Raw genomic sequence first — 57,671 nt, 5'->3', positions numbered from 1 at the left:
GGTACTAACCGACAGCAATTACAAACTTAAATGCTTATTCACAGCAGCGGCCAGTTCGTCAGGATTAAACTTAGCGATAAAGTCATTGGCCCCCACTTTTTGAACCATTGCCTGATTGAATACACCACTTAACGAAGTATGCAGTACCACTTTAATATGCTTAAGCTTAGGATCATCTCGGATTTCAGCTGTCAGGGTGTAGCCATCCATTTCAGGCATCTCAATATCAGAGATAATGAGGGGGATCTCATCGGCCACATTATCCATCTCTTTGGCGATCTCTTTAAGCTTGTCTAATGCTTCGCGACCATCTTTTGCGGTATCAATTTGTAAATTCAATGACTCGAGTGAACGAATAATTTGTTTACGCGCCACGGCAGAATCATCAATAACCATAATATGGTAATGCTGAGTTCTGTCGAGGGTCAGTTTTTCATTGGCTTCTTCACTGATAGCCGTTTTAACTGGTGAAATCTCATCTAAGATTTTTTCCACATCGAGAATTTCAACTAATTCACCTTCAATTTCAGTCACAGCTGTCAGATAAGAATAACGGCCAGCACCTTGCGGCGGAGGCATAATCGCTTCCCAATTCATGTTGATGATCCGCTCAACAGAACTGACCAAGAAGCCTTGAACACTGCGGTTATATTCAGAAATAATGATGAAACAGTTTTCAGTGCTCGCTAAAGGTTTTCCCCCTGTTGCCGCACTCAAATCAATCACTGAAATGGTTGTTCCACGAATATGAGCAACACCCTTCACATAAGGATTAAGTTTAGGCAAAGTGGTCAGTGGTGGACACTGCAGTACTTCTTTCACCTTAAACACGTTAATCCCAAACCGTTGACGACCGTTTAATTTAAAAAGCAGTAATTCTAAACGGTTTTGTCCAACGAGCTGGGTTCGTTTGTTGACTGAATCAAGAATACTCGACATAACTCTGCCTTGTTGTTCTGTTTATGTTCGGCCCTATAACTCAGTTGAGTATAGGCATATTAATTGCTTACGTCTTATCTATCGATAAACATAGTCGAAACTGAGTCAATCTTCTGACAGTGATGCAAATTATTATTACAGTGGTCAGCTTCGAACTTAATAAAAGTATAGGTGCATTCTGGCGTTACAAGCTAGTCTCTTCATTATGAAAGTAAATTTAGTCTGTTTTTTTAGTCTTTTCACCCTCTTCATGCCCGCTTTTGCGAGTGCAGAGCCTATTGTCCCCACCGTATCGGCAATCTCAGAATTAGCTAAAGCGCTTATTTCAGAAAAAATATCCGTTCCAGAAAATGCCAAAGTAAATATTTCGCCACAGATGGTTGACGCAAGAATGCTGCCGTCACAATGTTCGTCTCCAATGAAAGTTGAACTGGCTAGCGATAGGGAAATTAGCCGTAATAACACCTTAAAAGTCAGCTGCGATACACAAGACTTAGCTTACCCTTGGCAAATCTATATCTCGGTTCGGGTGGATATCTTATTCCCCGTTGTTGTCTCAACCGAAATCTTAGCACCAGGCGAACTCATCTCTCCTAGTCAAGTAGAAGTCCGTTACATTGAACAAAATAGCTTGAGAGGTGCCGAATTCGATGACCCGAGTAAATTGGCTGGCGTGCGAGTAAAACGACGAGTAGCAAAAGATAATCCCATATTAAGTAACAACTTATGCTTCGTTTGTAAAAATGATTCGGTATCTATCTACGTTCGTTCTGGCTCATTCGAGCTCAAAACAGTAGGCGAAGCCCTACAAGATGGCAATAAAGGTGATCGGATCAGAGTCAAAAATAGCAGTTCAAACAAAGAACTAGATGCTATAGTCACAGGCATTGGCGAAGTTGAAGTAAGAATGTAAAATAATCTAAAGCTTTTTTGTAAGCTGCCGATACCCCAGTTAAGAAATCCCGTACACACGACGCTGGAGCCTAAAATGGCAATTGATATTAGCAAACTCAACACTGCAACGACTGCGCAAGTTCGTTCAGGCGCAACGAAAACGAGCAGCGATCAATCTGCTCAAGTTTCTACAAAATCGACAACACCACAGAGAAGCGACTCAGTGGTCATTACGGCCCAGGCACAACAACTTCAAGGAGCTCAGACTAAAATGGCTAGCCTTCCTGAAGTTGATCAAAAGAAAGTAGCAGAAATCAAACAAGCTATTGCCGAAGGTCGCTATAAAATTGACCCTGAAAAGTTGGCTGCCAATATTGCAAGTTTTGAAGCCGAACTTAATGACTTAAATAAAGAGTAACTATGACTGAAATAGCTAAACTGGTAGATCTACAACACGCCCATTTGGCTGTTCTTAAGCAAATCATACTCAAGGAAAAAGGCGCTTTGGTTGACCAAAACGCCGATTTACTGCTTTCCCTTGCTAACGAAAAATCGCAATGTCTGAAAGAACTAAAGAATAATGATGATATTCTGGCAAAACACAGTGATAAATCGCTACTCACTCAGCAAGTCGAACTCGTGCATAAAATGGCTGAGATCAAAGACGCATTGACTGAATGCAAAGAATTAAACGAACAAAATGCCAGTTTAATTGAGATGAATTTAGCGAGTTTAAATCGCTTTGCTCAAGCTTTACAAGCCAGCAGAAACGCCTCCAGCCTCACCTATAACGATAAAGGCAAGACCTCGACTATCTCAAGTTTAGGCAATGATTTAAAGGCCTAAAAGGCGCATCAATTCCTACTCTGTATTTCCCGCTTCTAAGCTCTGCTCTGATTAAAGATTAGACTTTGATACTTGTGCAGAAAAAGAAAAGCCGCATAACTACTCGTATAGTACGCGGCTCAATAGAGTCATGTAGAAATGACTAGAAATACGTGACTTCTTTCACTCGCTGTGGACGACTCTGTTGTTGATACAGCGCCCATACCTGTGAAAAATCCAGTTCTAACTCAGTAACATAATGATCGCCTGCCGGATAACTCTTAACGACCCGCGCCCCACGGATCACGCCAGAAACCGACGCTTTAACATTATCGTCAGTCAACATCCAATCACTGACACTGCTGTTTGCCGTTATTTTCTGCCCATAAACTTGTTCTGCTAATTCACGATAGGCCACAATTTTTGATGCTTGCATGGCCATCAACACTCTTTGTGATTGCTCTTTAGCCGGTTGAGTCGCTAAGGGCGCATATCCTATGGCCGTTAACTTAGGAAAACTCGGCGGCGGCACATCTTCCCATTGCACATATCTATCTTTAGCCGCGCAGCCAGTTAGCATTAGCGCCGCAATAACTAAAAGGTAGCGTTTCATTTTCCATCTCCTAAAACACGCACTTCATTCATGCCTGGACTCGCCTGACGATATAAGATGCCATTTTGTGACACAATTTGCTCCGAAGGCTGCATGTAGTTTGCCAACTCTTTTTGAGTCACAAAAGTTTGAGAGGCCGATACCACACGATTGTTACTTATGTTCACAATCCGAGTATTGATCGCCATACCATTGGTAACTGGGCTCATAGTCGAAACGACAAGATGCTCAACGGGAAGATTTTTCGACAATTGTTGCCAATCTCGCGTCAAAATAAAATCCCCATTAGCCGTCACTCTTAAGCCATCAGCTAAATTTAAATCCACTACATTAAACTGAAAGCTATGGAGCGACGTCATTAATCCTTGCTGTAACTGCTGCGCCAACGCATTTATGCCATTCATGTCACCTACTAATACAGGGGTGGCGACGACAATTGGCTGATCAGAGCGCAGAGCATCATTTTGCTTAACGAGCTCTGTCACAATTCGCTGTGCTAAATGGTTGATCACTGCCGTTGGCGGCAACCCATTGCCATCCACTAAACTCGGCTTGGGCGGTGTAACCGATTTAGCCACGCATCCACCTAACATAATCAATGTTAAGGGAATAATCACACGCTTTAGCATTGGATTTACCTCATCTGTGGGTGTACTAGCAATTAAATCACTCACACTCTACGCGTCTCATTTTTGTGAGTAACAAAAGCCAGCAATCTTCGGACCAAAATTGCTCCAGCCCGACAATATTATGCTCATACGCTGTATATCGACTGAGCCAATGGAAACTTTATCGAAAACTCTCGTTACTCAGGCATGAAATTTGCTTTGTCGGTATATTAGATTAAGTGTCAGGAAACTGGCTCGATTAGCAAGCTCGCCAATAGCTTAGCGATAAGGATTGTATTGATGCACATACCAGGTTCAGCTTCGCTCATCATTTTGAGCCTTGCACTGCTGTCTTTGCCTACTCGGGCCGAATGGATAGAAGCCAGTGGTGAAGCGACTATTATCAATGGTAATACGGCTCAAGCAAGGGAAGAAGCGATTAATCAAGCCGTTAGCTATGCTACATTAAGCACGGGCATTCAAATATCCAGTGAACAACAAACCTCTAACGGAAACCTTACACAGAATAACTTCGCGATAAATCGCAACGCCCAAGCCATCAGCATCCAACTCGTTAGCGAACGAATCCAGGGAAACAAAATTTATGTGTCCCTACGACTCGATCTAAATGATGATCCTACGCAGCAGTGTCCAAATGGACAATTAAAGGCTGCAATTCTAATCCCTCAAGCACAAATCAAAGATCGTACTCAGCTCAGATACGGACAGCTTTCAGGCTTTGAAGAAGTGATCTCAGAAAAATTAGGCAGTGTTATAGAAGATTACTCTTCCACAGGTTTTAGCCACACTCACGCTAAAGAGCTACTCGACATTAAACAAGATCTAGTGGATATTCGCGGTTATCGACTCCCAAGCTGGCTCAGTGAAATTACCGACAGCCAATATATCCTCCAACCACAAATTATGGATATCTCAATTGAGCCAGTGCAGGCAACCTTCCTAGGATTTTGGGATGAAGCTCCACTCAGGCAATTCCAGTTCAAACTTAGCCTTTATCATGGGATCAGTGGCGAAGAAGTTTGGAGTAAAAGCTACAGCACATCGGCGCCATGGGAATTTGAAGAACAAGCCATTATTGCCCCGAATACAGACAGATTCTGGCGATCATCCTATGGCAAAAATATTACTAAGTTAATGCAACAGGCTACCCATGATTTAGACAGCACACTCAATTGCAGACCCTTACTCGGCCAAGTCGTGAGCCGCCAAGCGGACAGGATCATTTTAAATCTCGGCCGTAAACATGGCATTCGTGTCGGGGATAAATTCCAAGTCGTATTACAGCAAAATCTACCCGATCGACTCAATGAAATGCGCGCCGTCGCAACCAAAAGTCGAGCCACGGTAAAAATTGAACAAGTGAGTGAAGAAAGCTCAACAGCAGTACTTTTAGACCAAAATGCAGCCTACAATGTGCAGATAAACGACATAGCGCTTAAGATTTAAGCAACTAAATCATAAGCCTTTTAATCAGAGATAAAACCAGTATAATCACTGTCGTCTCTCTATAGCTCAACAGGATAGAGCAGCCGCCTCCTAAGCGGCCGATCGGGGTTCGAGTCCCTGTGGAGAGACCAGATAGTGACCTTGGTGATATCAAACTCCCAGAAATCTTCCGGAGAAACGGAATGACCGAGCTATTTGCGTCTAATCTCAATATTATCGTCAAGCGTTGGCCTATCGTAGCAGCTGCGCTCAAAAGCCAAACTATCAATGAATTAGATGCCCACCTTGTCAACGGTCGCAATCAAACTATCAGTGTCAATGGCATTCAACTCAGCAGCCGTCATGACCGCATCGCCGAAGCTAAACTATTTATTAATACCCTTCCGCCAGATACTCACCAAATAACAATTTATGGGGTTGGTATGGGTGATGTACCAACTCTGCTAATTGAAAATCCACACTATACTAACATTCAGGTATGCATTTTAAATTTGTCAGTATTCGCGTTACTACTTTGTTATACTGACCAGCGGGAGTGGCTAAGCCATCCGAATGTGACTTTACACGAACAAGCAGGAAAAGCACTGAATATACCATACATTGCAATAACTCCTGAACTCAATTTAGTCAGCAATGAAAATGCAATTATTCGCGATTTGATCGTCTTTGAACTAAATCGTCATTATGCTAATCAAAAACATCTAAACAGTGATCAAGTTGAATCTCGATTTAAGGCCAATATAAAAAATATAGAAAATGATCCAAGTGCAGATTTGTTAATAAAACAATATAACAAGCCTCAGTGCTTCATCATAGCCTCAGGCCCAACCCTTGAAGAACATTACGATTACCTCTTTAAACAACGACTGTTGCCTGAAAGCATAAGACCATTAATGATTGCAGCAGACACCGCATTAATAGGGTTAGTAAGTCATGGTATCTATCCCGACATAGTGATCAGTATAGATATTAATATTAACCGAGACCATTTAGCCATAGAAGCTACAGATAATATATCATTAGTATACTTTCCTACATTGGCGCCTGAAGTAATAAAACAATGGAAAGGGAAAAAATATTGTGCTTACTCAAAGCATAAACAATACGACGCTTTGGCTAATTGCCACTCTAAACTTCGTTTATATGCTAATGGTAGTGTTATTCATCCAATTATAGATTTAGCAGTTTATTTAGGCGCTTATGAAATATCAATGTTTGGCTGTGATTTTTGCTATGCAAAAAATAAAACTCATGCATTTTGGCCAGATGGTTCATTAGGACCAAAAATAAATAATGCAAAACATTGGGTCTTGAATGGAAGAGGAAAAAGAGTACCTACAGACTTGAATTTTAGAGGTTATCTACGTAGTTTAGAACTTTATATTAGCACCAAGCCAAATGTAAGGTTTTATCAATCCAGTCTTGAAGGTGCGCAGATTCAAGGGACACAGTTTAAGGACTTTAATCAATGAATTATGAACTAAGATTACAAGAGCTAACCGATCAATTAATTAACACTGCATATCATTTCAGGCTAGGGCAGGAAGCTGATGGCTCAAAAAAACTAAGAGAATGTTTAAATATAATTGAACCAATGATTGAAACATTAGATGCGGATATTAAAAGTAAAATATTAAAAATAATTCCTCCAATGCTAACAGCCCAAGAAAATCATGACTGGTTAGCACTAGCAGACTTTCTTGAATATGAAATACCCATTTTATTACGTATGCGCGCGGCAGGGTCAGATCGTGAACGTTTTTAACCAAAATCACGTGCAGTTTGACGATCACATTTAACAATGAAAATGTACTCCCTTTTCCGGGAGAGCACCATGCAAATTGATTCACTTCAAAGAGCACTTTCAAATCTACTCTGGTTTAGCGGACGCTTACATACAAAGAAGTCATGTTAACAGACTAACATAACACTGCAGGGATATAGCACCCAGGCACCCTATATTATTCACTCAGATTCACGTTAGCGTTTAGTGCGACGAGCATATTAGCACTGTAGCCTTCTGGGATGCATTTTTTGAGTTCTAGTGTCGTACTTATCAGAGGGCAATGTCGCATGATGGACGATGAGAAACATATGGCGCACCAGTAGCCTCCCTGCCAGAGCCCTTCCTTAGAATCCTGCCCCTTCGTTAACGCTTTTCTAGCAGGAACCAGGTCATGTCGTCCTGAGGGAAATTGTTATCCCTGTGATACATAAATCCATAATCAACAAGCTGCAAGTCAGGATATTTGTCCAACATGTCGCCGGCGAAATCTCGCTTGAATAACTTGTCGAGATGCCCTCGGTAAGGTACTTCCACTGGGGTTGGGTTGTAGTATTCAGCGATGCAGATATAGCGATGACTGGTATGATAAAGTTTGTCGTAGACACCCGCGAGTTCATCAGGATTGATATGGATCAGCACTCCCTTTATCAGAACTAGATCATGTGTCACCGAGGGGATGAAGTCCAGAATTGACGAATGATAAACGGTTAAGTCAGGCAATCTTTTCAGGCTAGTGACCGCATTTTCATTGATTTCAATTGCCGACATTTTTACCGAGGGCAATATTGACGCTAATGCGGCGATGTTCATACCAATATTGGCACCAAACTCGATAAAGCTGTCTATATTTTTAGTGTGCTGCAAGACTTTTACGAAGAAGGCAGCATTAGCTGCCACGACGTGCGGTCCTTGGTTACGCTTGAGATATTCGTCCCCAAACTCCCCAGCCCAAAAACTTTCCTGTTCCGTTTTATAAGTCACAATATTCTCCCAAATAGGCTGTTGAAGTTATTCTATCAAGTCGAAGCATAAGGCTGTTCCCTTGATAAGGTCACACTTGACTTTACGTCCTAGGACAGCTTCATAATGCTTAGGTGCTAGGCCGAAGCCTGGGCGAATACTCCTGACATTTTCTGTCGTCAGGGGCTGACCTTTAGCTATGTCTCTGACCACATATAAGGAGCGCCGAAATTGTAAATTCACTTGCTCGGCCGTAGTCGGTGCATAATTCACCTGCCCCAGCGCCGACCAGGCTAATTTACTGTCATGGCACAGCTGCCTAAGCTCTGCAGGTTCGAGGGAGAAACTGTCATCCGGCCCACCACCCAGCCTATCCAGCGTCACGTGTTTCTCGATGATGCTTGCCCCCAGACTTGTTGCGGCAATTGCGGTGACATTGCTTAGGGTATGATCGGATAACCCGGTAACCAGATTGAATCTTTTTTTCATATCGACTAGGGTCACAAGATTATAATCTTCGGCCGATGCAGGATAGGAGCTGACACAATGCAAGAGCGCCAACTCCCTGCAGCCACCGCTTCTTGCGGCATCTATAGCTTCGGAGATCTCTTGTATACTCGCCATTCCGGTCGAGATAATCAGCGGTTTTCCTGTGCTGGCAACATATTTAATCAACGGGATATCGATAGCTTCGAAAGAAGCAACTTTATAGGCTGGGGCATTAAGGTCTTCCAACAGGTCAACGGCAGTAAAATCAAACGGTGAACTAAAGAGGGTGATTTCAAGTTGACGAGCATATTCGAATAAAGATTTATGCCAATCCCAAGGAGTATGTGCCCATTCATAGAGTTGATATAGGGTCTTACCATCCCATAAGCCGCCATGGATTTGAAAATCTTCATGGCTGGAATCCAGAGTTATAGTGTCAGGCCGGTATGTCTGCATCTTGACAGCATCGGCACCGGATAATTTGGCTTGAGAAATAATCTCAAACGCGGTTTGGATATCACCATTATGGTTTGCCGACAATTCGGCAATAATATAGGGAGGTTGCCCCTCGCCTATCAACCGACCATCAATAGAAATCACGTTATTCATTCGTTGCCTCTGAAGGATATTGAAGCCATTGTGTATTATCTACCTGAACATAACCCATACTATTGAAAAGCGATTGTGAAGCTAGGTTTTCTGGTAACACAGTGGCACTTATGGTGATAGTTCTAAAGATGCGCCTGATTAATTCAAGGGCTGCTTTAGCCACACCTTGGCGATAATAGCCCGAACCCGTTACTATGGATATCTGATACCAGCCTGATTCTGTCATGGGATCGATACGCACCATTCCCACATCGTTATTTTGGCGACGGATCATAAATAAAAAACTTCTTGGATCCATTACCATTTTTCTCAACCACTCACAGTGTTCTTCCCATGAGGGGACAGATGGGTTCAATGCATAACGCCGAGTCGCCGCTGCTTGTTGCCAGTCAAACAGACGTGCACAATCTTGCCAACTGACTCGTTTTAGGTATAGCTCTAGGCCCTTAGCATCGCATACGCTAAACAAACTTAGTGCGACGCGACTCGCACCAATACCATCGACAAGCTCACCAGCCTTTTGCGCCATGGCCAAATAATTCGCTTCACAGACCCCAATGGCATTACTCAAACATGCCGCAGTCAAAGTATTAGGCTCGCCCAGTGATATTGCAGCCCCATTCTCAGCCAACCTGGCAGCTATGGAGACTTGATTGTCGGCTAAAGTAATGTTCAAGCCTGGCAGATATAACACGCAACGTTCCCACGCACTGCAACCTGCCGCACCAATCGCGAGATCGCTGCTCACCATTAACTCGGCCATGTCAGTCACAGAAGTATACAGTCGGCATTGAAACCTAGATTTTTGCGTGGCCAATTGCAACGATGCTAAATGAGGGTTATTGGGACCTGCGACCACATGCAGTATTGTGGTGTCAGCTAGGCTAGTTGCTGCTAATAACCTTATAACTCTCTCAGTAATATTGTCATTATCTGTGCCACCCAAACTTAACAGAATCGATTGTATCCTGACATGCTTGATACGGCGGCTTAAGGCTTGCACTCTGGCCGCGATAAATTCATCCCGTAATAAGCTAAAATCAGTACCCAATAAGAGCTTTGTATGACCAGATATAAGGGGTGAATAATCTTGTACGATACGGCCATAAGTTTGATCCAGCAGGCGATCACTATCATAGAAGCGGTTGGCTAAATCATCTATCACCATCAAGCGATATGCCGCGCTTTTGAGGGTTTTGTGCCAACGGCCATCGAGTTGGTAATGATCAACAATTAACCAGTCTATTTTTAATGTCGAGATGATCTGCGCCGTTAATTGTGCATCCTCCTGCCAGCTTCTGCCCAATTTAAAATCTGGCGTTTGGGTATAATTGACCATAGGAAGGACGTGTACTTGATATCCTTTCGCAGCGATAAAATCAATAAGATTTCCGGCATGTGCGGTACATACAAATAGGGTCTGACATCCATATTCCGTCAGCTTTGCCGCCAAGGTTAAACAGCGATAGACATGGCCACAACCAATCAGCAGGGACGCATCCACTCTAAATAGCACTCTCAAGACGCACACCTATTCCTATAAAACTCAAATAGGTCTTCAGCCAAACGCCAATCTTCCGGAGTATCTATGTCAACCACGCTGCCTTTGGGTAAAATCATGCCACTGGCTTCATTGCAATAAATCGGCTTTGACGCCAGAAAAGCAGTGACTTTCCCCCAGTAAAATTGGCCGACATCGTAATAGGCCAAGGTAAGATCCTGACTGCGGCTGTTGAGATTTTCAGGCGAAAACATTGAGACTTTCTGAAATTTATCCAAGCTAATTGCTCGCTGTATGACTGAGGGAAACTCACAGACAGGAAACAAATAGTCGGCTTGATGCGCTTCCATCTGCAGCAACCCTTCCTTGAGCTGAGGACCAGTAACAAACGGAGCCGTTGCGTAAATACAGCAACACTTGTCATATGCATGCCCCTGGGAGATCAAGGTTTCCAAGCCATGCTTAATCACCATCAAAGTTGTGGCGTAATCATCGGCAATCTCGCTCGGGCGCATGAACGGCACTTCGGCACCATATTCTCTGGCAATAAGAGCTATCTCTTCACTGTCTGTCGAGACTATGACACGGTCAAAACAACCACAGCTTATTGCAGCTTGGATCGAATAGGCTATGATGGGCTTACCATTGAAAAGTTTGATATTCTTTCCCAGGATCCTTTTACTGCCACCTCTTGCAGGGATAATGGCAACATTCATACGAGCAAGCCCCTCAATGTCTCTATAATAAAATCCTGTGCTTCAAGACTTAAATCAGGAAACAGCGGCAGAGTTAAACAATGTTGATAATAATACTCGGCATGCGGTAAGTCGTACTCCGCAAAACCAAGCTTTAAATAATAAGGCTGTAGGTGAACGGGGAAATAATGCACATGAACCCAGATATCAGCGGCTCTCATTGCATTGAAAATGGACTTTCGGTCTATATCATCCGGCAACAGCACTATCATCAGGTGATATGCGCTGTGACTGTTTCCCAGCGGAGCAACAGATTGTATTCCAAGACTCGTAAATGCATCGGTATAACGCTTCACGAGGGTATTACGCTGGGCTACAAAAGTCTCTAAACGCTTGATCTGAGTATTGCCCAGAGCGGCCTGCAACTCTGTCATTCGATAGTTAAAGCCAAGGGTATGTTGTTCATAATACCAATCACCTTCCTGAGGTCTTAGCATTTCCTCTGAATGCCTGATAATGCCATGACTACGAAACTGCGCCATCGCCTCGGCCAACAAGGCTTGGTTGGTGGTGGCGACGCCTCCCTCTGCCGTGGTAATGATTTTGACCGGGTGAAAGCTGAAAACCGTGATATCCGAATACTGACAGGCACCAATCTTTTGTCCCTGATAGCTTCCGCCAATGGCATGGGAGGCATCTTCTATCAGTTTTATTCCATACTGCTCGGCCAAGGCTGCAATCGCTTGCATATCACAACTGTGACCAGCCAGATGTACAGGAATGATAACCTTAGGAAAACGCGATGCCTGGCGCAATTTACTTGCTAAGGCTAGGGGACACATATTTCCAGTAACAGGGTCGACGTCAACAAAATCAATATCGGCACCACAATATAAGGCACAATTTGCCGACGCCACAAAAGTAATCGGCGAAGTCCATACCAAGTCTCCGGGGCCAACCGCTAAGGCGAGACAGGCAATATGTAAGGCAGAAGTCGCACTGTTGACTGCCACTGAAAATGCAGCCCCAGTATAGTCACAGATAGCTTTTTCGAATTCGGGAACCTTGGGGCCCTGGGTCAAAAAATCAGACTTGAGTACCTCTATAACTGAGGCAATATCGTCGCTATTAATGTCCTGCCGACCATATGGGATCATGCTAAAGCATCCATTTCAAGAATCTCTTCTACACTCAAAAAATGGTTATTATTTCCTGAATTATATTCAAAACCAGCCGCTACCAACTTGCCTTTCTCACCAACAGTATTAATGGCAAAATCAGTCTCACGTCCAAAGAATTTAATGCTTGGAGTAATCACATAATGATCATCAAACTCCAAAGTGTGGTGCGAGTCATCACTAGGGCACATGATCTCATGCATCTTTTCCCCTGGGCGAACACCGACAATTTCCTTTTTTAAATAAGGGGCATAAGCTTCCGCCAGTTCAGTTATCCTTACTGATGGAATTTTAGGTACAAAAATTTCCCCCCCTTGCATACGCTCAAAATTTTTGAGAACAAAATCTACACCATCCTGCAAGGAAATCCAAAAACGAGTCATATCTTGATGAGTGATAGGTAACGCATCAGCCCCATTAGCGATGAGTTGCTTAAAAAAGGGCACTACAGAGCCGCGAGAACCCACCACGTTACCATAACGAACGGCAGCAAAACGTGTTTTACCCGAGCCAACAATATTATTCGCCGCAACAAAAAGTTTATCTGATGCCAACTTTGTCGCGCCATAAAGGTTGATAGGATTTGCAGCTTTGTCTGTCGATAAAGCAATCACTTTAGAGACATTATTGGATATTGCTGCACGGATAACATTTTCAGCACCGTATATGTTTGTCTTGATACATTCCATCGGATTGTATTCAGCGGCAGGAACTTGCTTTAGCGCTGCTGCATGGATGACGAAATCAACATCTTTAAAAGCTTGGTTTAACCTATCGCTATCACGAACATCACCAATAAAGTAACGCATGCATGGCGCATGATAAATCTGCTGCATTTCGTACTGCTTAAGCTCATCGCGAGATAGAATAATCAAGCGCTTAGGCTTATATTTGGCTAATATCGTTTTAGTGTATTTTTGCCCAAATGACCCTGTGCCACCCGTTATCAATATAGTCTTATCATTAAACATATTCGCTCCAAAATATCTGTACATGATAGATGACAAAAGAAACTTTTAATAATTCATGGTATTACTAAAAGCATAACCTGCCCAGAATAAATATCCAATTGTAGCAAGCATTTCGGACTTCGTCGGCGTCAAATTATTGCCGCTTGTCTATTACACTAAATTCAAAAATGCAAATATGAGGCCACAATGAAAATATCTTTCTATAGCCGGGCCGATAGGCCTGAAAGCTTTACCCCTGACGAGCCTCATGCAATATTTTTTGGCTTAAAATTTGCTTTAATTTTCATCTCATTGTTATTCTCACATCAAGCAGAAATCTTCGTCTGTGATAGCATTGGCCTGCCGGGTGTCTGCAGGGTACGAATATTGTAGCTTGCGCGGCGCAAGCACAATGAACAGACAAGGCGTATAGAGGAAAACATGACAAAACAGCAAATCAATCCAGTGTTCAACGTCAGTCAGTTTGATGAAGTCTACCTGCCGTCAATAAACAGACAAACCTTTGAAAAAATCGACTCTGCGACACTTTATAGAGCAAAGCTGAAAGACTTGATGGAAATAAAGCAGCATCTATTTATCATCATTGGCCTCGATTCTGGCCTGTTGGCCAATTATCTGCTCGATGCCAGCCTCCCTTCCGGAAGCAAATACATCTTCGTAGAATTGGATGCCGTGCTGGAACTGCTCGACATAGACATACCAGAACATTTGTCAAACAAGATACAAGTGATGTCCTTCGACGAATTCAAGGAGCGCATCACAATCGATAACAACGAAATATATATAACAAAAGACGCGATAAGTCTGCATAAATCTTTCGGTGCCAAGTATGCCTTTCAAGAAGAATATCTGCTGCTGAATGCCGAAGTCGACAAACTGATCCAGCATGAAACCTTCAATCAAAAGATTGGTTTTACTCAAAAAATATTCTTCAAGCGACAGCTGCAAAATCTCGCGGAAGATTATCACCCCGCTTCCCTGTTACGAAATCAATTTATAGGACAGCGATGTATCGTCCTGGCTGGTGGCCCTTCCCTGGATGAAAATATTGACTGGATAAAAGCACATCAAGGGCAACTGTTCATCTTTGCAGTATCAAGACTGAGTACTCTGTTGATAGAAAAAGGCATTACGCCCCACATAGTGATCTCAGTAGACCCCCAGCAAATGAATATGGATGTTAGCAAGGATATGCTGCGTCTGACAGCTAAGACTATTTTTGTCAATTCTAACCATGTCACCCCAAGCCTCATCAGCCAATGGCGCCACAAGAGTGTTTACCTTGGTTCAAGATACCCTTGGGGGGATGAGGAAAAAGAGCAAAATATCGAAACTATAGGGCCAACTGTGACCAACGCAGCTATTCATCTGGCCGTCGAAATGGGTTTTACTGAAATCCTGCTGTCCGGAGTGGATTTTTGTTACTCGAGTTCGGGTTACAGTCACACCCAGAGCAGTATCGAGGCCCAAATTGGCCCCAGTCTCAGCACCCTAGGCGAATGGGTCGAAACCTATGCTGGACAGCAGGCTGAAACCCCCATTCAACTGCTGCACGCCATGCATTCTTTGGCAGAACAAGCCAAAAACGTATCTGTTTGCCATATCTACAACCTCTCCCTTAATGCAGCTAAGATTGATGGCATAAACTACCGAAACTGTGACAGCTTCGACTTTCAGCCTCAATCCCAGTGTGCATTCGACACATTGCACAAGCTGATCCCGGATGCTGACAGCGAGACTCTCACACGAGACTTAACCCTCTGCAGCAGAACTATCGCGGCAACAAAAAAGCAGTTCAACGCCATCACCAGACTAGCTAGGGAAGCCGAAGACACCAACCGGAAACTCAAACAGTCCAATGCCAAACCCGAGTTACAGCAAACACAGGCTAACAGGCTCAGGCAGCGCATGGAGACCATAGAAAAAAACATCAACGACAAATATCCTAAACTGGCCAAGTTTATCAAATTTTTCGGTTATGCCGAATTCTCCAGATTTCTCAACCCTGCTAGCACGGACGAATGGGACATTGACACAATATTGTCGATGACAGCTATCTACTACCAGGCCCTCGCAGCCAACAGTGAGTATTTATCTACCCTGTGCACAGAATGTGACTACCTGCTGGCGTCAAGACTCTCTGAACTGAAAATACCGCCGCCTGTATCGGCCCTGAAAACCTTTTGGCTGCAAAACCTCGAACCCGGTCGGGTGCTAGTGTGGCAGGACAGGAATCCCTTTACCAAGGCGAGTCTCCCCCCCGTGGACGCGGCGGCAATCGCTTACCTGGAGCAGGCCTTCGAACAAAGTATGTTACAGGAAGGCACAGACATTACGAATGTGGCTAAAAGGGCTAACTCTTTAACAGGGGTACAGCAAAAACTGGTGCTACTGTACCGTCATAAGAACCGGGCCGCACTGGCGCAGACAGTTAACTTGATCAAGCATCTGATCAATCAGGATAGAGAAGCCGAGCGACTCTACTACCTAGGACAGAATTACCTCCATCAGATCGACAACCGGATGGATGCCGCCCTCAATAGCCTACTGTCGATTGCCGAAGACAGCCGCACTGAGACTGAGTTGCGGGAAATAGTGATCCTGTCACTGTCACTGCAGAGACTGGATCTCGCGTCCGAGATGCTGAATAAAATATTGGCCTATAGCGATGAATATGCCCCCCAATACGCTCAGTTACTTAAGCTGCAACGTCAGTGGCAAGGCGCGATCAACGTCTATCTAGACTATTTGGAAAAATACCCCGGCGATGTGCCCACCTGGTTGAAGCTGGGCCAGCTCATGATGGAGTTGAATGAGCGTGACGCTGCGATCACATCCTTCAGCAATGCACTGCAACAGCAACCCGACAACCCCATAGCAGCACACTATCTCACGCAGCTAAGCAGCAAGGACTGACATACCACGGTAATTCCCGTCTGGGAGTGGGAGAAAAGTCCTGTTCCTGACGTTATATGGCCAGCGGGTTAAGGTTTGCCTGTTGGCACGATCTCGCTATAATGCAGGCCTAACCGACTACCTACCTAGCCAGCCTGCAACACAGGAGAGACTGCTTGAGCCACACTTATATCCCCCTTGTCGAATACCGCCGTAAGTGGATTTTCAACCACAAAGACTTGCCTGTCACTGACGAAGACAAGGCGCATATCCTGCCGTTAACAGATAAAAGTGCGATGGAAATCTGGAATCAATGGATCAGCAACAAGAGTAGTCGTGCGGAGCAATTTACTAAGGGAGACTGGGCGGCGAAGGCTGATGCTTGGGTGGATACAGATCATTGGCAGAGTGCTTGGGATAGTGAAGAGAGCAGTTTACCCGACATGTTAGCCGAGTTCATTCAATGGCCAGATGAAACAACTGTCTATTTTTGCTATGAAAAATATCAGATTATTGAAACTCGTTGGGATGTGTTCGTCCGTAATTGGAAGTGTTTTCTCTTCTTCGACGACGGTCCAATTTTGATCTCACCAAAACAGAAACAAGCTGTGATGTTCGAACAGAGTGGTCAGTACAAGCTAGGCACTCGCGGATAATTTTCACGCAGAGAGTTTAACGTGGATGATTTGCCGCCGATAGTTTTACGCCAATACCATTACGTCAATACTTTTACGCGATAAGTCATCTTGTTGGCATGCTCATACTTAATGATGAGTATGCCATATTTAACCATTTTCGAATGATGCTTTGGCACAATTAGCCTATCTCTCCCCTCTTCTTTAGATTAACATCCATTTTCGGTGCCGAGTATTTGAGAAGTTGGGGGTCAACTTTCTGCTGTAAATACTCATAAAATCTGCTTTAAACCCAATAATTAAAATAGAAAAATGAGGTGTATTATGAAGTTACTCTCCACGCTTACCCTAGCAAGCGCGCTGTTATTACCCCACACATTAATGGCCAAAGAAGTATCAGGTGTGCAAGTCGCCGATACAGTGACGTTAGATAGCCAAGCATTACAGCTCAATGGCGCGGGCGTTCGCAGTAAGTTCTTTATGGATTTATATGTGGGCAGTCTGTATTTGCCAGCAGCCTTGAGTAGCACAGCAGCGGTTATCGATGCTCCGATTGCGGCAATCCGCCTTAATATTACCTCTGGCATGATCACCTCAGAAAAAATGCGCGATGCGATCACTGAAGGTTTTGAGCACGCGACCGCAGAAAACACCGCCGATATTCAACCGCAAATCGATGCCTTTATGGCGCTGTTTAACGAAGAAATTAAAGAAGGTGACCAATTTACCTTAGTCGCCAATAAAGCCCGCGGCGTGACGGCCTATAAAAATGGTCAGGAACAAGCCACCATCGAAGGTGAAATGTTCCGTCAAGCACTGTTAAAAATTTGGCTAGGTGACAAGCCAGCCCAGAAAAGCCTCAAAGAGGCCATGCTAGGCAAATAACTGACATTAACGTTAGAATTTGAATTCGATATCCAAGGCCGCAGCGCCTTGGCTATCCATTTCAAGTGCGGCTTGGTCGGTCACTTCTAACTCACCATCAAAGTAATAACCGGCGTAAAGATTCACTGTTAATGCTGGGGTTGCCTGCCAACCGCCACGTAAATAACTCACCCATTCGTTCGTTTCTACCACAGTGTCATCATCTTCGATAAGGAATCGCTCAGTACGACGCGAACTACCAAAGCCGACATTCCAATCGGAATTAAATCGATAACTCAGCTCTAATCCTGCAGGACCACTAAAACCGGCTTGGAAAGGATTGGCGAGTGCCCAATGTTCATCTATCTGCCAGCGCATAGCGAGATAAGGCACAGTGCGAACTTCATCGATATCATTAAGATACGCGACGCCAAAGCCAATCATATTCCCCGAATCAAATGCATACATGGCAGACGCCACAATACCGTAACTCTGGGCTTCGCTGGCCGATGCAGTATCGGCGTAAGCATATTGGATCTGCGGCGCTAAAAAGAAGGCCCAATGTTTATCCATGCGATAATTTAACGATACTCCGGCACGGTAACGATTGATATGATCCCAATTCTGCCCGTCGGTACCAAAAAGCGGTGCGACATTGTTAGCACCAGTGAGCGTGATATTGCGCCAATCATAATCCAGCCTGTCGTAACCCACACGAAAGCCCAAAGACCATTGCTGATTTAACGGAACATTCATCCCTGCACTCAGTAATAAACTGTCCCTTTGAAGCTCGGTATTGCCATTGGCAACCTCGGCACTCTGGGTGCTGATCTGCGCGACACTTAATCTAAAAGGCTTGTATTCCTGCGAAGGTTTATCCGCTGCAATAGCGGCACAACTCATTAACGGCAACAGTAATACAGCGCTTTTTAGCAGGCGCAGTTTTGCGCTCGATGGTGAGAGTTCTCGATTAGCCACGTCAGCTCCTTGCATTTAAAATTATTAACAGATTTTTTGCGCATAATACGCGCTATCAAGCTAAAAGGTTCATCCTTTCAATGTTGAGATACAAAATGATACTTTTATATTGTGCAAGTTTTATTAAACCCGATGCGCCTTCAGGAACATGTCTGCACAACCCAAAATATACTCATTTCTATCGTCAACGAGTTCATCGGCTGCCAAGCCCAATTCTAATTTGAGTTTTAGCTCACCAAACAACATTAAACATAAACGCACCGCACTATGGTGCGCATTACCGAAGTGATATTGCCCTAGGGCTTCTACTGACACTAAATAATCCGCCAATAATCCCACTATATGTTTCGGGCCCGCGTCGAAGAACAACTGCGACACTTCGGGATGACTTTCGGATTGCGCCACACAGGCTTTGAATACCGTAATAGCTTCAGGGCTGACGATCATCTCCCCAAACTGCAGGGCAAACTGAGTTAATGCCGATTCAGGCTTAGTGGGATCGCTTAACAAATCATCATTAAGATCATGGCCGACACACTTAGATTCGATTGCAGCAACAAATAATTCATCTTTGCTGCCGTAGTGGGAATAGACGGTTTGTTTCGACACGCCCGCAAGCTTGGCAACCTCATCCATACTGGTATGGGGAAACCCTTGACGACAAAATAAATCAATAGCAGCTACAAGCACTTGCTGACGTTTTTGTTCGCTACGGCTCAGAGGTAACTGCGTCTCAGAGGAATGCGTCATATCGACTCTCGAATAGATAGACATAATAAATTGGCATTAGTTAAGCACAAAATAGACTAGACAGTCTAGTTCCACGCAACTAGACTAGCAAGTCTAGTTACATTGCATTAACGTTTAACTTACAGCGGAAGCACTTAAAATGGATCGAACTGCCCGACGTTCTTGGCGCACTATCAGCGTCTGTGTGTTTGCTTTAGTCACATTATCCGCCTGTCAAAAGGAAGTCACTGAACACGCCACGACAACCATATTGCCCACAGTCACAAGCCAAGCGTTGAGCCTGACCCCAAGCTATGAGCACGAGCAGACCTTCACGGGGACTATCCGTGCTGGCAACACAACTGGCGTCGGCTTTGAACTAGCAGGAAAGTTAAACGAACTACAGGCCGATTCCGGCATCAAAGTGAAGCAAGGTCAAATACTGGCAATTCTCGATACCCGACTACTCGAAGCCGAGCGTCAAGAGATCCAGGCGAGTCTGGCGCAAACCCAAGCCGATGTTGATCTGGCCACCAGCACTCTAAAACGTAATCAAGAATTGAAAAAATCGGGTTATGTCTCTGAGCAGCTATTAGATGAAAACCGCTCACAATTAAATAGCTTAGCCGCGGCGAAAAACCGCCTACTTGCCTCACAGCATGCCAATCAACTTAAGCTCGATAAATCCATCTTAGTGGCGCCTTTCGACGGCACCATCAGCCAAAGACTGCATAACTTGGGCGAAGTGGTTGCTGCGGGTAGCCCCATTTTCACCTTAGTGGGCAATATCAATCCTGAAGCCTACATTGGCGTACCTGTCGCGTTAGCGGAGCAGTTTCACGCCGGACAGCAAGTACAAGTCAGCGTGCAAGACCAAACCTTTACCGCCGAAATTGCCGGTATCAGCGCCGAAGTGAATCCCGTCAGTCGCACCCTACAGCTTAGGATCAGCCTGCCCCAAGATGCCCATGTAATCAATGGAGAAATTGCGTATCTGCATCAACAACAGCAAATCCCACAACCGGGCTATTGGGTACCCATTTCCGCACTGACGGATGGCATTCGCGGATTATGGAATCTGTATGTCATCGCAAATGATGAACAGCAATCCATCATAGAGCGCCGAGATGTGGAAATCCTCTACACCACCCAAAACATGGCCTACATTCAAGGCGCGATTCAGCCTAATGAAATCTATGTAAGTCAAGGGCTGCATAAGCTGGTCGTCGGCCAAACTGTATCTCCCATTGCTGCAGCCACGAGGTAATTATGATTAAAGCCTTTGTTGAAAACGGCCGCTTAGTCAGCCTCGTTATTGCGCTATTACTTGTCACAGGCTTTGGTGCGGTATCGAGCCTACCGCGTACTGAAGATCCCCACATAACTAACCGTTTCGCCTCTGTGATCACCCCTTATCCTGGCGCCTCAGCCGAGCGGGTCGAAGCCTTAGTGACTGAAGTCATTGAGAACCAGCTTAGACGTTTGGAAGAAATTAAGTTGATCCAATCAACCTCTCGACCAGGGATTTCAGTTATACAGTTAGAATTGAAAGATACAGTTAAAGAAACGGCTCCCGTATGGTCTAGAGCGCGGGATTTATTGGCCGATGCGAAAATTAATTTACCTGAGGGCATACAATCTCCCACACTCGATGATCAAATTGGTTATGCCTACACCGCCATCTTAAGTTTAGTGTGGAATAGTAATACGCCCGTGCAAGTCGACATGCTCAACCGCTACGCAAAAGAATTACAGAGTCGGCTCAGGCTGTTATCGGGCACGGATTTTGTCAAACTTTACGGCGCCCCAACCGAAGAAATGCTAGTGCAGCTTGATGGTAACAAAATGAGCCAGTTACAGCTCTCTCCTGCGTCTATCGCCCATATTCTCAGCGGCGCCGACAGTAAAATTGCTGCCGGTGAAATCAACAACCGTGAATTTCGAGCCTTAGTTGAAGTATCCGGCGAGCTTGATTCTTTAACCCGTATTCGCCAAGTGCCGCTTAAAATTGATAGCCAAGGGCAAATTATTCGCCTCGGCGACATAGCCACTGTGACTCGCCAAGCTCAAACCCCAGCGGATAGCATAGCGTTAGTCGATGGTGAACAAGGCGTAATGGTTGCAGTGCGAATGATCGATAATACCCGTGTTGATCTTTGGCAAGCACAAGTCAATAACGTCGTTGACGAACTCAATCGCGACGTCCCCGCTAATATCCAGATCCAATGGCTATTCGAGCAAAACAGTTACACCAGCGAACGACTTGGCGGGCTAGTGGTTAACCTGCTGCAAGGATTTGTCATCATCTTGCTGGTATTACTCCTCACTCTAGGCCTAAGAAACGCCATCATAGTGGCGATTTCATTGCCGCTCACAGCGCTGTTTACCTTGGCCTGCATGAAATATATCGGTCTGCCGATACATCAAATGTCGGTGACAGGACTCGTCGTCGCCCTTGGGATCATGGTGGACAATGCGATAGTGATTGTCGATGCCATATCACAAAGGCGTCAGCAAGGAATGAGCCGTTTAGCCGCAGTGAGCGAAACCTTACACCACCTTTGGCTGCCCTTAGCGGGATCGACTATCACCACTATTTTGGCTTTTGCGCCCATAGTACTCATGCCCGGTGCTGCGGGGGAATTTGTCGGTGGCATTGCCATGTCAGTGATGTTTGCGCTGCTGGGCTCTTACGTGATTTCCCATACGTTAATTGCAGGGCTCGCGGGACGTTTTAGTCATGAAGGTAAACAGGATGTCTGGTATCAACACGGGATCAACCTCCCGCTAGTGAGCCAATATTTTCAAGCGAGCCTGAGAATTGCCCTTAAACGCCCTATCGTTAGCGCGCTGCTTATCGGCATTACACCAGTATTAGGGTTTTTCGCCTCGGGTAAGATGACAGAGCAATTCTTTCCGCCATCGGACAGGGACATGTTCCAAATTGAAATTTATCTTGCGCCCCATGTGAGTTTAGAAAACACCTTGAACCAAGTGCAGTTGATGGATAAAAAACTCCACGCAGTCACAGGGATCACTCAAGTCGATTGGGTGGTGGGCGGTAATACGCCCTCATTTTATTACAACCTGACGCAGCGCCAACAAGGGGCGACTAACTATGCACAGGCCATGGTAAAAGTGACTGACTTTGAGCGTGCCAATGAGTTAATCCCCGAATTACAACAGCAATTTGATAGCGCTTTTCCCGAAGCGCAAGTACTAGTTCGAAAACTCGAGCAAGGCCCGCCCTTTAATGCGCCAGTGGAGTTAATGATCTTCGGCCCGAATCTAGATACTTTGCGATCATTGGGCGACGACGTTCGTAATATTCTCGCGCAAACGCCGGACGTACTTCACACACGTGCAACCTTAAGTGCCGGTGCACCTAAGCTGTGGCTACAGGTAAATGAAGATGCCAGTCTAATGAGTGGGTTAAGCCTGACGGACATTGCCAAACAGATCCAAATGTCAACCACAGGCGTTATCGGTGGTAGCGTGCTTGAGCAAACAGAATCCTTACCCGTACGAGTTCGCCTTGCTGATGACAGTCGCGAGCAGGTGAGCCGCCTTTCTGAAATTCAATTAATGACACCTTCGGGTGAGTCTGTTGCATTATCCGCCCTCGCCCACAACGAAGTGCAAGTGAGCCGCGGCGCCATTCCAAGGCGCAACGGCCAAAGGGTTAATACCATAGAAGCCTACATCGTCAGTGGGGTATTACCTGCTCAAGTGCTTAATGATGTTAAAGATAAAGTGGCTCAATTACCGTTGCCATCGGGTTATCGCATTGAAATCGGTGGGGAAAGCGCTAAGCGTAACGAAGCAGTAGGTAATTTACTGTCCAATATGATGTTGGTCGTCACCTTGTTATTAGCCACTGTGGTGTTGTCATTTAACTCCTTTAGGCTCACGGCGATTATTCTATTGAGCGCGATACAATCAGCAGGACTTGGCCTATTAGCCGTGTTTGTATTTGGTTATCCCTTTGGATTCCCGGTCATCATAGGACTGCTTGGATTAATGGGACTTGCCATTAACGCTGCGATTGTGATCTTGGCCGAACTAGAAGATATGCCGAGCGCTCGGCTCGGCGATATGGAAACCATAGTCTCTACCGTCAGCAGCTGTGGCCGTCATATCAGCTCAACAACTATTACCACCGTGGGCGGTTTTATTCCGCTCATCATTGCTGGCGGCGGGTTTTGGCCTCCCTTTGCCATTGCTATCGCGGGCGGCACCCTGCTGACGACTTTACTTTCTCTGGTATGGGTTCCAACGATGTATTTGCTGCTGATGAAAACCCGTACGGCGAACACCCCATCCGCGATTCAAGCTCAAATCGCATCATGAACTAGATATTGGTACAGTTTATCTTTAAGGTTTAATCGCTCTAATTTTAACGCTAAAAAGTGCTCATCGGCGGTGGGCACTTTTGTTAACTCCAGCGCCCTAATTTTATTATCGAGCTCATGGTAACGACTAGCCATGGTCGCAAAGGCAGTATTATTGACTTTTAAATGCTTAATTTGATCGACAAAATCAGGAAACTCATAAACCAACGCATGATTCTCACCTAGCATATTCACTTCTCCTATAATGTGGTTCTAACACTATGAACTCCATTCACCTTAAGCAGCTTAGTCTATACCTTCAGAATACAGCCAGTACTTGGGCATGTTATCTGCTAACATTTCTGCAAAATAAGCTGATGAGTCCAAGTCTAAAACTGCAAAAATATCAACGAAATGAGTTTAAAATTGCAGAAGTTTTAGACCCACATCAAGACTACAGAGTAAAACTTAGGCTACATTGATGTAACCGTTACCTATAGGATCTTACGATGAATTATAAAAATTGGCCTATTGCAAAACAAATTGGCGCCCTCGCGTTTATTCTCACTCTTCTCATCTTTGGCGTACTGAGTACCGTCTCCTATAAAGCCGCTTCAAATGTATTAGAAGATAAAGGTATCAGTGCCATGAAATCTGAAATGCGTGCAGTTTCAGACATGTTAGAGCTGCAGTACGATAGTCTTCTGCAGCTTGCGAGACGCAACGCCGATGTTTTTAAGGAAATGTATCCTGGACAATTTAGTCTGCAAAATAAAACTGTCAATGTGATGGGAGTAGGCTCTCCAGCCCTAATGCATGAACAAGAACAAGTGAACTCATCAAAAAGTAAAGTCGATCGTTTTGCTAATCTAACTGGCGGTACCGCTACGGTATTCGTACGTGATGGCGATGACTTTATGCGAGTTTCGACTTCGCTCAAAAAAGCCGATGGCAGCCGTGCACTAGGTACTTCCCTTGGCAAAACACATCCAGGCTATCAAGTGCTGCTCAGCGGTAATGAATACGAAGGTTATGCCAAACTTTTCGGCAAAGACTACATGACAGTCTATCGTCCAGTGAAAGACACACAGGGCAAAGTCATTGGTATCTTATATATTGGTTTCGACATCACCAGTTCCTTAAAACAATTACAAGAAGCAGTTAACAGAATCACCTTAGAAGAAAGTGGCCATTTTCTATTAGTACGCAAAGCAGACAATGTGTTAGTCGCCCATCCTAAGTTCAACGCAGGTGACATCATCACCGAAAGTATGCTTGATGGCTTAAGTGTTGCGTATGCCACCCAAAATGATGCGGAATCCCATTACAGCAATAGTAAAAATGAGCCAATGTTTGCTTATAGCCAAACCGTAACAGGCTGGAATTGGGTGCTAGTGGGTCAAGTCAAAGCAAGTGAGCTTAATGAAGAAAGTATGCAATTGCTCACCATCAACGCCATCGTTGCTATCACAGGGATCGCGCTGATCACAGCGCTATTATCAGTTGTCTTAATTCGCGCACTCAAACCTTTGCATGCCCTCCAAGTGCATATGGAAAATTTAGGCAGTGGCGATTTTAGCCATCACTTAGCGCCATCAGAACCACAGAGTCAAAACGAAGTGGATCGAATCACGACCAGCGTATCAACTATGTCCTCAGAGCTCAGGCAATTGATTATTGCATTGCAGGATTCAGTCATGAGTCTAGAGCAACAAGCCTCCAAGGCACAGAGCATCGCGAAGCAAAATGGTGAAGAAGCTCAAGCCCTAATGCTACAAACGGATCAAATCGCAACTGCCATCGAAGAAATGTCGACCTCGATCCGTGATGTGGCTAATCATGCCCAAGATGGCGCAGTTCAAAGCCAGCAAGTGGATGCCGCAGCCAAAGAAGGTCAAAACCAACAGACTAAAGTGGTGCAGGATTTACTCAAACTCAGTCAGCAACTCAGCAACAGTCATCAATCGGTTGAAAAAGTCAGCCATGAAAGTGAAGCGATCAGCAAGGTGACCGAAGTCATTAACAGCATTGCCGAGCAAACTAATTTACTCGCATTAAATGCAGCAATTGAAGCAGCGCGCGCAGGCGATCAAGGTCGAGGCTTTGCCGTCGTTGCCGATGAGGTGAGAACTCTCGCCCAGCGGACCCAGTCATCCATTGTAGAAATTGGCCAAACGATTGAAAAGCTGCAAACTCAAGTGAAAAGCACCACAGAACAAATGAGCCAAAGTCATCAATTAGGAATGGAATCTGCAACACAGGGTGAAGCAACGGGTGAACAACTGAAGGAAATCACCCGTAGGATTGGCGAACTCGCGATTAGCTCACGCAATATAGCCTCGGCTACTGAGCAGCAAAGCAGTGTTGCACAAGAGATAACCCACAATTTGCATCAGATCAGCGAACTCGCTAACGAAGGCGAGCACCGTGCCACTGAAACAGTGCATTCTGCCAATGAACTGTCTTCCTTAGCCGCCGCCTTAAAACGCCAAATAAGCCAGTTTAAGGCATAACTCAAATACGGACTTAGATAACCTGAGCTCGGGATAAGCAGAGCCGCTGAATAGGCATCTTTTCGGGCCTCTCTGCGTTGCTCTGTCTAACCATAGCTCGCTATGGCGTACGACAGAGCGCCTTGATATGCGCAAAAATCTGCGCATTCAGTCAGGAAATAGATTTTTCGCTTTAAACGAATAATTTTATACCATTGATTTTATTTTTTAAATTTAGATTTTTCGACACTCGTTATCCCGAGTTCAGGTTAGATACAGAGTTAGTGCTTTATCAAACGTTAAATGTCGCCCTAACTGGGCGGCATTTTTTATAACAGCAGTACATCAAAACGATAGGAGCCACATTTAAGAAATGGGACTTTAATTTAGGCTCCTGACGTAAAGGAGTAATGGAGTAATGGAGTAATGGAGAAAAATATCTTAAGCCATGCAGAGCAAGCATCTGCAGAGAGCACAATCAAAAAACAATGATATCAGACCTATTCGCTGCAGTTACATCACCACTCTGCAGCGAAGTTAACTGCTTGGCCTAATACGATAACGCAGCTCTACTTCAAACTAAAATAACCTCAGCCCATCAAAAAATCCCAATAAAAAACCCCGCTGATGCGAGGTTTTTAAATCGAGTTTAGACGTTACTCGGCATCTTCTGCCGATCTGTCCATGTTCTCTGTATTCTCAAGCCACAGGGCATTGATAATCCCAAAAGAACAGGCCAACAAAACCCCTAATATCCACGTAAAATACCACATAGCAGATGCTCCTTAATGCCTAATAGAGTGAGGCTTTGTTATCTTCAATATGCTTACGGCCGATACGGCCAAACATCTTGTAGTAAGTCCAGACAGTGTAGCTCAACACTATAGGTACGAAAATCGCTGCAGCAGCAGTCATAACACCTAAGGTCATTTTACTGGCTGTTGCATCCCACATAGTCAAACTGACGTTAGGGTTAAGTGATGATGGCATGACGAATGGGAACATTGCTGCACCGCAAGTCAAAATCACCATAGCCACTGTGAGTGAGCTGAATAGGAACGCAAAACCTGAACGGTTAAAGCGGCTAACCAAAATCACTAGCAGAGGCAATGCCACACCTAAGATAGGGAACAGCATAGTGATGGGGTATTTGTCATAGTTGGCAAGCCAAGCACCCGCTTCAATTGCGACGGTTTTCATGGCTGGGTTAGAAACTGCATTATGGTCCAGTACTGAAGTCACTACATAACCATCAATACCATTGGCTAACCACACACCCGCAGCAGCAAACAACACAGCCACTAACAATGCGAAGAATTGCGTGGCTTTCGCAGCACGAACACGCAGCTCACTGTCAGTCTTCATTTGTAGCCAAGAAGCGCCTTGCATCATAAACATGCTCACGCTCACAAGACCTGCCAGCAAACCGAAAGGATTCAACAGGCCGAACAGACCACCGTGATAAGTCGCACGTAGGAACTCGTCGAATTCAAAAGGCACACCTTGCAACAAGTTACCAAAGGCCACGCCTATGATCAGCGGTGGCACAAAACCACCGGCAAACAAGGCCCAATCCCATGACTTACGCCACTTTGGATTTTCGATTTTAGAACGATAATCGAATCCGACTGGACGCATGTAGAGGGCAAACAGCACTAACATCATGGCGACATAGAAGCCAGAGAAAGACACTGCATACACCATAGGCCAAGCGGCAAATAACGCACCGCCTGCTGTGATTAACCACACTTGGTTGCCGTCCCAATGGGGAGCAATAGTGTTAACCATGATACGGCGCTCAGTATCGTCTTTGCCTATAATTGGCAGTAACGCACCGACACCCATGTCAAAACCATCAGTAACCGCAAATCCGATGAACAGTACGCCGATCAGAGCCCACCAGATAACTCTTAATATTTCATAATCAAACATAATGAAATCCTCTGCTTAGGCTTCTAGGTTCTCGAAATGATAACGACCAGTTTTCAAACTGCTCGGACCAATGCGGGCAAACTTAAACATCAAGAACATCTCAATCACCAGCAGTACAGTGTAGAACAAGGTGATAGAAAGGATACTGAACCATAAGTCGCCAGTCGTTAAGCTTGACGCAGACATAAAGGTCGGTAGTACCTCAGAAATCGTCCAAGGTTGACGACCATACTCAGCCACAAACCAACCACACTCAATCGCGATCCAAGGCAATGGCAAGCTATAAAGTGCAGCTTTAAGTACCCATTTTTTCTCGGCGATTTGATGACGTGTGCTTTGCCAGAATGCCGCAGCAAATACGAACAACATGATAAAGCCTAGACCTACCATCACACGGAAGCTCCAGAAAATCGGTGCTACGTTCGGGATAGAATCTTTAGCTGCTGCTTTAATTTGCTCTTCAGTCGCATCGACCACTTTGTCTGTGTAGCGTTTCAGTAAGAAACCGTAGCCTAAGTCGACTTTCGCTTCTTCAAAAGCAGCACGTAGTTCAGGCGTTTCTTCACCCGCACGCAGTTTCACTAGCATGGCATAGGCTTTCATACCGTTACGGATACGCACTTCATGCTCAGCAATCAAGTCATGAATACCAATCACTTCTTCATCCAACGAGCGTGTTGCCACTATACCCATCGCATAAGGAATTTTGACTGCAAAATCTGTTTTCATGGTTTCTTGATTCGGAAAACCGACAGCAGTAAAGGCCGCTGGAGCAGGCTCTGTATGCCACTCAGCTTCAATCGCTGCTAACTTAACGCGCTGTGCTTCACCCACTTTATAGCCAGATTCGTCACCTAACACGATAACCGACAGAATCGCCGCCATACCAAAGCTTGCCGCAATCGCGAATGAGCGACGAGCAAAAGGTAAGTCACGTTTCTTGAGGATGTAATAAGCACTGATCGCCAGTACAAACATGGCACCCGCCACATAACCCGAAGCGACGGTGTGAACAAACTTAACCTGCGCGACAGGGTTAAACACAACTTCAGCGAAGCTGGTCATTTCCATACGCATGGTTTCGTAGTTGAACACTGAACCCACAGGGTTTTGCATCCAACCGTTTGCCACTAGGATCCACAATGCCGACATGTTAGAACCAAAGGCCACTAACCAAGTCACGACTAAATGCTGACGCTTAGTGAAACGATCCCAACCGAAGAAGAACATACCCACGAAGGTAGATTCAAGGAAGAAGGCCATTAAACCTTCAATAGCCAGAGGCGCACCAAAGATGTCCCCTACGTAATGCGAATAGTAAGACCAGTTAGTACCAAACTGGAATTCCATTGCCAAACCTGTGGTAACCCCCAAGGCAAAGTTAATACCAAATAACTTACCCCAGAACTTAGTCATATCTTTATAAATTTGTTTATCAGTCATCACATACAGTGATTCCATGATAGCCAGCAAAAATGCCAACCCCAAAGTCAAGGGAACAAATAGGAAGTGATACATGGCTGTCAGCGCAAACTGCAACCGCGATAGCTCAACAACCTCTTCAACAATCATCGGTGACTCCTTACTTGGTGCGTCCAATTGCTATGACATAACCCGCGTCAATCACAGCAAGTGCCTTTGTAGGATAGTGAGTTTTCATTTTGTGTTTATATCTGCGACAACAGTATAAACCGTTAAATTTAATCTTTTGCATTAGTTCGAAGCAGCAAGGGCTAAAAAGTACCAATATCTGTTGCATATTGAGACGCGAGTCACACTATCACAAGTAACTGAGACCGACACCCTACCACTCAACTCAATCAAATGATTTCATCGATATAAATATCAGATAGTTAAGATATTTATTCATTTTCATTTGTGGCTATTTTATACCACCTCGCTTTGATGCAAATCAATCAAACTCAGGGGTTTAGGTGGGTTTTGCGGTGAGGCACACACTTCCCCACCAGAGAGGATTGACAATCGATAAAAACAAGAGTAGTGAGCAACCATTAATTGATATAAAGTCATACTTTCACTAACTAGGCAGCAAAAATAAGCTCTAATCATCAAAAAACCAACAAATAAATAATGTTGCAACAAATTAACTAAAAAATATTGTCACAAATTTAAGTGTCCTATAATTTAAAACCTTTAAAATCAAATATAAATACATATAAATATAAAAAATCACAATAACACACTCTAAAATACATTAGTTTTAATAATGAATATTTGTATTTTTTCTCGTTTGAGAAGCTAACCTAAGTTGTTTAATATATGTCCTGTGTTAAGGAGACAATTTGGTAGAACTGGTGTCGTAGCCCAGCCAAGACCAACTTCGCGCACATAGGTACTAACTTTTGGTGTGGAGATATCGATATGACTAAATTATTTGAACGTCTGGTTAACAGCTACAAGCGTGTTTTTGTTGAACTTTATACAGCTAATGAGCTGAAATAATCCCCAGAATTACTCGTGAAATTAATTGCATTTATGTGAAGTTTTGTTAGCGCAAAACGGGCCCCCATCTCCCTGAGATTGGGGGCTTTTTCTATATTAAGACCCTAGCATCCCCCAACAACTCCAGAACCCCATAAAACACCACGCCCCGTATCAAATGCGCAACATACCTATTAATAGGTATTTACCGATTAAAGTGGCTATTTTGCCACTTTAGTCCATTAGATTATTTGCAATAAGCGTTAATAATTTGAAATACAATCACTTCCATAAAATGCATTTTATATATAAAAAAAGGAGCGAAATTATCGCTCCTTTTTTACGCTTTCATTAACCTGCTTTTGCCCCTCAACAAAGGCAAAAGCCGTTGACTTTAAACGCTTAACCTAAGGTCACTCGTGCATTACGGAACATACGCATCCAAGGGCTATCTTCACCCCAAGCATCTGGATGCCAAGAGTTCGCCACAGTTCTGAACACACGTTCTGGGTGCGGCATCATCAAGGTTACGCGGCCATCTGTGGTACAAATCCCAGTCAAGCCATTTGGCGAGCCGTTCGGGTTTTGTGGATACTGAGTCGCGATATCACCTTTACCATTGACAAAACGCAGCGCAATCGTGCCTGACGCTTCGGCAATCGCCAGCGCTTCAGGGCTAGCAAACTCAGCCAAACCTTCACCGTGAGATACAGCAATGGGCATACGTGAACCGGCCATACCTTGGAAGAATAACGACGGGCTCTGTTGCACTTCAACTAAGCTGAAACGCGCTTCGAAACGCTCCGAGCGGTTACGCACAAAACGTGGCCAGTGCTCGCTACCTGGGATAATTTCTTTCAGGTTCGACAGCATTTGACAACCGTTACACACGCCAAGGGCAAAGCTTGAGTCACGTTCAAAGAAACGTGAAAACTCATCACGAGCGCGCTCATTAAACAGAATCGACTTAGCCCAACCTTCACCTGCGCCTAATACGTCACCGTAGGAGAAGCCACCACAGGCCACTAGGCCTTGAAACTCACCTAGGCTGATACGGCCAGATAAAATATCCGACATGTGTACGTCGCGGCTTTCAAATCCGGCACGATCAAAAGCAGCGGCCATTTCTACGTGGGAGTTAACGCCCTGCTCACGCAAAATCGCCATCTTAGGCGCAGCGCCCTTAAGAATATAAGGCGCGGCAACATCAGTGCTTGGATCAAAACTTAAGTTAACGGTTAAGCCTAAATCGGTTTCGTCTTGCTTAAGTTTGAACTCTTCAAGCGCGCACGCTGGGTTATCACGCAGAGCTTGCATACGATACGTGGTTTCTGACCACACAGTACGCAGCGCTACACGGGTATCACTGAAGATTTCACGCGCGCCATCTTTAATAGTGATGCGTTGATCGTCGGCTAGAGTTCCGATCACATGGCAAGGCACGCCAGCGATAGCGAACTGAGCGGCAATTTTCGCAGCATTGTCACGGCTCACTTGCAGTACAGCGCCGAGCTCTTCATTAAAGAGTCGTTCTAAATCAGTGCCCTGCAAGTCTTCTACATCTATGTCTAAACCTGTATTACCAGCAAAAGCCATTTCCACTAAGGTAGTGAATAAACCACCGTCGCTACGGTCGTGGTAAGCGATAACCGACTTCTTAGCCACCAGATTTTGCATGGTTTCGAAGAAACCGCGCAGCAGTGAAGCATCGTCAAGATCCGGCGCAATATCACCCAGCTCACCAAACACTTGAGCTAAACAAGAACCGCCTAAACGATTTTTGCCCGCACCTAAATCCACTAACAGTAAAGACGTTTCGCCTTTATCTGTGCGTAGCTCTGGCGTCACTGTATTGCGAATATCTTGCACCACACCAAAGGCGGTAATGACCAATGACATAGGTGAGGTCACGGTTTTATCCGCGCCATCTTGTTGCCATGCGGTCTTCATCGACATAGAGTCTTTACCGACCGGAATGGTCAGGCAGAGCTCTGGACACAGTTCTTCACCTACGGCTTTCACCGCTTCATAAAGACCCGCATCTTCACCTGGGTGACCCGCGGCAGACATCCAGTTGGCAGAAAGCTTAATACGCTTAAATGAACCGATATCGGCACCAGCGATATTCATGATTGATTCAGCCACAGCCATACGGGCAGAGGCGCCAAAATCAAGCAGTGCCAGCGGTGTACGTTCACCCAGTGACATAGCTTCACCGGCGTAGGTATCAAAGCTTGCCGCAGTCACAGCGCAATCGGCCACAGGCACTTGCCATGGACCCACCATTTGGTCACGGTTCACTAAACCCGTGACTGTGCGATCGCCAATAGTGATAAGGAAGGTTTTATCCGCAACTGTAGGCAAGCTCAGTACGCGTTTAACCGCTTCTTTAACATCAATCTTGTTTTGTTCGAGCGCTGGCGATACGGCTTTGGCCGATACCACATCGCGGCTCATCTTAGGCGCTTTGCCTAATAAGACTTCGAGCGGTAAATCGATAGGATTATTGTCGAAATGGCTATCGCTAAGCGTTAAATGTTTCTCTGCCGTCGCTTCACCCACAACCGCAAAAGGCGCGCGCTCACGCTCACAGATGGCAGTAAATAGTGCGAGGTTTTCAGGGGCAACTGACATCACATAACGCTCTTGTGATTCGTTACACCAGATTTCCAGCGGGCTCATGCCAAGCTCATCCGAAGGCACGTTACGCAGATTGAATAAACCGCCACGCTCGCCGTCATTCACGAGTTCAGGGAAAGCGTTCGACAAACCGCCCGCGCCCACATCGTGGATAAATTGGATCGGGTTTTTATCGCCAAGCTGCCAACAGCGGTCAATCACTTCCTGACAACGACGTTCCATTTCTGGGTTTTCACGTTGCACAGAAGCAAAATCTAAGTCTTCACTCGATTGACCCGATGCCATAGACGAAGCGGCGCCGCCGCCCAGACCTATGTTCATCGCAGGGCCACCGAGCACAATCAGCTTAGCGCCAACAGTAATTTCGCCCTTTTGTACGTGTTCTTCACGAATGTTACCTAAACCACCGGCTAGCATAATAGGCTTGTGGTAACCACGGACTTCAACGCCGTTGTGGCTGCTGACTTCCTGCTCATAGGTACGGAAATAACCGACCAGTGCCGGACGACCAAACTCGTTGTTAAATGCCGCGCCGCCGAGTGGTCCTTCGGTCATGATATCCAGCGCGCTCACGATTCGCTCTGGCTTGCCATAGTTACCTTCCCATGGTTGAACAAAACCCGGGATTTTTAAATTGGATACACTAAAGCCTGTTAAACCCGCTTTAGGTTTAGAACCACGACCCGTCGCGCCTTCATCACGAATTTCACCACCTGAACCGGTTGCAGCGCCAGGATAGGGGCTGATGGCGGTTGGATGGTTGTGGGTTTCCACTTTCATCAGGATGTGCATTGGTTCAGTGTGGTAGTTGTATACCCCATCAGGATCGGGGAAGAAACGACCCGCAACCGAACCTTCCATCACAGCAGCGTTATCTTTGTAGGCAGATAACACGTGATCAGGCGTGGTTTCAAAGGTGTTCTTGATCATCTTGAACAGTGACTTAGGCTGAACTTCACCGTCAATGGTCCAATCTGCATTAAAAATCTTATGACGACAATGCTCAGAGTTCGCCTGAGCAAACATCATCAATTCGATGTCATGGGGATTACGACCTAAACGGACGAAGTTCTCGACTAAATAGTCGATTTCATCTTCGGCTAAGGCAAGGCCCAATGTAGTGTTAGCCACTTCAAGTGCGCGGCGACCTTCCCCAAGAATATTGACGCTCTTAAACGGCGCAGGCTCAGTGCGTTTGAACAGCACATCGGCTTTGGTAAAATCATCGAGGATAATTTCAACCATGCGATCGTGCAGCAACGCATTTAAAGCTTGTTGCTGAGGCGCTGTCAGTGCATCTGACTCGACATAATACGCAACGCCTCGCTCCAAACGCTTCACTTTACCAAGGCCACAATTGTGCGCGATGTCAGTGGCTTTTGAAGACCAAGGAGAAATAGTACCGGGGCGAGGAGTGACAAACAGGAGTGAACCTTGGGGGATATGAGCTTCTATCGCAGGTCCATAGGTGAGAATTTTTTCAAGTTGCTGGCGTTCATTTGTGTCGAGCAACTCGCTCAAATCCGCTAAATGGACATACTCAGCATAGATTTGGCGTACCGGAAGCGCCGCGTTTTCGCAGGCCTCCATCAGCTTTTGCACCCTAAACGTCGAGAGTGCAGGGGCTCCGCGGATGATCTCCATCACGTCTATTCACCTTATTATTTATTATTGCAGGGGTCAGAGGTGGCGCTATTATAAGGAAATGTCTGTCACAAATCACCTGCGACCTTACGCAAAACAGTGTTTCCTGTGATATAAAAAGCCCAGTATTGTGTCGGCTGTACTTTCCCCCAGAATGATTTTTTTTCGAAATCGCAGACAAACGGATATAATCCCACCAATGTCAGCTAGTTCACCACTAATGCCCCACTGTTAACTCGCTATCTATAATATTGATTTTATTTACTATAAGTACATTTAATGACTCGATTTCTGTTCGCTCTTATCTTAGGTTTCCTACTGACTGCCTGTCAGCAGGTGACCGTGGACGAAACAGAATTCGTGCCAAAAAAGTTAACTGAGCTAAGAGTCGGTACACTTTACGGCCCACAGATTTATATGACCTCGGGCCAAGGTGATAGCGGTTTCGATTACGATATGGCGGTATTGTTTGCCGAATACTTAAATGTGCCCTTAAAAATGGTGCCCTACACAAACCGTATCGAGTTGTACGAAGCCCTCAAAAAGAATGAAATCGATATTATTGCTGCAGGCATGACAGAAACGCCCACAAGGCGAGAACAGTTCCGCTTAGGTCCACCGCTATACCGGGTGAATCAAGTGTTGGTGTATCGCGAAGGCATGCCAACCCCAAAAGACATCAGCGACTTAAAAGGCAAGATCACCGTTATCGCCGACTCTTCCTTCGTCGAGACCTTGACCCAGTTGCAAAAGCATTATCCAACGCTGGTGTGGGATCAAATTACCGACAAAGACAGTGAAGAGTTGTTGGCTATGATTGCCAACAAAGAAATTGACTACACTATCGCCGACTCCAGCAGCGTACAGATCAACCGTCGCTACCTGCCCGACCTACGCTCAGGCCCTGTGCTAGAAGAAAAACTCGATGTGATCTGGCTATTACCTCCCACTCACAGTGATGAACTTATGAGTAAATTGCTGGCCTTTTGGCACCAAGAGAAGCTTGCCGGTACGCTGGATCATCTCAACGAGAAATACTTTGGTCATGTAAAACGCTTCGATTATATCGATACTCGCGCATTTATCCGTGCCATTGAGACAGTATTGCCGCGTTATCGACAATTATTTGAAACCCATGCAGGCAATTTAGATTGGCGTAAACTGGCAGCAACCAGCTATCAAGAATCACATTGGAATCCTAATGCCCGCTCGGCCACAGGAGTGCGTGGCATGATGATGTTGACTCAACCAACCGCCAAAGAGATTGGGATCACCAACCGACTCGATGCCGAAGAAAGTATTCGCGGCGGCGCGGCGTATTTGAACGATATGATCAATCGCCTGCCAGAATCGATCCCCGAGAGTCAACGCATGTGGTTTGCGCTGGCCTCTTACAACATAGGATATGCCCATATTGAAGATGCACGTAAGCTTGCGGAATCGATGGAGTTAAATCCCAATGCTTGGCGAGATTTAAAAAAGGTACTACCGCTACTGCAAAAGCGTAAATATTATCAAAAAACACGTTATGGTTACGCCCGAGGCAGTGAAGCCGTTCATTACGTCGACAGCATCCGTCGCTACTATGACACGCTAGTCTGGGTGGATAATCAGTCGAAACAACCCGACCCCGATGATGACTCGAGCGACCTTACTGCGGAAGAACCCGTACTTCCAGCAGGAACGTTAAGTCCTGATCAACCTAAATAGCTTAACTCATTAGCGCTCAGGTGCATGGGCCAAACGACAATCCAACAACTCACTTCTTATATATCAAGTACAGAGTTTTACGTAACAAGAACACCAACATAAAAACTCAAGATGTACGTAGATGTCTTCAACAAGGTCAGATACTAAGCAACAGGCAAGCTGAATTAAGGTTTATCAACCTAACTCAAATTTGCGATGAAAAACATCGCTTAGTTCAGCTTATCTGACCAGTGCTATTGCTGCACTCCTGTGCAACTGCTACTGTCTTGGGTTATGACCTAAGATAAATCTCTGTAGGGCATCGATAATAACAATTAATGGGGTCAATATGAGAAGAAAAACCATCAACAATACCGTTGCGCGTCGTCGTACTTTGCTAAAAATTCGTCATCGCCGTATTTTAAATCGTCAAAAACTCTTCTTTACTTTTATTCAGTCTCAGGATTAATTCTGTCACGTTAATCGTCACTTACCAATAGCTTGCTGCGCCTTTTGAGCCTGTTTCAGGGCTTTTTTCTCTTCCCTGCGACGTTTAAAAAAACGACTCAATTGCGCGCTACAAGCATCGGCCAGCACCCCTGATGTGACTTCAACTTGGTGATTAAACGCCGGATGTTGCAATAAATTCACCACAGTACCCGCTGCACCCGTTTTTTCATCCCGTGCGCCAAATACCACACGAGCAATTCTGCTATGCACCATAGCGCCCGCACACATAGCGCAAGGCTCGAGGGTGACATATAAAGTCGCATCTAAAAGACGATAGTTTTCGACCAAACGCCCCGCTTCCCGCAAACATAAAATTTCCGCATGGGCGCTAGGATCGTGCTGGCTAATGGATAAATTGTAACCCGTCGCAATCTGCTGACCGTCTTTGACCAATACCGCACCCACAGGTACTTCGCCCTCAGCTTCAGCTTTCTCGGCCATCAGCATCGCGACTTGCATCCAATGTTCATCTTGCTGAGATTGTTCGTCTTGTTGCGTTTGCACCACTTACACCTTATCTCTTTTAGCAAAAAATAAAGCCGGATTATATCAGTCAAGCACAGATATTTCACGGCTGAGCCATTCAACCTAAGTTAATCCATCAAACAACAAAAAAGGCGCACTCGGCGCCTTTTATTCGTTAATTCAAATAATTAACTTATTCCCATTCGATAGTCGCTGGCGGCTTGCCAGAGATATCGTAAACTACGCGGGAAATGCCATCGACTTCGTTGATGATGCGGTTTGATACGCGGCCTAAGAAATCATAGGGTAGATGTGCCCAATGGGCCGTCATAAAATCGATTGTTTCGACGGCGCGCAATGACACCACCCAATCGTATTTACGGCCATCACCCATCACGCCAACAGAGCGTACTGGTAAGAACACAGTAAAGGCTTGACTGACTTTATTGTATAAGTCGGCTTTATGCAGTTCTTCGATGAAGATAGCATCGGCGCGGCGCAGCAAGTCACAGTATTCTTTTTTCACTTCACCTAATACGCGCACACCAAGACCTGGTCCTGGGAACGGGTGACGATATAGCATGTTGTATGGTAGGCCTAACTCAAGACCAATTTTACGCACTTCATCTTTGAACAGTTCACGCAGAGGCTCGACTAAACCGAGCGCCATATCGGCTGGCAAACCGCCAACGTTATGGTGAGATTTAATCACATGGGCTTTGCCTGTGGCACTGCCGGCAGATTCAATCACGTCTGGATAAATCGTGCCTTGCGCTAACCATTTGGCATTGGCGCATTTTTTCGATTCTTCATCGAAAATTTCCACGAATACGCGGCCGATGATCTTACGCTTAGCCTCTGGATCGGCTTCGCCTTTCATCGCATCGAGGAAACGGTTTTCCGCATCAACGTGAATAATATTCAGGCCGAAATGATCGCCAAACATTTCCATCACTTGCTCGGCTTCATTCAAACGTAATAAACCGTTATCAACGAATACGCAGGTCAGTTTTTTGCCGATAGCGCGGTGTAGCAGCATAGCCACAACCGAAGAATCAACACCGCCCGATAATCCTAAAATCACTTCATCATCACCGATTTGCTTCTTCAAGCGCTCAATCGCATCTTCAATGATAGAGGAGGGTTTCCAGTTGGCTGCACAGCCACAAATGTCTAAGGCAAAGTGCGATAACATGCGCATACCTTGGCGAGTGTGGGTCACTTCTGGGTGGAACTGTACGCCGAAGAATTGCTTTTCTTCGTTTGCCATAGCGGCAAATGGGCAAGTGTCTGTTTTAGCGACCGCCACAAACCCTTCAGGAATAGCCGACACTTTATCACCGTGGCTCATCCATACGTCGAGTAAGGGTTTGCCTTCGCTACTAACGGCATCTTCGATGCCTTTGAATAGCAATGAATCTGTCAGCATTTCAATTTGAGCGTAGCCGAATTCACCTTCGCCCACACCTTGGATCACTTTACCGCCCAACTGCTCAGACATAGTCTGCATGCCGTAACAAATGCCCAGTACCGGCACACCTGCGGTAAAGACGTATTCAGGCGCACGCGGCGAGTTTTCAGCCGTGACACTTTCTGGTCCGCCCGCAAGAATAATGCCGTTCGGGGCAAATTCGCGGATTTGGGCTTCTGTTACGTCCCAAGCCCATAATTCACAGTAAACGCCGATTTCACGGATACGACGGGCAATCAGTTGAGTGTACTGAGATCCAAAATCGAGGATCAGTATCTTGTGCTCATGAATATCGCTCATGGGTAACCTTTATCTCATCTATTGTTTTAACATTGCTCAACGCGGCGAGGGCCAGCCTTGAGTATTGGATCACACGCTTTACAAAGGGGCGGCTTATTGCCGCCCCCTCTTATCAAACGATTAAGAACCTGAACGATAGTTCGGCGCTTCTTTAGTGATAGTCACATCGTGCACGTGGGACTCGCCCATGCCTGCTGAAGTCACTTTCACAAATTGGGCTTTTTCATTCAGTTCTAGAATGGTGGCACAACCCGTTAAGCCCATGCATGAACGCAGACCGCCCATATGTTGATGGATGATTTCCTTCAACTTGCCTTTGTAAGGCACGCGCGCCTCTACACCTTCGGGGACTAACTTATCGGCAGCATTATCGGATTGGAAATAACGGTCAGATGAGCCTTGAGACATAGCGCCTAAAGAACCCATACCACGGTAGGATTTATACGCACGGCCTTGATATAACTCAGTTTCACCTGGTGCTTCCTCAGTTCCCGCAAACATTGAGCCCGCCATGATGCAAGATGCACCCGCCGCTAATGCTTTGGCTAAATCGCCAGAGAAACGAATGCCGCCGTCGGCAATCACAGGAATACCTAGGCTCTTCATGGCTGCAGCGGCATCGGATACCGCGGTAATTTGTGGTACGCCCACGCCAGTCACGATACGAGTCGTACAGATAGAACCAGGGCCAATACCCACTTTAACTGCGTTAACACCCGCTTCGACTAAGGCTAATGCACCTTCAGCCGTGGCAACGTTACCGCCAATGATTTGCAAATCAGGATGTTTAGCGCGAGTTTCACGAATGCGTTGTAAAACGCCTTCGGAATGGCCATGGGAAGAATCGATAAGTAAAACGTCAACACCGGCTTTAACCAGAGCGTCAACACGCTCTTCATTACCAGCGCCCGCACCTACGGCGGCACCAACACGTAAACGGCCTAACTCATCTTTACAGGCATTCGGTTTACGTTCGGCTTTTTCGAAGTCTTTAACTGTAATGAGGCCTTTCAGCTTATAGTTATCATCAACCACAAGAACTTTTTCGATACGATGTGAGTGCATCAATTTTTGCACTTCATCTAATTTAGTGCCTTCGGCAACAGTGACTAAACGCGCTTTAGGCGTCATCACTTCTTCTACCGTTTTGCTCCAATCTGTCACGAAACGTACGTCACGGCCAGTGATGATACCAACCAGCTCGTTGGCTTCGTTGACCACGGGATAACCCGCAAAACCATTCTTCAGTGTTAACACTTTCAGATCGGCTAAGGTCGTTGATGGCGTCACAGTTACAGGTTGTTGAACCACGCCCGCTTCGTAAATTTTTACTTTACGAACTTCTTCGGCTTGTTTTTCAATGCTCATGTTTTTATGAATAAAGCCTAAGCCGCCTTCCTGCGCCATCGCGATCGCAAGACGAGCTTCGGTAACTGTGTCCATAGCGGCAGACACTAGTGGGATATTCAATTCAATGGTATTGGTCAGGCGAGTTTTTAGAATGGCGGTATTTGGGAGTACAGTCGAATGCGCAGGAACAAGCAACACATCGTCAAAAGTAAGCGCTTCTTTAATTAAACGTAGCATATGCAACATCTCCCCAGTTGAGTAGGATTTAGAGGTGAAATATTGCGGCGGGATTATACCTTGCATATCGCCACAGGTAAATGGAAAATAGTAAATATCCCCATTTTATTGAGTTATTCGATGCAAGGCACCAAAAACAACATTTATACTGTCTCGCGGCTCAATGGTGAAGTCAGGCAAATCCTCGAGGGGCAACTGGGTAAAATCTGGCTCAATGGCGAAATATCCAACTTTTCCTCCCCCAGCTCAGGGCATTGGTATCTCACCTTAAAAGACCACTCTTCGCAGATCCGTTGCGCCATGTTTAAGGGCCGTAACCAAACGGTCAGCTTTAAGCCCATCAATGGTCAGCAAGTGCTGGTCAAAGGCGCGATCAGCGTTTATGAACCCAGAGGCGACTATCAATTATTAATTGAGTCCATGCTGCCCGCTGGGGATGGATTACTCGCCCAGCAGTTCGATGCACTCAAGATGAAGCTCGCAGCCGAAGGCTTATTCGCCGCCGACACCAAAAGATTGCTACCCAAAAATATTCAACGCATTGGCGTTATTACGTCACCTACGGGTGCGGCGATCCGTGATGTTTTACATGTATTGGCAAGGCGCGATCCTTCGATTGAAGTCATTATCTATCCGACCCAAGTTCAGGGCGAAACCGCGGCGCAGAGTATTTGTCAGGCAATCAATATCGCCAACCAACGTTTAGAAGTCGATGTATTACTGCTCACCCGCGGCGGCGGTTCGCTTGAGGATTTGTGGTGTTTTAACAGCGAAGCCCTCGCCCACACGATTTATAACAGCGCCCTGCCCATTGTCAGCGCCGTCGGCCACGAGGTTGATACGACTATCAGTGATTATGTTGCTGATATCCGCGCCCCAACACCCTCTGCGGGCGCGGAGCTATTATCACAAGACAGTGATAATAAGGCGCAAAAACTCGCCACAGCCTTATCGCGCCTGCAACAAAGCGCGAAACATTATCAGCTTAAACAAGAAAGACGACTTAGTTTGCTAGAGCACAGACTGCAACGCCAAGACCCTAAACGGACTTTGCAGCAGTTCGAACAAAGATTCGATGAGATGCAATTACGACTAGAGTCCGCGCTGTCGAATCGCTTGCATCTGCTCAGCCGCCGTCAGCAGTTGCTCGCAAGCCGCCTTGAACAGCAATCTCCCAAGCATAAACTCGCCATTGAGGGTAACCGCTTAAGTTATCTTGCGAGCCGCTTACAGGATGCATTGCAGGACAAACTCAGCCAAAGTGAACAGCGGATAAAATACGCGGCCCATCAACTCGAAACCGTCAGTCCGCTTGCCACTTTAAGCCGTGGTTACAGCATTACCACTGACATCCACAATCAAGTGGTCGACTCTGCTGATAAACTGGCCATAGGTGATAGTTTGCAGACCCGCTTGCGCCATGGACAAGTGATTTCAACCGTCACTCAGATAAAGCCGCTCGAATAAATCTACATGACGCTGAAATAGTCTTAAAACACAAAAGGAACCCTAAGGTTCCTTTTGTTTCAAATGTGTCTGGTAAAAAACACTATTTGGTTTTTCTGTCTTTGATATGGCTTTGTGCGCGTTTGCGACGGCGCTCTTGGCTCATAGTTAACTTCTCAGTCTTGTTTTCAAATGGGTTATCACCCTCTTGGAAACGTAGCTGGATTGGCGTACCCACCACTTTCAACGAACGACGGAAGTAGTTCATCATGTAACGCTTGTACGAGTCAGGCAGTCTACTCACTTGGTTACCGTGAATGACCACGATTGGCGGATTGTAACCACCGGCGTGAGCGTATTTAAGCTTCACACGGCGACCATTCACTAATGGCGGCTGGTGATCGTCCTGCGACATTTGCATAATACGAGTCAACATAGAAGTGCTGACGCGGCGTGTGGCACTGTCGTAAGCTTCTTCAATCGATTCAAATAAATGGCCAACACCAGTACCGTGCAGCGCCGAAATAAAGTGAATACGGGCAAAGTCGATAAAACCAAGACGACGGTCAAGCTCGCTTTTCACACGATCTTTAATCCCTTGGTCGATACCATCCCACTTGTTGACGGCAATAACCAAAGCGCGACCCGCATTGAGCGCGAAACCTAACAGACCCAAATCTTGCTCGGCGATACCTTCACGGGCATCGATGATAAGTAACACCACGTTAGCATCTTCAACTGCTTTCAAGGTTTTGATCACTGAGAATTTCTCAATGACTTGATGTACTTTACTGCGGCGACGAACACCCGCGGTATCGATAATCACGTACTCGCGACCTTCACGTTCCATTGGAATGTAAATACTGTCACGTGTCGTGCCGGGCTCATCAAATACCACAACGCGCTCTTCACCTAGAATACGGTTAGTCAGGGTTGACTTACCTACGTTAGGTTTACCTATGATCGCCAGCTTGATAGGCAAATCTTGCAGACGCTTTTGCTCAGCTTCCGCTTCTTCTTCGGTATATTCACGCTCTTCAGTAACTTCGTCTTCACCTTGACGCACAATGCCCATCGCTTCGGCATAAGGGGTCAGCGCGTATTCGATCATATTGGTCACGCCACGTCCTTGGGACGCCGCCATTTGGTAAACTTCACCTAGACCTAAAGACCAAAACTCGGCACAAGCTGAATCGGCATCAATACCGTCAACTTTGTTAGCAACCACAAAGGTGGTTTTTTGACGGCTACGTAAGTGCTGTGCAATCGACAGATCCGCAGCGGTTAAACCCGCGCGCGCATCGGTCATAAATAGAACGACATCGGCTTCTTCAATGGCAGCAAGGGATTGCTCAGCCATTTTCGTCTCGATCCCTTCTTCAGTGCCATCGATACCGCCGGTATCGACCACAATGAACTCATAGCCGGATAAGAATGCTCGACCATATTTACGGTCACGTGTTAGGCCAGGAAAGTCAGCAACCAGCGCATCACGCGTGCGCGTAAGACGATTAAATAGGGTGGATTTACCGACGTTCGGCCGACCAACAAGGGCCACTACAGGGATCATGATTTTGCCTCTAAAAAACTTTTCAATAAAAAGCCCCCGGAACACACTTCCAGGGGCTCAGCAAGGATAACACTTTTAACTATGGAAGTGTTACAACAGCCAACTTTCCGCTGCGACCTTGAACATAGATTTTATCATCCACCACTAACGGCTGGCTGTATAATCCTGAGCTGTCCACTTGGACACGACCCACAATCGTCCCTGTACTGCGATCGATGAAGTGTAAATAACCTTCGAAATCACCCACAACTAAATAGTCTTTATATACCGACGGAGATGTCAGAGTGCGGTTAGCTAACTCAGAATTACTCCATAGTTCCAAACCGTTACGTTTATCAACTGAGTAGATACGGCTGTGATCGTCAACTAAGTACAAGCTTAGGCCCGCTGATGCTAACTCGTTAAAGCTAGAATACTTACGCGTCCACACAACTCGACCCGTGCGCAGTTCCATCGACACTAAGTTACCGTTGTAGCTCACTGCATATAAGTTGTCGCCAAGGATCAAGGGCGTCATATCCACGTCGGCCATACGCGTAAACTCGTTACCGCCCGTTGGATTGTAAATAGCCTGTTCCCACGCAGCTTGACCATTGTTTTTAATCACAACAGCCACTTTGCCATCGGCGGTACCTATGAAGAAACCACCCGCTTCGTAAGCTGCAGAACCTGTACCGCGCAGGGTCAGATTCGGCAATTGCATTTCATACACCCACAGCTTGGCGCCAGTATCAACGTTAAACGCTTCGAGTGAACCAGAGCTGGTACTGACCACCACGACGTCATCGGCCACAGTGGGAGCAGACAGTAATTCACCGCCCGCAACGACATGCCATAACACTTGACCATCTTCAGCGTTCAATGCAGCAAGCAGCCCACTTTCGCCACCTAAAAAGACTTTATTACGCGCAGCAGTCACACCAGCAGCAATACGCGCACCTTTATTTTTTGCTAAAGCGTTATCACGAAACTCTTCGCTGAAATCTTTAGTCCAAACGCGCTCGCCAGTGGCCTCATCGAAGGCAACCACTTCACCATAACGGTCGGCGGCAAAAATTTTTCCGTAACTAACGGCGGGGGCGAGGCGAGAATAATAATCACCAACACCATTACCGACAGAGGCGCTCCAACTCACTTCAGGAAACACTGTCGCCTGAATGGCAGTTAACTCACTTACCGGTTCTTCTTCGACATCGCTCGACGAACAGGCGGATAACATGGCCAGACTTAATCCAGCGGCTAGCAGGTTTTTGCACCAAGACTTCATCAAGGGATCCCTTATGCCTGATTTAGGCTATCAAGTTTGATTTTAAGCGCAGGGCTTGTCACCACACCACCATTGTCCATGGCAGCTTGATAAGCTGTTTTTGCCTTCTCAACATCACCTTGACGTACTAAGAAATCACCTTTCAACTCATCGCGCTGAGCAAAGAAAGCTTTATCTGTTACTTGATCTAAGGTCGCTATAGCTGCATCAATTTGACCTTGCTCAGCTTGTACTCGTGCTAAACGCAAAGTCGCAATCACACCTAAACCAGCACCGGGTTTAGCCGCAATCACCTTGTTCAAGGCATCAATCGCTTTTGGATAATCCTTCGCTTCTACCGCAGTTTTGGCCACGATCAGTTCTAACAAGGCTTGATAGCCCTTTTGATCGTGATTTTTAGAAAACTCGGCGACACCCGCAAGCATTGCGGCTTCATCGGCAGATTTAGTGGTCAAATTTTGGAACGCTTTTGAAGCTTCTTCCGCTTGCGCCACTTTAACGTCAGAATAATAATTCCACGCATATAGGCCGCCTAAACCCACTACGGCACCGATTAAAATTGAATTTCCGTAATCTTTCCAGAACTGCTTGATAGCATCAACTTGTTGTTCTTCTGTGCTATAAATTTCCACGCGCACGTCCCCTTTATTTGATCAGTTCAGCCAAAAATGCGCCTAAGGCACTTCGAGCTACCCGTTGTTGTTCGATGTCATTGCGTAAATGTTTAACCGTAACCATACCTTCGGCAAGTTCATCTTCACCTATCAGTAGTGCCACACTCGCACCGCTTTTGTCGGCACGCTTCATTTGTTTCTTCACGTTACCGCCGCCACAGTGACTCATCACTTTAAGGTTTGGCAGTGCGTTACGTAATTCCTGCGCGACCTTGATGGCTTCAACCAGACAGCTATCACCCATGGCCGTGACATACACATCCACTTCTGGCGGAATATCTTTGGTCAGCTCTAAGGTTTCAAGCAGCAAGACAATGCGCTCTAAGCCCATAGCAAAACCGACCGCTGGAGTATCTTTACCACCTAACTGGGCGACTAAACCATCGTAGCGACCACCCGCAAGTACAGTACCTTGTGAGCCTAAACTAGATGTAACCCATTCAAATACAGTGCGATTATAGTAATCTAAACCACGTACTAGACGCGGATTAATGGTGTATTTGATACCCACTGCGTCAAGTAGTTCACGCAATTGTGAAAAATGTGTCTTCGATTCTTCACCGAGAAAATCCATTAACTCAGGTGCATCAACCAATATGGCTTGGACATTTTGATCTTTTGAATCCAATACTCGCAGCGGATTGCTGTACATGCGACGCTTACTGTCTTCATCGAGCGCATCTTTATGCAGCTCTAAAAACGCAATCAAGGCATCACGATAAACAGCGCGCTCAGCAGGATCACCTAAGGTATTTAGCTCTAACGAGACATGCTCGCTAATACCGAGTTTTTCCCACAGGCGTGCCGATAGCATTAGGACTTCAGCATCTATATCAGCCGAGCCAATGCCATACACTTCAACGCCAAATTGGTTAAACTGACGATAACGGCCTTTTTGTGGACGTTCGTGGCGGAACATAGGACCCATATACCAAAGACGTTGCTCTTGGTTATATAGCAGACCATTTTCGTTACCTGCACGCACTGTCGACGCAGTACCTTCTGGGCGCAGCGTTAAGCTGTCACCGTTATTATCTGCGAAGGTATACATTTCTTTTTCAACAATATCAGTCACTTCACCGATAGAGCGTTTAAAAAGATCGGTATTTTCCACTATTGGAGTGCGGATTTCGCTGTAACCGTAAGCACTGACGCTCGAACGTAGTACCGCTTCCACTTTTTGCCATAGAGGACTTTGAGTTGGCAGAATGTCATTCATTCCGCGAATCGCTTGGATCTGTTTTGCCACTGTATCGACTCGTCCGATTTCGCTAAATTAATAAAAATGTCACGCATTATAGGCTTTTGAGCGTAAAACGTAAAACGACCCCGTCGGTTTCGGGGCCTAGCTCAACATCATTAGGCGTAATCTATGCCCAAATGCGGGTACATATTACTCAGTTGTGTCTTTGATTTGAATACGGTTCGCCATTTGACTGGCTTTTGCGCGAATTTTCGCTTCGAGGGAATCGACAATGTTGTCGTTGTCAAAACGTTCTTTTTGACGTTCACCCTCATCATAGTAACCGCTCTTATTGTGCCCACCCGTTAAACCGATGTGCGACACTAAGGCTTCACCTGGGCCGTTAACTACGCAGCCGATAATAGACACATCCATGGCGGTAGTCACGTCTTCGAGGCGACGCTCTAACTCATTGACTGTACTGATCACATCGAACTCTTGACGAGAACAAGATGGACAGGCAATGAAATTAATGCCACGGCTACGAATACGCAGCGACTTTAAAATGTCAAAACCGACTTTGATTTCTTCGACCGGATCAGCGGCCAAGGAAATACGTAGGGTATCACCTATGCCTTCGGCCAATAACATACCTAAGCCTACGGCCGATTTCACTGAACCCGCGCGCGCGCCACCAGCTTCGGTAATGCCTAAATGCAGGGGTTGGCGAATTTGTTTTGCTAATAAACGGTAGGATTCGACCGCTAAAAATACATCGGAGGCTTTAACGCTGACCTTAAACTGGTCAAAGTTCAATCTGTCCAGAATATCCACATGGCGCATAGCTGATTCAAGCAAGGCTTCAGGTGTGGGTTCTTTGTACTTGTCCATTAGATCTTTTTCTAATGACCCCCCATTCACACCAATACGGATGGGAATATTATGGTCACGGGCACATTCCACCACGCTACGAATACGCTCTTCATTGCCTATATTGCCCGGATTGATTCGAAGGCAATCGACACCGTACTCGGCAACTTTTAGAGCAATGCGATAATCAAAATGAATGTCGGCCACTAAAGGAACATTGACCGCTTGCTTAATGAGCTTAAAGGCTTCAGCCGCATCCATAGTGGGTACAGAGATACGCACTATATCGGCACCGACTTTCTCTAAGGCACGAATTTGAGCAATTGTCGCTTCAACATCTGTGGTCTTAGTATTGGTCATTGACTGAACAGCAATCGGCGCCCCATCACCAATCGGTACATTACCCACATAAATGCGGGTGGAAGGACGTCTTTTTATGGGAGTTTCATTATACATGCTTAATACGCTCTATTTCGGTACGTGCTGCAGATCATTACGCGGTCGTTAGGCTTTAGGCAAGGTTAAACGCGCGACTCGTCCCTTGGGGAAATCCGCTAGGCTAACAATTTGTCCATCTAAGCTTAAAGTCGCTACATGGGGCGCACCTAAAATGACTTTAAACGGCGGTACACCGCTCACTTGCACTGTTGCGCCAGCGCCTTTAACACCATCGACTAACGCTTTACCTTTAGCATCAACAATGTTTATCCAGCAATCACCCGTCAACTGGACATCTATAATCGATTGTCCTGCAACAGCAACCAAAGTACTTGCTGCAGTGGCAGTGGTCGTTGATGTTGTGGTCGGTGAAGGCGTTGCACTAACAGGCTGTTGGACTACAGGAGCTGTCGTTTGCGGAACAGATGGCGTTGTCGTAGTGGCTGCGATTGCTGAACCGCCATCTTCATTACTCGTATCAACGGTCTGAGGATAATTATTGTCCGTTGGTCCTGTGCTGACATCAATAGTGCTTGCATCAGTATCTTTAATTGGACCATCGATAGACATTGAGCCGTTTGCGGCAATCTCAGTCAAACGAGGACTGGCATCCGTTTCGGTCAATAACACATCACCTGGCAGCGTCTGATTCGCTGCTGCGACCTCTTCAGCCGTGGGTTGCGACACATCAATAGTGCTCAGCAAGGTGGTTTTTTGCATCCACCAGACGACTAACGAACAGAGTAACACTATGACGATAAAAATACTCAGCCAAGTTAAACGTGTATCGCGAGCTTGATATGTGGTTTTGCGTGAAAAACTTTGCATTGCAGGCTCAGTCACGACTGGCACTTGCTGCACAAGACAAGCTTCAATCAAAGCCGCATCGGCACTGACCATACGCGCGTAGTTTTTCACATAGCCACGTACATAAGTCGATGAGGCAATATTTGTAAAATTGTCAGCTTCAATATCTTCAATAATACGAGGACGTAGATGCAGCTTTACAGCGGCATCTTGAATACTAAGGCCCATTTTTTCGCGGGCGGCTTTTAATAAAGTACCAAGCGTGACATCTAGCGCGACTGATTGCGGTGCTACCGACTCAACTGGCGCATTGGTTTCATGATCTTTCATTGATGCAAATTAACTCTGTATTGCTTGGCCTGAGGTGATGCTGGGAATTTGGCAAGCAATAAAATACCAAATCTCTTCACAGCGGCATCATCATTCACTGCCTGCTCTATTTTGATCCCGAGCGCTAAACTTTCTGGAGTTTGCTCAGCCACTTGGTGATAGCGCGCTAATTGGTTTCGCGCCTGAATAAAATCACCTTGATCGACTTCTAACTCTGCCAACTCCAGTAATGACACCGAGCGTCTCGGGTCATACTTTAACGCCATCTGAAAATACTGTCGTGCCTTTTCTGCTTGTCCTGCTTCGCGACTACAAAGACCTAAGTTCTCATAGCTTGAGGCAGTGCGCGTATATTTGGGCATTTCAATTGCGGCCAAAAACATTTTTTCAGCTTTGTTGTATTGCTTTTGTTGGCACAAAAACACCCCGAAATTATTCATGGAATCGCCAGAGGCGTCCTTAGTACTAATGGCATTCATGTACGACTCTTCGGTACGCACTAAATCGCCCACGGTTTGATAGTAATAAGCCAGAGCGGTATGCACATCTTCGAGCTCTGGAGCATATTCTAATGCTTTATCAAGATTGTATTTGGCTTGTTCCGTGCTACCTCGATTTAAATAGGTTAAACCGAGCTGCATCCGCTCTCTTGCGGCGGCGACTTTGTCTAACTTTCGTTCCGAAACAGGAATATCTGTCCCAGTATAAGTACGCTCAGTGACGCATCCTGTCATCAATAATGACAGGCTTAAAATCAACGAAAACCTTGGCAATCCATGCTTCATGGGCAAGCCTATAAATCTGTGCAAACAAAGAGTTAATTCATTGTGACTGAAATCTGGTTTTCTTGCATGCGTTTTTTCGCTAAACGTTTCGTTCTGTCGCGAATATCGCCAGCTAACTGACCACAAGCGGCATCGATGTCATCTCCACGGGTTTTACGTACGATGACAGTAAAACCGTATTCCATAAGAACCTTAGAAAAACGGTCGATACGTGAATTAGATGAGCGGCCATAAGGCGAGCCTGGATACGGATTAAATGGGATCAGATTCACCTTACATGGCGTATCTTTCATTAACTTCGCTAACTCATGAGCTTGGTCTGTGCTGTCGTTGATATGATCTAGCATCACATATTCAACCGTCACGCGGCCGCGGTTAGCATTTGATTTAGCAATATAGCGACGAATACCCGCTAAAAACTCATCCAGCGGATACTTTTTATTGATCGGGACCAGAATGTCACGCAACTCATCATTGGGTGCATGAATACTGACAGCAAGTGCCACATCGATGGCATCGCCCAGTTTATCTAACGCTGGCACTACGCCTGATGTAGATAAAGTCACGCGGCGCTTTGATAAACTAAAACCAAAATCATCGAGCATGATGTCCATCGCAGGGATCACATTGGCTAAATTGAGTAATGGCTCACCCATGCCCATCATCACGACGTTAGTGATCGGACGCTCGCCCGTGTCTTTTGCAAACCCTAAAAAGTGCGATACGCGCCAGATTTGGCCGACGATTTCAGAAACCGTTAAGTTACGGTTAAAACCTTGCTGACCCGTCGAGCAGAAAGTACATTCCAGCGCACAGCCAACCTGTGAAGATACACACAAGGTCGCACGATCATCCTCAGGAATATAAACCGTTTCCACTTCTTGGCCTTGGCCAACATTAATTGCAAATTTTATCGTACCATCGGTCGATTTTTGGAAACTCGAAATTTCTGGTGCAACGATCTCGCAGCGGGCCGCCAACTTTTGACGTAACACTTTGTTGATGTTGGTCATCTCTTCGAAGTCACTGACACCGAAATGATATAGCCATTTCATGAGCTGATCGGCACGAAAGGGTTTTTCACCCATTTCCGCAAATAATGCGCGCATCGCCTTACGATCAAGGTCTAATAAATTGATCTTCTTTTCACTCATATAGCTAACCTCAACACCAAAAACCGGATCCTGCAACAGGGCGGCGAATTATACAGACGCAAATAAATTTTAGCCAGTAACTCAATTCACCTATGATAGAATCTCCAAGGGCTAATATTGGCCTAAAATACGGAGTTGTAATTCCACCAATATGTTAACCCTCATCATTATAGTGCTTGTCGCTGTTGCTGTTTCTTTTCTGTGCAGTGTGTTCGAAGCTGTTCTGTTATCGGTTACCCCAAGTTATATCGCATCACTCGAACAAACTGACAGTGCCGCAGCCGCGCGCTTGCGTAGATTGAAAGAGAATGTCGAAGCCCCTTTGGTGTCAATCCTTACCCTAAATACTATCGCTCATACCGTCGGTGCCGCCGTTGCAGGTGCGCAAGCGGCTAAAGTATTTGGTGACGATATGTTAGGTGTTTTCTCGGGCGTATTAACCTTTATTATCCTGTTTTTCTCAGAAATCATTCCTAAATCATTGGGTGCAAACCATTGGCGTCGCCTCGCACCAAGTGTTTCTGTTGCCGTGCTGTGGATGAAGCGTACCACTAAACCGCTGATCTGGATGTCACAGCAAGTCACTCGCCTAATGGGCAAAGGTGATGAAGGCCACTACATACGCCAAGAGATGAGTGCTATGGCCAAAATTGGCCATGAATCCGGTGAGCTTGATGAGCAAGAGTCAAAAATTTTGACGCAAATGCTGAAGGTGCGAGATATGCCCGTTACGGCAATCATGACGCCGCGCACTGTGATGTTCTCGCTGCCAGTGGATCTGACTCAAAATGAGTTTGTGCGCCAATATCGCGACAAACCTTTTACCCGTATTCCTGTGTACGACCAAGATCATGATGATGTGATTGGTTACATTACCCGCACCGATGTTTTGCTGGCTGAGCGTTACACGCCAGAAGCGCCGATTGGTGAGCTTAAACGGAGTTTATTTGTGGTGCCTGAAACCGCAAAAATTCTGCCACTTTTTGAGCGTATGATTAAGCGTAACACCCAAATTGCGATGGTGGTCGACGAGTACGGCAGTAGCCAAGGTATCGTAACTCAAGAAGATATCATCGAATCTATGTTAGGATTAGAGATTGTCGATCTAAACGACCCCGCGACCGATATGCAGCAATTGGCACGTAAACTTTGGACTAAGCGCATGAAGCAAAAAGGCATTCGCCTATCCGATGACGGTGATTTTGAAGCCGCATCCGATGATGACGAAGCCAAATCCGGCTGAAGGCTAACCAAGTTTAGTGCTTGTTAATGTAAAGGGAGCCTAGCTCCCTTTATTCTTTTAGAATGCGGATGACTCAGAACCCTCTGAAACTCGCATTTTCAGGTTGCTTGGGTATATACTCACCCGCCGTAATAGAGGTAAGTTATGACACAGAGCTACACACTCTCACTCGCGCACATTAATGACACCCATTCGAATTTTGAACCCTGCCGCGTCCAATTTAGCCTTAACATAGGCCAACATAAGCTAGATGTGACCAGCCATAGCGGTGGTTATGCCCGCATCGGCCATCACATCACAAAAGCGCGTCACACCGCTGCACAAACTAATACGCCTTTTATTTTCCTGCATGGTGGTGACAGCTTCCAGGGCACGCTGTATTTCAGCCATTTTAAAGGTAAGGCCAACGCCCACTTACTCAATCTGTTGGCACCTGATGCTATGGTCATTGGCAACCACGATATCGATGAAGGTAACGCCAGACTTGCCGAGTTTGCCAAGCAAATTGATTTCCCATTGCTTGCGGGCAATATGGATTTAAGCCAAGAAGATCTCAACAAACCCGGTTGTCTGCGGGGTTTGCCTAATATCTTGGATTATGATCATGAGCAAAAACGCGCGAAATACCTGCTTAAGCCCTTCCACGATAAGACATTAGCCATTGTCGGTATTACCTTAGATCAGATGAAAGAGATCGCTCGTCCCGATCCCGACACCCATTTTGTCGATGCTATCGCCACTACCGCGCGCACGGTTGAGCACCTTAAAAATCAAGGTATTAAGCATATTATCGTGCTCAGTCACTTAGGCTTAGATCAGGATAAACGCCTCGCGGCCGAAGTCGATGGTATTAGCCTTATCGTCGGCGGTCACACGCATACGCTACAGGGGGATTTTCGCGCCTTAGGTTTGAGCAACCTGCCCTACGGTGAAGTCATCAATAACACGCCCATAGTGCATGCGGGTAAGTATGCCGAAGTCGTCGGCTTGGCCGAGGTAGTATTTGACGCTGAAGGTAAAATGCTGAGCTTAACAGGCGGCAACTACTTCATGCTAGATCAACACTTTATCTTAAGTGCTAACACGGCAGTCGATAACCAAGATTACCAAGCTGTGCGCCAGCAGCTTAATCAGCATCCGAATATCTTTTGGGATGATGCCGATGCCGATATCGATGGCGTGATCCGAGATATCTACAAACCCGCTATCGCAGAGATGGAAAACAAAGTGTTAGCACTGGTGCCGAAGAACTTAGTCCATACCCGCTTACCCTCTAAAGCCCTGCCCCACGGCAGTGAAATAGCACCTTGGGTGAGTCGCAGCATGTTCCAAGAAGCCAAACTGGTCGACCCAAGAGTGAACTTTGCTCTGCATAATGCCGGCGGTGTACGCCAGTCAGTGGCCCAAGGTCAGTTGACGCTAGCGGATGTGATGGGGCAGTTGCTGCCCTTCGAATTGCCATTAGTTAAATATGAAATTCAAGGCCAGTTCCTCTATCAAGCGCTCGAATCGGCGATTAACGCGGCAACCAACAACAGCGTCCGTGGCACAGGCGCGGGCAGCTTCCCTTACACCTACGGCCTACGGTATTACTACGATGGGCGACGCCCACTGGGTGAGCGTTTATTCAGACTAGAGATGATGCAGCAAGACAGCCAATCACTATGGTATCCCGTTGAACCTGAGTCACTTTACGTAGGAGTTTCAACATCTTACACCGCTGCAGGTAAAGAAGGTTATTCTCCATTGCTGCAAGCCCGCTGGCAGGAGTCGATGGAGTCACTGACTTTGCCACAGGCCTTTATTCGATTCTTGAATCGCTCACCGAATCTGTCTGATTTATTGTCACAGCATGTGCATTACACCAGCCACAGCCAACGTATAGGTTAGGCGCTATGCTCCTCATGGCGTAAGCATTAATACTGTGAGGAGCAAAGTAAGCGGCTACTTACAAAGCGCTAAACAAACCTGAGCTTAAAATTGCCAATCACATTGCGGTAAACGCGCAGTAAACCAATCCTGCGCCTTGCCTTCAGCATATTTACGCCATGCCATAAACACAGCTTGCGTTGGGCGCGGCATTTCCACATGACAAGCCACTAGGCTTCCCGCCGCCAACGCATCTAAGATCAAGTGCTTTGGAATGTAACCCACACCTAATCCCAATTGCTGTGCTTTAATTTTGGTCTGCATATTCGGCACTCGGATCACTTGGCGACTATCAAATAAACCACTTGATCGCTGTGCTAGGGCAGTCGAACTGTCTGCTACCACAATAGAAGGAAATTGCAGCAATGCCTCGGTCGGAATTGGGCCAGCATGTTGCGCCAATGGGTGCGCGGGATTTAAAGCAAATACAAACTCCAACTCCCCAATTTCCACCACGTGATATTGGCCTTTGGGCAACTCCCCTGTTACGCCGATGGCGATATCGGCACGGCCAGAATAGAGCGCATCCCAGCCGCCACCTAAGGACTCTTCGCTGATATTCACAGTCACTTGCTTACCCAGCTCAGTAAACTCACCAATCAACTGCAGCAGAGGTAAATCCGGCACCACTGTATCTATGGCTAAGGTCAATGAAGACTCCCAGCCTGTCTCGAGTTGACGCACCGCCTCTTCGAGCCTTGATGTTGCCGCAAGGATTTCTCTGCCTTGGCGCAGCACAAGTTGACCGACTAAGGTCAGCTCGGCGCGCTGGCCCTTACGTTCAAATAATTTTGTGCCTAAATCGCTTTCCAGTTTCTGCACTGTGTAGGTCAGTGCCGATGGCACCCGAAACAAGGACTCGGCAGCAGCGGAAAAACTGCCTTTTTTATCAATGGCATCGAGTACGATTAATCCATCAAGACTAATAGATGGCAACATATAAACCTCATATTCAAATTATTTGAAATGGACATTGAAAATGTTCCGATTTTCTTTGCCAAAGGTCAAGTCTACACTGCTTAGCAATGGAGAAGTTCTTCGGAACTGTAGCCAAACTGACTTAAGACTGAGTGAACAATACCCTTAACTATTCGTTAAATAATTTGAAATGAGGAATATCCCATGAAAGCACTGATCACAAAAACACTGAAATCAGCCCCGAGTTTTGCCCCACTGGCACTGCGCATTCCTATCGGGATCATCTTAATCGCCCATGGTTCACAAAAACTGTTTGGCTGGTTTGGTGGTTACGGCTTAGAAGGCACTGGACAATGGATGGCATCCATTGGTTTGACGCCAGGTTACTTAATGGCATTGATGGCAGGTTCAAGTGAATTCTTCGGCGGCCTGTTCCTGTTGCTCGGTCTGCTGACTCGCCCAACGGCCCTCGTCTTGTCATTCACTATGGTTGTGGCGATTTTCTCGGTACATATAGGCAACGGTCTGTTCCTTGCCAATAACGGTTACGAATTTGGTCTCGCCCTATTAGCAGCCACAGTCTCATTGACGGTATCAGGTGCTGGCAAATTCGCTGTAGATAACCTATTCGCTAACCGCATCAAATAAAGGGGGTAGCAAGATGATCACATTAAGAAAAGCACAGGATCGCGGTCAAGCTGACTTAGGCTGGCTAAAGAGTCAACATACCTTCTCTTTCTCTAGCTACTATGACCCAGAGCACATGGGGATATCATCCCTAAGAGTCATCAACGATGACAGAGTGGCACCCGGCGCAGGTTTTGATACCCATGGTCATAAAGACATGGAGATCATCAGTTACGTGATATCCGGCACTATCGCTCACAAGGATAGCTTCGGCAATATCAAAACCTTACCCGCAGGAGAGTTTCAATTGATGTCCGCAGGTAAAGGCATTTACCACAGCGAGTTTAATGCCTCTAAAACTGAGCCGCTGCACTTTTTACAGATTTGGATCCGCCCAGATACTTTAGGCATAGATGCGGGTTATCAGCAAAAGGCATTCGAGCAAAGCTCACCACTGACAGCCGTGGTGACGCCAAACGGTGAAAATGGCACGCTCAAAGTGCAACAAGATGCAACCCTATATCGTTTAGTGTTGAGTGAAGGTGAAAAAGTAACGATGAGTAGAAACGCCGCTCAAGCAAATCGTCATCTGTATGTTCAATTGATTGAAGGTACGTTGGATATCAATGGCACAACACTCACGGCTGGGGACGGCGCACATCTGACACAACTCGCGAGTGTCGACTTTACTGCAACAAGCGGCCCAGTTACCGCATTAGTGTTCGATTTATCGCCTAATGCGTAATACAAGTGATTTAACAAAGCGATTCAGTAATTCAGCTTCACTATTTATTAGTTATTGGTTATTAGCAAGCAAACGATTGAGTAAGTGATTACATGCCAGCTTAATAAGCACTCACCGAGAAGCACTGCCACAAGTCATCTTTGGCAGTGTTTTTTATTGGCGCTTCTATGGCGATGTTATAAAGCCGTGCTAACGGCTTCGTTTAGCTACCAGAACAGCCCTTGATAAGCTGAGTTAGAGGGTGAGCGTCATGCTGAAGTTAACCAACACTTGAGCTTGACCCTGTGCTCTGAAGAATCCCCTGATGATTTACAAATAAATCATCAAATTAGGGTGGAAGCGCATCTTGTTGCATGATCAAATGGTTTCGCTAAAAACTACACTTGGACAACAAGATGCGCGAAGCCAATATCCTACAACATTCTTTACACCAATACTGCCCAGAACTTCACCTAAAACGATTAAACAGCTTGATGCTGGCCTCTAAGGCACTGATTGAATGTAAGACACTGACCTTGACTGAGTTAGGTCGAAATTTCGAAATTT

General features: G+C 45.9%; 46 protein-coding genes, 1 tRNA gene and 1 pseudogene. 20 read left to right on the top strand and 28 right to left on the bottom strand.

Going from position 1 to position 57,671, the window contains the following annotated elements:
- Positions 1–18: 18 nt before the first annotated feature.
- Positions 19–939 carry a chemotaxis protein CheV gene (locus tag L5M37_RS17445; protein WP_028761211.1) on the bottom strand — a complete coding sequence of 307 codons (921 nt, stop codon included), beginning with the start codon at positions 937–939 and terminating at the stop codon, positions 19–21.
- Between the two features lie 205 nt (positions 940–1,144).
- Here L5M37_RS17445 and flgA point away from each other — a divergent pair, with 205 nt between their 5' ends.
- The 3 genes from flgA to L5M37_RS17430 all read left to right on the top strand — a co-directional run bounded on the left by flgA (position 1,145) and on the right by L5M37_RS17430 (position 2,679).
- A complete protein-coding gene (gene flgA / locus L5M37_RS17440; RefSeq protein WP_028761212.1) occupies positions 1,145–1,852 on the top strand; it encodes a flagellar basal body P-ring formation chaperone FlgA in 708 nt (235 codons plus the stop codon).
- Positions 1,853–1,927: 75 nt separating this feature from the next.
- Positions 1,928–2,251, top strand: coding sequence for a flagellar biosynthesis anti-sigma factor FlgM (gene flgM, locus L5M37_RS17435; RefSeq protein ID WP_263201394.1), 324 nt, complete (start codon positions 1,928–1,930; stop codon positions 2,249–2,251).
- A 2-nt stretch (positions 2,252–2,253) separates the two neighbouring features.
- Positions 2,254–2,679 (top strand): flagella synthesis protein FlgN, encoded by a 426-nt coding sequence (locus tag L5M37_RS17430; RefSeq protein WP_028761214.1) that lies wholly within the window; start codon positions 2,254–2,256, stop codon positions 2,677–2,679.
- A gap of 142 nt (positions 2,680–2,821) precedes the next feature.
- On the opposite strand, the gene L5M37_RS17425 is transcribed toward L5M37_RS17430, so the two are convergent.
- Together L5M37_RS17425 and L5M37_RS17420 are read right to left on the bottom strand one after the other, a co-directional pair.
- Positions 2,822–3,271 carry an LPP20 family lipoprotein gene (locus tag L5M37_RS17425; protein ID WP_006085649.1) on the bottom strand — a complete coding sequence of 150 codons (450 nt, stop codon included), beginning with the start codon at positions 3,269–3,271 and terminating at the stop codon, positions 2,822–2,824.
- Positions 3,268–3,900, bottom strand: a complete 633-nt coding sequence (locus L5M37_RS17420) for a FlgO family outer membrane protein (protein WP_263201392.1) — start codon at positions 3,898–3,900, stop codon at positions 3,268–3,270. The genes L5M37_RS17425 and L5M37_RS17420 overlap by 4 nt, the downstream gene beginning before the upstream one ends.
- Before the next feature lie 279 nt (positions 3,901–4,179).
- Between L5M37_RS17420 and L5M37_RS17415 the strand changes: the two genes are divergently transcribed.
- The 4 genes from L5M37_RS17415 (at position 4,180) to L5M37_RS17400 (ending at position 7,111) form a co-directional block, all read left to right on the top strand.
- Positions 4,180–5,346 (top strand): flagellar assembly protein FlgT, encoded by a 1,167-nt coding sequence (locus tag L5M37_RS17415; RefSeq protein ID WP_263201390.1) that lies wholly within the window; start codon positions 4,180–4,182, stop codon positions 5,344–5,346.
- A 55-nt stretch (positions 5,347–5,401) separates the two neighbouring features.
- Positions 5,402–5,477, top strand: a tRNA-Arg gene (locus tag L5M37_RS17410).
- A 51-nt stretch (positions 5,478–5,528) separates the two neighbouring features.
- Positions 5,529–6,818, top strand: a complete 1,290-nt coding sequence (locus L5M37_RS17405) for a motility associated factor glycosyltransferase family protein (RefSeq protein ID WP_263201388.1) — start codon at positions 5,529–5,531, stop codon at positions 6,816–6,818.
- Positions 6,815–7,111 (top strand): hypothetical protein, encoded by a 297-nt coding sequence (locus L5M37_RS17400; protein ID WP_263201386.1) that lies wholly within the window; start codon positions 6,815–6,817, stop codon positions 7,109–7,111. Before L5M37_RS17405 ends, L5M37_RS17400 begins: the two co-directional genes overlap by 4 nt.
- A gap of 384 nt (positions 7,112–7,495) precedes the next feature.
- Here L5M37_RS17400 and L5M37_RS17395 read toward each other — a convergent pair whose 3' ends face one another.
- The 6 genes from L5M37_RS17395 to pseB are packed head-to-tail and all read right to left on the bottom strand — an operon-like array spanning position 7,496 to position 13,535.
- Positions 7,496–8,113 (bottom strand): pseudaminic acid biosynthesis-associated methylase, encoded by a 618-nt coding sequence (locus tag L5M37_RS17395; protein WP_263201384.1) that lies wholly within the window; start codon positions 8,111–8,113, stop codon positions 7,496–7,498.
- A 27-nt stretch (positions 8,114–8,140) separates the two neighbouring features.
- On the bottom strand, positions 8,141–9,190 hold the full coding sequence (pseI, locus tag L5M37_RS17390; protein WP_263201382.1) for a pseudaminic acid synthase: 1,050 nt from the start codon (positions 9,188–9,190) through the stop codon (positions 8,141–8,143).
- Positions 9,183–10,706, bottom strand: coding sequence for a UDP-2,4-diacetamido-2,4,6-trideoxy-beta-L-altropyranose hydrolase (pseG, locus tag L5M37_RS17385; RefSeq protein ID WP_263201431.1), 1,524 nt, complete (start codon positions 10,704–10,706; stop codon positions 9,183–9,185). The genes pseI and pseG overlap by 8 nt, the downstream gene beginning before the upstream one ends.
- 2 nt (positions 10,707–10,708) lie before the next feature.
- On the bottom strand, positions 10,709–11,407 hold the full coding sequence (gene pseF / locus L5M37_RS17380; protein ID WP_263201381.1) for a pseudaminic acid cytidylyltransferase: 699 nt from the start codon (positions 11,405–11,407) through the stop codon (positions 10,709–10,711).
- Entirely contained in the window at positions 11,404–12,543 is a 1,140-nt protein-coding gene (pseC, locus tag L5M37_RS17375; protein ID WP_263201379.1) for a UDP-4-amino-4,6-dideoxy-N-acetyl-beta-L-altrosamine transaminase, read from the bottom strand. Before pseC ends, pseF begins: the two co-directional genes overlap by 4 nt.
- Entirely contained in the window at positions 12,540–13,535 is a 996-nt protein-coding gene (gene pseB / locus L5M37_RS17370) for a UDP-N-acetylglucosamine 4,6-dehydratase (inverting) (RefSeq protein ID WP_263201377.1), read from the bottom strand. Before pseB ends, pseC begins: the two co-directional genes overlap by 4 nt.
- A gap of 420 nt (positions 13,536–13,955) precedes the next feature.
- On the opposite strand from pseB, the gene L5M37_RS17365 reads away from it, so the two are divergent.
- The 3 genes from L5M37_RS17365 to L5M37_RS17355 all read left to right on the top strand — a co-directional run bounded on the left by L5M37_RS17365 (position 13,956) and on the right by L5M37_RS17355 (position 17,950).
- The gene (locus L5M37_RS17365) at positions 13,956–16,451 is read left to right on the top strand and encodes a 6-hydroxymethylpterin diphosphokinase MptE-like protein (RefSeq protein WP_263201375.1); all 2,496 of its coding nucleotides are present in this window, start codon (positions 13,956–13,958) and stop codon (positions 16,449–16,451) included.
- A gap of 155 nt (positions 16,452–16,606) precedes the next feature.
- On the top strand, positions 16,607–17,086 hold the full coding sequence (locus L5M37_RS17360) for a DUF2947 domain-containing protein (RefSeq protein ID WP_263201373.1): 480 nt from the start codon (positions 16,607–16,609) through the stop codon (positions 17,084–17,086).
- 303 nt (positions 17,087–17,389) lie between these two features.
- Positions 17,390–17,950 (top strand): chalcone isomerase family protein, encoded by a 561-nt coding sequence (locus tag L5M37_RS17355; protein WP_006085666.1) that lies wholly within the window; start codon positions 17,390–17,392, stop codon positions 17,948–17,950.
- Between the two features lie 12 nt (positions 17,951–17,962).
- Here L5M37_RS17355 and L5M37_RS17350 read toward each other — a convergent pair whose 3' ends face one another.
- Positions 17,963–18,907, bottom strand: a complete 945-nt coding sequence (locus L5M37_RS17350; protein ID WP_259565017.1) for an autotransporter outer membrane beta-barrel domain-containing protein — start codon at positions 18,905–18,907, stop codon at positions 17,963–17,965.
- Positions 18,908–19,030: 123 nt separating this feature from the next.
- Positions 19,031–19,657 carry a TetR/AcrR family transcriptional regulator gene (locus tag L5M37_RS17345; RefSeq protein WP_263201371.1) on the bottom strand — a complete coding sequence of 209 codons (627 nt, stop codon included), beginning with the start codon at positions 19,655–19,657 and terminating at the stop codon, positions 19,031–19,033.
- 139 nt (positions 19,658–19,796) lie between these two features.
- Between L5M37_RS17345 and L5M37_RS17340 the strand changes: the two genes are divergently transcribed.
- Entirely contained in the window at positions 19,797–20,903 is a 1,107-nt protein-coding gene (locus L5M37_RS17340) for an efflux RND transporter periplasmic adaptor subunit (RefSeq protein ID WP_263201369.1), read from the top strand.
- 2 nt (positions 20,904–20,905) lie between these two features.
- The gene (locus tag L5M37_RS17335) at positions 20,906–23,986 is read left to right on the top strand and encodes an efflux RND transporter permease subunit (RefSeq protein WP_263201368.1); all 3,081 of its coding nucleotides are present in this window, start codon (positions 20,906–20,908) and stop codon (positions 23,984–23,986) included.
- Here L5M37_RS17335 and L5M37_RS17330 read toward each other — a convergent pair.
- Positions 23,971–24,216, bottom strand: a complete 246-nt coding sequence (locus tag L5M37_RS17330; RefSeq protein ID WP_105251903.1) for a YdcH family protein — start codon at positions 24,214–24,216, stop codon at positions 23,971–23,973. The genes L5M37_RS17335 and L5M37_RS17330 overlap by 16 nt on opposite strands.
- A 260-nt stretch (positions 24,217–24,476) precedes the next feature.
- On the opposite strand from L5M37_RS17330, the gene L5M37_RS17325 reads away from it, so the two are divergent.
- The gene (locus tag L5M37_RS17325; protein ID WP_212601102.1) at positions 24,477–26,480 is read left to right on the top strand and encodes a methyl-accepting chemotaxis protein; all 2,004 of its coding nucleotides are present in this window, start codon (positions 24,477–24,479) and stop codon (positions 26,478–26,480) included.
- A gap of 635 nt (positions 26,481–27,115) precedes the next feature.
- Here L5M37_RS17325 and cydX read toward each other — a convergent pair.
- From cydX to purL, 4 genes are all read right to left on the bottom strand, one after another.
- Entirely contained in the window at positions 27,116–27,232 is a 117-nt protein-coding gene (cydX, locus tag L5M37_RS17320; protein WP_011788717.1) for a cytochrome bd-I oxidase subunit CydX, read from the bottom strand.
- A gap of 19 nt (positions 27,233–27,251) precedes the next feature.
- A complete protein-coding gene (gene cydB, locus L5M37_RS17315; RefSeq protein ID WP_028761243.1) occupies positions 27,252–28,391 on the bottom strand; it encodes a cytochrome d ubiquinol oxidase subunit II in 1,140 nt (379 codons plus the stop codon).
- A gap of 15 nt (positions 28,392–28,406) precedes the next feature.
- A complete protein-coding gene (locus L5M37_RS17310; RefSeq protein WP_263201366.1) occupies positions 28,407–29,963 on the bottom strand; it encodes a cytochrome ubiquinol oxidase subunit I in 1,557 nt (518 codons plus the stop codon).
- A gap of 1,272 nt (positions 29,964–31,235) precedes the next feature.
- Entirely contained in the window at positions 31,236–35,117 is a 3,882-nt protein-coding gene (gene purL, locus L5M37_RS17305) for a phosphoribosylformylglycinamidine synthase (protein WP_263201430.1), read from the bottom strand.
- Positions 35,118–35,396: 279 nt separating this feature from the next.
- Here purL and mltF point away from each other — a divergent pair, with 279 nt between their 5' ends.
- The gene (gene mltF, locus L5M37_RS17300) at positions 35,397–36,827 is read left to right on the top strand and encodes a membrane-bound lytic murein transglycosylase MltF (protein WP_168824519.1); all 1,431 of its coding nucleotides are present in this window, start codon (positions 35,397–35,399) and stop codon (positions 36,825–36,827) included.
- 465 nt (positions 36,828–37,292) lie between these two features.
- On the opposite strand, the gene tadA is transcribed toward mltF, so the two are convergent.
- The 3 genes from tadA to guaB all read right to left on the bottom strand — a co-directional run bounded on the left by tadA (position 37,293) and on the right by guaB (position 41,139).
- Entirely contained in the window at positions 37,293–37,820 is a 528-nt protein-coding gene (tadA, locus tag L5M37_RS17295) for a tRNA adenosine(34) deaminase TadA (RefSeq protein ID WP_411569072.1), read from the bottom strand.
- A 154-nt stretch (positions 37,821–37,974) separates the two neighbouring features.
- Positions 37,975–39,552: a glutamine-hydrolyzing GMP synthase gene (gene guaA, locus L5M37_RS17290; protein WP_263173080.1), complete on the bottom strand. Its 1,578-nt coding sequence runs from the start codon at positions 39,550–39,552 to the stop codon at positions 37,975–37,977.
- A gap of 120 nt (positions 39,553–39,672) precedes the next feature.
- A complete protein-coding gene (gene guaB / locus L5M37_RS17285; protein WP_006085677.1) occupies positions 39,673–41,139 on the bottom strand; it encodes an IMP dehydrogenase in 1,467 nt (488 codons plus the stop codon).
- 120 nt (positions 41,140–41,259) lie between these two features.
- Between guaB and xseA the strand changes: the two genes are divergently transcribed.
- Positions 41,260–42,606, top strand: coding sequence for an exodeoxyribonuclease VII large subunit (gene xseA, locus L5M37_RS17280; protein WP_168824523.1), 1,347 nt, complete (start codon positions 41,260–41,262; stop codon positions 42,604–42,606).
- A gap of 82 nt (positions 42,607–42,688) precedes the next feature.
- On the opposite strand, the gene der is transcribed toward xseA, so the two are convergent.
- From der to L5M37_RS17240, 8 genes are all read right to left on the bottom strand, one after another.
- The gene (gene der, locus L5M37_RS17275) at positions 42,689–44,155 is read right to left on the bottom strand and encodes a ribosome biogenesis GTPase Der (RefSeq protein ID WP_105251897.1); all 1,467 of its coding nucleotides are present in this window, start codon (positions 44,153–44,155) and stop codon (positions 42,689–42,691) included.
- Between the two features lie 79 nt (positions 44,156–44,234).
- Positions 44,235–45,422, bottom strand: coding sequence for an outer membrane protein assembly factor BamB (gene bamB, locus L5M37_RS17270; protein WP_263177092.1), 1,188 nt, complete (start codon positions 45,420–45,422; stop codon positions 44,235–44,237).
- Between the two features lie 11 nt (positions 45,423–45,433).
- Positions 45,434–46,054 carry a tetratricopeptide repeat protein gene (locus L5M37_RS17265; protein ID WP_263177093.1) on the bottom strand — a complete coding sequence of 207 codons (621 nt, stop codon included), beginning with the start codon at positions 46,052–46,054 and terminating at the stop codon, positions 45,434–45,436.
- 13 nt (positions 46,055–46,067) lie between these two features.
- Positions 46,068–47,345, bottom strand: a complete 1,278-nt coding sequence (gene hisS, locus L5M37_RS17260; protein WP_028761252.1) for a histidine--tRNA ligase — start codon at positions 47,343–47,345, stop codon at positions 46,068–46,070.
- Between the two features lie 144 nt (positions 47,346–47,489).
- Positions 47,490–48,605, bottom strand: a complete 1,116-nt coding sequence (ispG, locus tag L5M37_RS17255) for a flavodoxin-dependent (E)-4-hydroxy-3-methylbut-2-enyl-diphosphate synthase (RefSeq protein WP_105251894.1) — start codon at positions 48,603–48,605, stop codon at positions 47,490–47,492.
- Positions 48,606–48,653: 48 nt separating this feature from the next.
- Positions 48,654–49,724, bottom strand: a complete 1,071-nt coding sequence (locus tag L5M37_RS17250) for a RodZ domain-containing protein (protein ID WP_263177094.1) — start codon at positions 49,722–49,724, stop codon at positions 48,654–48,656.
- The gene (gene pilW / locus L5M37_RS17245) at positions 49,721–50,509 is read right to left on the bottom strand and encodes a type IV pilus biogenesis/stability protein PilW (RefSeq protein ID WP_028761255.1); all 789 of its coding nucleotides are present in this window, start codon (positions 50,507–50,509) and stop codon (positions 49,721–49,723) included. The genes L5M37_RS17250 and pilW overlap by 4 nt, the downstream gene beginning before the upstream one ends.
- Before the next feature lie 32 nt (positions 50,510–50,541).
- Positions 50,542–51,663 carry a bifunctional tRNA (adenosine(37)-C2)-methyltransferase TrmG/ribosomal RNA large subunit methyltransferase RlmN gene (locus L5M37_RS17240; protein WP_028761256.1) on the bottom strand — a complete coding sequence of 374 codons (1,122 nt, stop codon included), beginning with the start codon at positions 51,661–51,663 and terminating at the stop codon, positions 50,542–50,544.
- A gap of 151 nt (positions 51,664–51,814) precedes the next feature.
- On the opposite strand from L5M37_RS17240, the gene L5M37_RS17235 reads away from it, so the two are divergent.
- Together L5M37_RS17235 and L5M37_RS17230 are read left to right on the top strand one after the other, a co-directional pair.
- Entirely contained in the window at positions 51,815–52,906 is a 1,092-nt protein-coding gene (locus tag L5M37_RS17235) for a CNNM domain-containing protein (RefSeq protein ID WP_173243691.1), read from the top strand.
- A 144-nt stretch (positions 52,907–53,050) separates the two neighbouring features.
- Complete coding sequence (locus tag L5M37_RS17230; RefSeq protein ID WP_219250961.1) at positions 53,051–54,796, top strand: bifunctional metallophosphatase/5'-nucleotidase; 1,746 nt, start codon at positions 53,051–53,053, stop codon at positions 54,794–54,796.
- 84 nt (positions 54,797–54,880) lie between these two features.
- Here the strand turns inward: L5M37_RS17230 and L5M37_RS17225 are convergent, their stop codons facing one another.
- Positions 54,881–55,774, bottom strand: coding sequence for a LysR substrate-binding domain-containing protein (locus L5M37_RS17225; protein ID WP_168824535.1), 894 nt, complete (start codon positions 55,772–55,774; stop codon positions 54,881–54,883).
- 183 nt (positions 55,775–55,957) lie between these two features.
- Between L5M37_RS17225 and L5M37_RS17220 the strand changes: the two genes are divergently transcribed.
- From L5M37_RS17220 to L5M37_RS17210, 3 genes and pseudogenes are all read left to right on the top strand, one after another.
- Entirely contained in the window at positions 55,958–56,401 is a 444-nt protein-coding gene (locus L5M37_RS17220) for a DoxX family protein (protein ID WP_028761260.1), read from the top strand.
- A gap of 13 nt (positions 56,402–56,414) precedes the next feature.
- A complete protein-coding gene (locus tag L5M37_RS17215; RefSeq protein WP_263201364.1) occupies positions 56,415–57,125 on the top strand; it encodes a pirin family protein in 711 nt (236 codons plus the stop codon).
- A 395-nt stretch (positions 57,126–57,520) separates the two neighbouring features.
- Positions 57,521–57,671: pseudogene (locus tag L5M37_RS17210) on the top strand (IS4 family transposase); the annotation flags it as partial.

The sequence above is a fragment of the Shewanella sp. SM69 genome, assembly GCF_025653985.1.
Taxonomy (GTDB): Bacteria; Pseudomonadota; Gammaproteobacteria; order Enterobacterales; family Shewanellaceae; genus Shewanella; species Shewanella oncorhynchi.
The sequence above is the reverse complement of the archived record's forward strand: the minus strand, read 5'-3'. Positions and strand labels throughout refer to the sequence as shown.

Excerpts from the sequence above, each read along its gene's own strand:
- L5M37_RS17445 (WP_028761211.1), bottom strand. The coding sequence starts at position 939 with ATGTCGAGTATTCTTGATTCAGTCAACAAACGAACCCAGCTCGTTGGA.
- flgA (WP_028761212.1), top strand. The coding sequence starts at position 1,145 with ATGAAAGTAAATTTAGTCTGTTTTTTTAGTCTTTTCACCCTCTTCATG.
- flgM (WP_263201394.1), top strand. The coding sequence starts at position 1,928 with ATGGCAATTGATATTAGCAAACTCAACACTGCAACGACTGCGCAAGTT.
- L5M37_RS17430 (WP_028761214.1), top strand. The coding sequence starts at position 2,254 with ATGACTGAAATAGCTAAACTGGTAGATCTACAACACGCCCATTTGGCT.
- L5M37_RS17425 (WP_006085649.1), bottom strand. The coding sequence starts at position 3,271 with ATGAAACGCTACCTTTTAGTTATTGCGGCGCTAATGCTAACTGGCTGC.
- L5M37_RS17420 (WP_263201392.1), bottom strand. The coding sequence starts at position 3,900 with ATGCTAAAGCGTGTGATTATTCCCTTAACATTGATTATGTTAGGTGGA.
- L5M37_RS17415 (WP_263201390.1), top strand. The coding sequence starts at position 4,180 with ATGCACATACCAGGTTCAGCTTCGCTCATCATTTTGAGCCTTGCACTG.
- L5M37_RS17405 (WP_263201388.1), top strand. The coding sequence starts at position 5,529 with ATGACCGAGCTATTTGCGTCTAATCTCAATATTATCGTCAAGCGTTGG.
- L5M37_RS17400 (WP_263201386.1), top strand. The coding sequence starts at position 6,815 with ATGAATTATGAACTAAGATTACAAGAGCTAACCGATCAATTAATTAAC.
- pseI (WP_263201382.1), bottom strand. The coding sequence starts at position 9,190 with ATGAATAACGTGATTTCTATTGATGGTCGGTTGATAGGCGAGGGGCAA.
- pseF (WP_263201381.1), bottom strand. The coding sequence starts at position 11,407 with ATGAATGTTGCCATTATCCCTGCAAGAGGTGGCAGTAAAAGGATCCTG.
- pseC (WP_263201379.1), bottom strand. The coding sequence starts at position 12,543 with ATGATCCCATATGGTCGGCAGGACATTAATAGCGACGATATTGCCTCA.
- pseB (WP_263201377.1), bottom strand. The coding sequence starts at position 13,535 with ATGTTTAATGATAAGACTATATTGATAACGGGTGGCACAGGGTCATTT.
- L5M37_RS17365 (WP_263201375.1), top strand. The coding sequence starts at position 13,956 with ATGACAAAACAGCAAATCAATCCAGTGTTCAACGTCAGTCAGTTTGAT.
- L5M37_RS17355 (WP_006085666.1), top strand. The coding sequence starts at position 17,390 with ATGAAGTTACTCTCCACGCTTACCCTAGCAAGCGCGCTGTTATTACCC.
- L5M37_RS17345 (WP_263201371.1), bottom strand. The coding sequence starts at position 19,657 with ATGACGCATTCCTCTGAGACGCAGTTACCTCTGAGCCGTAGCGAACAA.
- L5M37_RS17340 (WP_263201369.1), top strand. The coding sequence starts at position 19,797 with ATGGATCGAACTGCCCGACGTTCTTGGCGCACTATCAGCGTCTGTGTG.
- L5M37_RS17335 (WP_263201368.1), top strand. The coding sequence starts at position 20,906 with ATGATTAAAGCCTTTGTTGAAAACGGCCGCTTAGTCAGCCTCGTTATT.
- L5M37_RS17330 (WP_105251903.1), bottom strand. The coding sequence starts at position 24,216 with ATGCTAGGTGAGAATCATGCGTTGGTTTATGAGTTTCCTGATTTTGTC.
- L5M37_RS17325 (WP_212601102.1), top strand. The coding sequence starts at position 24,477 with ATGAATTATAAAAATTGGCCTATTGCAAAACAAATTGGCGCCCTCGCG.
- cydX (WP_011788717.1), bottom strand. The coding sequence starts at position 27,232 with ATGTGGTATTTTACGTGGATATTAGGGGTTTTGTTGGCCTGTTCTTTT.
- cydB (WP_028761243.1), bottom strand. The coding sequence starts at position 28,391 with ATGTTTGATTATGAAATATTAAGAGTTATCTGGTGGGCTCTGATCGGC.
- L5M37_RS17310 (WP_263201366.1), bottom strand. The coding sequence starts at position 29,963 with ATGATTGTTGAAGAGGTTGTTGAGCTATCGCGGTTGCAGTTTGCGCTG.
- purL (WP_263201430.1), bottom strand. The coding sequence starts at position 35,117 with ATGGAGATCATCCGCGGAGCCCCTGCACTCTCGACGTTTAGGGTGCAA.
- mltF (WP_168824519.1), top strand. The coding sequence starts at position 35,397 with ATGACTCGATTTCTGTTCGCTCTTATCTTAGGTTTCCTACTGACTGCC.
- guaA (WP_263173080.1), bottom strand. The coding sequence starts at position 39,552 with ATGAGCGATATTCATGAGCACAAGATACTGATCCTCGATTTTGGATCT.
- guaB (WP_006085677.1), bottom strand. The coding sequence starts at position 41,139 with ATGCTACGTTTAATTAAAGAAGCGCTTACTTTTGACGATGTGTTGCTT.
- xseA (WP_168824523.1), top strand. The coding sequence starts at position 41,260 with ATGCAAGGCACCAAAAACAACATTTATACTGTCTCGCGGCTCAATGGT.
- der (WP_105251897.1), bottom strand. The coding sequence starts at position 44,155 with ATGATCCCTGTAGTGGCCCTTGTTGGTCGGCCGAACGTCGGTAAATCC.
- bamB (WP_263177092.1), bottom strand. The coding sequence starts at position 45,422 with ATGAAGTCTTGGTGCAAAAACCTGCTAGCCGCTGGATTAAGTCTGGCC.
- ispG (WP_105251894.1), bottom strand. The coding sequence starts at position 48,605 with ATGTATAATGAAACTCCCATAAAAAGACGTCCTTCCACCCGCATTTAT.
- L5M37_RS17250 (WP_263177094.1), bottom strand. The coding sequence starts at position 49,724 with ATGAAAGATCATGAAACCAATGCGCCAGTTGAGTCGGTAGCACCGCAA.
- pilW (WP_028761255.1), bottom strand. The coding sequence starts at position 50,509 with ATGAAGCATGGATTGCCAAGGTTTTCGTTGATTTTAAGCCTGTCATTA.
- L5M37_RS17240 (WP_028761256.1), bottom strand. The coding sequence starts at position 51,663 with ATGAGTGAAAAGAAGATCAATTTATTAGACCTTGATCGTAAGGCGATG.
- L5M37_RS17235 (WP_173243691.1), top strand. The coding sequence starts at position 51,815 with ATGTTAACCCTCATCATTATAGTGCTTGTCGCTGTTGCTGTTTCTTTT.
- L5M37_RS17230 (WP_219250961.1), top strand. The coding sequence starts at position 53,051 with ATGACACAGAGCTACACACTCTCACTCGCGCACATTAATGACACCCAT.
- L5M37_RS17225 (WP_168824535.1), bottom strand. The coding sequence starts at position 55,774 with ATGTTGCCATCTATTAGTCTTGATGGATTAATCGTACTCGATGCCATT.
- L5M37_RS17220 (WP_028761260.1), top strand. The coding sequence starts at position 55,958 with ATGAAAGCACTGATCACAAAAACACTGAAATCAGCCCCGAGTTTTGCC.
- L5M37_RS17215 (WP_263201364.1), top strand. The coding sequence starts at position 56,415 with ATGATCACATTAAGAAAAGCACAGGATCGCGGTCAAGCTGACTTAGGC.